General features: G+C 74.9%; 50 protein-coding genes and 1 pseudogene (1 of these 51 cut by a window edge). 13 read left to right on the top strand and 38 right to left on the bottom strand.

Annotated features, from left to right (window positions below; genetic code table 11):
* Positions 1-967, bottom strand: the 5' portion of a protein-coding gene (locus tag ABZ807_RS11175) for a histidinol-phosphate transaminase (RefSeq protein WP_357155331.1). 107 nt of this gene lie to the left of the window's left edge; 967 of the gene's 1,074 nt are visible here — the first part of the coding sequence; its start codon is at positions 965-967; its stop codon lies off the left edge, out of view.
* A 22-nt stretch (positions 968-989) separates the two neighbouring features.
* On the bottom strand, positions 990-2,312 hold the full coding sequence (gene hisD, locus ABZ807_RS11170; RefSeq protein WP_357155329.1) for a histidinol dehydrogenase: 1,323 nt from the start codon (positions 2,310-2,312) through the stop codon (positions 990-992).
* A 106-nt stretch (positions 2,313-2,418) separates the two neighbouring features.
* Between hisD and ABZ807_RS11165 the strand changes: the two genes are divergently transcribed.
* Positions 2,419-3,117 (top strand): LON peptidase substrate-binding domain-containing protein, encoded by a 699-nt coding sequence (locus ABZ807_RS11165; protein WP_357155327.1) that lies wholly within the window; start codon positions 2,419-2,421, stop codon positions 3,115-3,117.
* On the opposite strand, the gene ABZ807_RS11160 is transcribed toward ABZ807_RS11165, so the two are convergent.
* The 25 genes and pseudogenes from ABZ807_RS11160 to mraZ all read right to left on the bottom strand — a co-directional run bounded on the left by ABZ807_RS11160 (position 3,032) and on the right by mraZ (position 29,633).
* A complete protein-coding gene (locus ABZ807_RS11160; protein WP_357155325.1) occupies positions 3,032-3,943 on the bottom strand; it encodes a DUF2567 domain-containing protein in 912 nt (303 codons plus the stop codon). The two genes, ABZ807_RS11165 and ABZ807_RS11160, sit on opposite strands and share 86 nt — an antisense overlap.
* Before the next feature lie 56 nt (positions 3,944-3,999).
* Positions 4,000-5,586 carry an AAA family ATPase gene (locus ABZ807_RS11155; RefSeq protein WP_357155324.1) on the bottom strand — a complete coding sequence of 529 codons (1,587 nt, stop codon included), beginning with the start codon at positions 5,584-5,586 and terminating at the stop codon, positions 4,000-4,002.
* 97 nt (positions 5,587-5,683) lie between these two features.
* Complete coding sequence (locus tag ABZ807_RS11150) at positions 5,684-6,610, bottom strand: hypothetical protein (protein ID WP_357155323.1); 927 nt, start codon at positions 6,608-6,610, stop codon at positions 5,684-5,686.
* Positions 6,611-6,647: 37 nt separating this feature from the next.
* Positions 6,648-7,592, bottom strand: a complete 945-nt coding sequence (locus tag ABZ807_RS11145; protein ID WP_357155322.1) for an RluA family pseudouridine synthase — start codon at positions 7,590-7,592, stop codon at positions 6,648-6,650.
* Positions 7,589-8,215 carry a signal peptidase II gene (lspA, locus tag ABZ807_RS11140; RefSeq protein WP_357155321.1) on the bottom strand — a complete coding sequence of 209 codons (627 nt, stop codon included), beginning with the start codon at positions 8,213-8,215 and terminating at the stop codon, positions 7,589-7,591. Before lspA ends, ABZ807_RS11145 begins: the two co-directional genes overlap by 4 nt.
* Positions 8,216-8,281: 66 nt before the next feature.
* Positions 8,282-8,701 carry a TraR/DksA C4-type zinc finger protein gene (locus tag ABZ807_RS11135; protein ID WP_132393424.1) on the bottom strand — a complete coding sequence of 140 codons (420 nt, stop codon included), beginning with the start codon at positions 8,699-8,701 and terminating at the stop codon, positions 8,282-8,284.
* Positions 8,702-8,924: 223 nt separating this feature from the next.
* Positions 8,925-10,427, bottom strand: a complete 1,503-nt coding sequence (locus ABZ807_RS11130; protein WP_357155320.1) for a potassium/proton antiporter — start codon at positions 10,425-10,427, stop codon at positions 8,925-8,927.
* 22 nt (positions 10,428-10,449) lie between these two features.
* Positions 10,450-10,755 carry a DUF167 domain-containing protein gene (locus tag ABZ807_RS11125; RefSeq protein WP_357155318.1) on the bottom strand — a complete coding sequence of 102 codons (306 nt, stop codon included), beginning with the start codon at positions 10,753-10,755 and terminating at the stop codon, positions 10,450-10,452.
* 9 nt (positions 10,756-10,764) lie between these two features.
* A pseudogene (locus ABZ807_RS11120) lies at positions 10,765-11,001 on the bottom strand (hypothetical protein); the annotation flags it as partial.
* Between the two features lie 647 nt (positions 11,002-11,648).
* Positions 11,649-12,449: a DivIVA domain-containing protein gene (locus ABZ807_RS11115; RefSeq protein ID WP_357155316.1), complete on the bottom strand. Its 801-nt coding sequence runs from the start codon at positions 12,447-12,449 to the stop codon at positions 11,649-11,651.
* A 43-nt stretch (positions 12,450-12,492) separates the two neighbouring features.
* Positions 12,493-12,798, bottom strand: coding sequence for a YggT family protein (locus ABZ807_RS11110; RefSeq protein ID WP_357155314.1), 306 nt, complete (start codon positions 12,796-12,798; stop codon positions 12,493-12,495).
* A 29-nt stretch (positions 12,799-12,827) separates the two neighbouring features.
* Positions 12,828-13,520: a cell division protein SepF gene (gene sepF, locus ABZ807_RS11105; RefSeq protein ID WP_357155312.1), complete on the bottom strand. Its 693-nt coding sequence runs from the start codon at positions 13,518-13,520 to the stop codon at positions 12,828-12,830.
* Between the two features lie 192 nt (positions 13,521-13,712).
* Positions 13,713-14,459, bottom strand: a complete 747-nt coding sequence (locus ABZ807_RS11100; RefSeq protein ID WP_357155310.1) for a YggS family pyridoxal phosphate-dependent enzyme — start codon at positions 14,457-14,459, stop codon at positions 13,713-13,715.
* Positions 14,460-14,468: 9 nt separating this feature from the next.
* Entirely contained in the window at positions 14,469-15,584 is a 1,116-nt protein-coding gene (ftsZ, locus tag ABZ807_RS11095; RefSeq protein ID WP_357155309.1) for a cell division protein FtsZ, read from the bottom strand.
* Between the two features lie 242 nt (positions 15,585-15,826).
* Positions 15,827-16,645, bottom strand: coding sequence for an FtsQ-type POTRA domain-containing protein (locus ABZ807_RS11090; protein WP_357155307.1), 819 nt, complete (start codon positions 16,643-16,645; stop codon positions 15,827-15,829).
* Entirely contained in the window at positions 16,642-18,129 is a 1,488-nt protein-coding gene (gene murC / locus ABZ807_RS11085) for a UDP-N-acetylmuramate--L-alanine ligase (protein ID WP_357155305.1), read from the bottom strand. Before murC ends, ABZ807_RS11090 begins: the two co-directional genes overlap by 4 nt.
* Before the next feature lie 31 nt (positions 18,130-18,160).
* Positions 18,161-19,267 carry an undecaprenyldiphospho-muramoylpentapeptide beta-N-acetylglucosaminyltransferase gene (murG, locus tag ABZ807_RS11080; RefSeq protein ID WP_357155303.1) on the bottom strand — a complete coding sequence of 369 codons (1,107 nt, stop codon included), beginning with the start codon at positions 19,265-19,267 and terminating at the stop codon, positions 18,161-18,163.
* A complete protein-coding gene (locus ABZ807_RS11075; protein WP_357155591.1) occupies positions 19,267-20,673 on the bottom strand; it encodes a putative peptidoglycan glycosyltransferase FtsW in 1,407 nt (468 codons plus the stop codon). The genes murG and ABZ807_RS11075 overlap by 1 nt, the downstream gene beginning before the upstream one ends.
* 292 nt (positions 20,674-20,965) lie before the next feature.
* Complete coding sequence (gene mraY, locus ABZ807_RS11070) at positions 20,966-22,099, bottom strand: phospho-N-acetylmuramoyl-pentapeptide-transferase (protein WP_357155301.1); 1,134 nt, start codon at positions 22,097-22,099, stop codon at positions 20,966-20,968.
* The gene (murF, locus tag ABZ807_RS11065; RefSeq protein WP_357155300.1) at positions 22,096-23,496 is read right to left on the bottom strand and encodes a UDP-N-acetylmuramoyl-tripeptide--D-alanyl-D-alanine ligase; all 1,401 of its coding nucleotides are present in this window, start codon (positions 23,494-23,496) and stop codon (positions 22,096-22,098) included. The genes mraY and murF overlap by 4 nt, the downstream gene beginning before the upstream one ends.
* On the bottom strand, positions 23,493-25,055 hold the full coding sequence (locus ABZ807_RS11060) for a UDP-N-acetylmuramoyl-L-alanyl-D-glutamate--2,6-diaminopimelate ligase (RefSeq protein WP_357155299.1): 1,563 nt from the start codon (positions 25,053-25,055) through the stop codon (positions 23,493-23,495). The genes murF and ABZ807_RS11060 overlap by 4 nt, the downstream gene beginning before the upstream one ends.
* Positions 25,056-25,107: 52 nt before the next feature.
* Complete coding sequence (locus ABZ807_RS11055; RefSeq protein ID WP_357155297.1) at positions 25,108-27,309, bottom strand: penicillin-binding protein 2; 2,202 nt, start codon at positions 27,307-27,309, stop codon at positions 25,108-25,110.
* Between the two features lie 2 nt (positions 27,310-27,311).
* Complete coding sequence (locus tag ABZ807_RS11050; protein WP_357155296.1) at positions 27,312-27,881, bottom strand: hypothetical protein; 570 nt, start codon at positions 27,879-27,881, stop codon at positions 27,312-27,314.
* Complete coding sequence (rsmH, locus tag ABZ807_RS11045; protein ID WP_357155589.1) at positions 27,878-28,990, bottom strand: 16S rRNA (cytosine(1402)-N(4))-methyltransferase RsmH; 1,113 nt, start codon at positions 28,988-28,990, stop codon at positions 27,878-27,880. Before rsmH ends, ABZ807_RS11050 begins: the two co-directional genes overlap by 4 nt.
* Before the next feature lie 211 nt (positions 28,991-29,201).
* Complete coding sequence (mraZ, locus tag ABZ807_RS11040; protein WP_357155294.1) at positions 29,202-29,633, bottom strand: division/cell wall cluster transcriptional repressor MraZ; 432 nt, start codon at positions 29,631-29,633, stop codon at positions 29,202-29,204.
* Between the two features lie 357 nt (positions 29,634-29,990).
* Here mraZ and ABZ807_RS11035 point away from each other — a divergent pair, with 357 nt between their 5' ends.
* From ABZ807_RS11035 to ABZ807_RS11025, 3 genes are read left to right on the top strand one after another with little or no spacing between them, the layout of a single operon-like run.
* On the top strand, positions 29,991-31,238 hold the full coding sequence (locus ABZ807_RS11035; RefSeq protein WP_357155587.1) for a MurT ligase domain-containing protein: 1,248 nt from the start codon (positions 29,991-29,993) through the stop codon (positions 31,236-31,238).
* The gene (locus ABZ807_RS11030) at positions 31,228-31,950 is read left to right on the top strand and encodes a glutamine amidotransferase (protein ID WP_357155292.1); all 723 of its coding nucleotides are present in this window, start codon (positions 31,228-31,230) and stop codon (positions 31,948-31,950) included. The genes ABZ807_RS11035 and ABZ807_RS11030 overlap by 11 nt, the downstream gene beginning before the upstream one ends.
* Positions 31,947-32,630 carry a VTT domain-containing protein gene (locus tag ABZ807_RS11025; protein ID WP_357155290.1) on the top strand — a complete coding sequence of 228 codons (684 nt, stop codon included), beginning with the start codon at positions 31,947-31,949 and terminating at the stop codon, positions 32,628-32,630. The genes ABZ807_RS11030 and ABZ807_RS11025 overlap by 4 nt, the downstream gene beginning before the upstream one ends.
* A gap of 214 nt (positions 32,631-32,844) precedes the next feature.
* On the opposite strand, the gene leuS is transcribed toward ABZ807_RS11025, so the two are convergent.
* The gene (gene leuS / locus ABZ807_RS11020) at positions 32,845-35,685 is read right to left on the bottom strand and encodes a leucine--tRNA ligase (protein WP_357155288.1); all 2,841 of its coding nucleotides are present in this window, start codon (positions 35,683-35,685) and stop codon (positions 32,845-32,847) included.
* Positions 35,682-35,843, bottom strand: coding sequence for a hypothetical protein (locus ABZ807_RS11015; RefSeq protein WP_357155287.1), 162 nt, complete (start codon positions 35,841-35,843; stop codon positions 35,682-35,684). Before ABZ807_RS11015 ends, leuS begins: the two co-directional genes overlap by 4 nt.
* 419 nt (positions 35,844-36,262) lie before the next feature.
* Between ABZ807_RS11015 and ABZ807_RS11010 the strand changes: the two genes are divergently transcribed.
* Genes ABZ807_RS11010 through ABZ807_RS11000 form a run of 3 tightly spaced genes read left to right on the top strand, consistent with a single transcriptional unit; the run spans position 36,263 to position 41,115 of the window.
* On the top strand, positions 36,263-37,318 hold the full coding sequence (locus ABZ807_RS11010; protein WP_357155285.1) for a MoxR family ATPase: 1,056 nt from the start codon (positions 36,263-36,265) through the stop codon (positions 37,316-37,318).
* Between the two features lies 1 nt (position 37,319).
* Positions 37,320-38,618, top strand: coding sequence for a DUF58 domain-containing protein (locus tag ABZ807_RS11005; protein ID WP_357155283.1), 1,299 nt, complete (start codon positions 37,320-37,322; stop codon positions 38,616-38,618).
* 16 nt (positions 38,619-38,634) lie between these two features.
* Complete coding sequence (locus ABZ807_RS11000) at positions 38,635-41,115, top strand: DUF3488 and transglutaminase-like domain-containing protein (RefSeq protein WP_357155281.1); 2,481 nt, start codon at positions 38,635-38,637, stop codon at positions 41,113-41,115.
* Between the two features lie 375 nt (positions 41,116-41,490).
* Here the strand turns inward: ABZ807_RS11000 and ABZ807_RS10995 are convergent, their stop codons facing one another.
* The 9 genes from ABZ807_RS10995 to ABZ807_RS10955 form a co-directional block, all read right to left on the bottom strand.
* Positions 41,491-41,886 (bottom strand): DUF3040 domain-containing protein, encoded by a 396-nt coding sequence (locus tag ABZ807_RS10995; protein ID WP_357155280.1) that lies wholly within the window; start codon positions 41,884-41,886, stop codon positions 41,491-41,493.
* Between the two features lie 115 nt (positions 41,887-42,001).
* On the bottom strand, positions 42,002-43,291 hold the full coding sequence (locus tag ABZ807_RS10990; protein WP_357155278.1) for a DNA polymerase IV: 1,290 nt from the start codon (positions 43,289-43,291) through the stop codon (positions 42,002-42,004).
* Positions 43,292-43,329: 38 nt separating this feature from the next.
* Positions 43,330-44,496, bottom strand: coding sequence for a nucleotide pyrophosphatase/phosphodiesterase family protein (locus tag ABZ807_RS10985; RefSeq protein WP_357155276.1), 1,167 nt, complete (start codon positions 44,494-44,496; stop codon positions 43,330-43,332).
* Positions 44,493-45,263 carry a methyltransferase domain-containing protein gene (locus ABZ807_RS10980; protein WP_357155274.1) on the bottom strand — a complete coding sequence of 257 codons (771 nt, stop codon included), beginning with the start codon at positions 45,261-45,263 and terminating at the stop codon, positions 44,493-44,495. Before ABZ807_RS10980 ends, ABZ807_RS10985 begins: the two co-directional genes overlap by 4 nt.
* 43 nt (positions 45,264-45,306) lie before the next feature.
* Positions 45,307-45,486 carry a hypothetical protein gene (locus tag ABZ807_RS10975; RefSeq protein ID WP_357155272.1) on the bottom strand — a complete coding sequence of 60 codons (180 nt, stop codon included), beginning with the start codon at positions 45,484-45,486 and terminating at the stop codon, positions 45,307-45,309.
* Between the two features lie 97 nt (positions 45,487-45,583).
* Complete coding sequence (locus ABZ807_RS10970; protein WP_357155270.1) at positions 45,584-48,961, bottom strand: error-prone DNA polymerase; 3,378 nt, start codon at positions 48,959-48,961, stop codon at positions 45,584-45,586.
* Between the two features lie 69 nt (positions 48,962-49,030).
* On the bottom strand, positions 49,031-50,752 hold the full coding sequence (locus tag ABZ807_RS10965) for a DNA polymerase Y family protein (protein WP_357155268.1): 1,722 nt from the start codon (positions 50,750-50,752) through the stop codon (positions 49,031-49,033).
* Entirely contained in the window at positions 50,749-51,480 is a 732-nt protein-coding gene (locus tag ABZ807_RS10960; protein WP_357155266.1) for a hypothetical protein, read from the bottom strand. The genes ABZ807_RS10965 and ABZ807_RS10960 overlap by 4 nt, the downstream gene beginning before the upstream one ends.
* 95 nt (positions 51,481-51,575) lie before the next feature.
* Positions 51,576-52,031: an SAV_6107 family HEPN domain-containing protein gene (locus ABZ807_RS10955; RefSeq protein WP_357155264.1), complete on the bottom strand. Its 456-nt coding sequence runs from the start codon at positions 52,029-52,031 to the stop codon at positions 51,576-51,578.
* Positions 52,032-52,531: 500 nt separating this feature from the next.
* Here ABZ807_RS10955 and ABZ807_RS10950 point away from each other — a divergent pair, with 500 nt between their 5' ends.
* From ABZ807_RS10950 to ABZ807_RS10925, 6 genes are all read left to right on the top strand, one after another.
* Positions 52,532-53,929, top strand: coding sequence for a ferredoxin reductase family protein (locus tag ABZ807_RS10950; RefSeq protein ID WP_357155262.1), 1,398 nt, complete (start codon positions 52,532-52,534; stop codon positions 53,927-53,929).
* 20 nt (positions 53,930-53,949) lie between these two features.
* Positions 53,950-54,393 (top strand): FMN-binding protein, encoded by a 444-nt coding sequence (locus ABZ807_RS10945; RefSeq protein ID WP_357155261.1) that lies wholly within the window; start codon positions 53,950-53,952, stop codon positions 54,391-54,393.
* 14 nt (positions 54,394-54,407) lie between these two features.
* On the top strand, positions 54,408-55,193 hold the full coding sequence (locus ABZ807_RS10940) for an FAD:protein FMN transferase (RefSeq protein WP_357155259.1): 786 nt from the start codon (positions 54,408-54,410) through the stop codon (positions 55,191-55,193).
* 138 nt (positions 55,194-55,331) lie between these two features.
* Positions 55,332-55,820: a YbaK/EbsC family protein gene (locus tag ABZ807_RS10935; protein WP_357155585.1), complete on the top strand. Its 489-nt coding sequence runs from the start codon at positions 55,332-55,334 to the stop codon at positions 55,818-55,820.
* Positions 55,817-56,569 carry a monooxygenase gene (locus tag ABZ807_RS10930; protein WP_357155257.1) on the top strand — a complete coding sequence of 251 codons (753 nt, stop codon included), beginning with the start codon at positions 55,817-55,819 and terminating at the stop codon, positions 56,567-56,569. Before ABZ807_RS10935 ends, ABZ807_RS10930 begins: the two co-directional genes overlap by 4 nt.
* On the top strand, positions 56,566-57,150 hold the full coding sequence (locus ABZ807_RS10925) for a GNAT family N-acetyltransferase (RefSeq protein ID WP_357155255.1): 585 nt from the start codon (positions 56,566-56,568) through the stop codon (positions 57,148-57,150). The genes ABZ807_RS10930 and ABZ807_RS10925 overlap by 4 nt, the downstream gene beginning before the upstream one ends.
* Positions 57,151-57,250 lie beyond the last annotated feature (100 nt).

The following is a 57,250-nucleotide window of genomic DNA, read 5'->3' as shown; positions in this document are numbered from 1 at the left end:
CGTCGAGCAGGATGCGCCAGGCGACGGCCTGGTCACCGTCGACGGAGAAGAGCACGAAGTTCGCGTCGCTGTCGGCGACCCGGTGGCCCCGGGCGCGCAGCTCGGCGACGATCCGGTCGCGCTGGACCATGATCGCGTCGACGGTACCGAGCAGGGCGTCGCGGTGCGCCAGCGCCGCCCGGGCGGCGGCCTGGGTGAGCGCCGAGAGGTGGTACGGCAGCCGGACCAGCTGCACGGCGGCCACCACCGCCGGGTCGGCGGCCAGGTAGCCGAGCCGGCCGCCGGCGAAGCCGAACGCCTTGCTCATCGTCCGGGTGACCACCAGCCGCGGGCGCCCGGGCAGCACCGCCAGAGCGCTGACCGTACCGGGGCGGGCGAACTCGGCGTACGCCTCGTCGACCACCACCATGCCCGGCGCCTCGGCCAGCACCGCTGCGACCACCGCCGGGTCGAGGGCGGTGCCGGTGGGGTTGTTCGGCGAGCAGAGGAAGACCACGTCCGGGCGGTGCTCGCGGACCTGGGTGACCGCCTCGTCGGCGGTCAGCCCGAAATCGACGCCACGCCGGGCGGGAACCCAGCGGGTGCCGGTGCCGAGCGCCAGCAGCGGGTGCATCGAATATGCCGGGGTGAAGCCGAGCGCGGTGCGCCCCGGACCGCCGAACGCCTGGAGCAGCTGCTGCTGGATCTCGTTGGAGCCGTTGGCCGCCCAGACCTGCTCGACGGTGAGCCCGTGGCCCAGGTAGGCCGCCAGATCGGCGCGCAGGGCCACGGCGTCGCGGTCCGGGTACCGGTTGAGGTCGCGCAGCTCCGCCGCGAGGGCCTTGCCGATCGCGTCGACCACCGGCTCGGGCACCGGGTAGGAGTTCTCGTTGGTGTTCAGTCGCACCGCGACGTCCAGCTGCGGCGCCCCGTACGGCGTCAGGCCCCGCAGGTCGTCGCGGAGCGGCAGGTCGTCCAGCGAACTCATGCCGCCACCTCGCTTCGCTCGCTCACGCCGGCCTCCCGGGGAAGCGGACGCTGACCGCCTGGCCGTGCGCCGGCAGATCCTCCACGCCGGCCAGGGTCACCACATGCGGGGCCACCTCGCGCAGCGCCTCCTCGGCGTATTCGACGAGGTGGATGCCGCGCAGGAAGGACTGCACGGACAGCCCGGAGGAGTGCCGGGCGCAGCCGCCGGTGGGGAGCACGTGGTTGGAGCCGGCGCAGTAGTCGCCGAGCGACACCGGCGACCAGGCGCCGACGAAGATCGCGCCGGCGTTGCGCACCCGCATCGCCCACTCCCGGGCGTCGACGGTCTGGATCTCCAGGTGCTCGGCCGCGTACGCGTCGACGACCCGCAGCCCGGCGTCGAGGTCGTCGACCAGCACGACGCCGCTCTGCTCGCCGCTGAGCGCGGTGGTGACCCGCTCGACGTGCTTGGTCGCCGGCACCTGCCGGGCCAGCTCCCGCTCGACCGCGTCGGCCAGCGCGACCGACGGGGTCACCAGCACGCTGGCGGCGAGCGGGTCGTGCTCGGCCTGGCTGATCAGGTCGGCGGCGACGTGCGCCGGGTCGGCGGTGTCGTCGGCCAGGATGGCGATCTCGGTCGGGCCGGCCTCGGCGTCGATGCCGACCACGCCGCGCAGCAGCCGCTTGGCGGCGGTGACCCAGATGTTGCCCGGGCCGGTGATCATGTCGACCGGGTCGCAGTGGGCGCTGCCCTCGGCGTCGACGGCGGCGCCGTACGCCAGCATCGCCACCGCCTGGGCGCCGCCGACGGCGTACACCTCGTCGACGCCGAGCAGCGCGCAGGCCGCGAGCACCCGCGCGTCGGGCAGCCCGCCGTTGTCCTGCTGCGGCGGGCTGGCCACCACCAGCGCGCGCACCCCGGCCGCCTGGGCGGGGACCACGTTCATCACCACGGTCGACGGGTACATCGCCAGGCCACCGGGGACGTAGAGCCCCACCCGGTCGACCGGCACCCAGCGCTCGGTCACCGTGCCGCCGGGGACGACCTGGGTGGTGTGGTCGGTGCGCCGCTGGTCGGCGTGCACCTTGCGGGCCCGGGCGATCGACTCCAGCAGCGCGGCGCGCACCTCGGGGTCGAGCGTCCCCTCGGCCTCGGCGATCGCCTCGGCCGGCACCCGCAGCACCTCCGGGGACACCCCGTCGAACCGCTCGCTGGCCTCCCGGATCGCCGGGTACCCATGCTCCCGGACCGCCTCCACGAGCGGGCGGATCCGCTCGACGGCCACCGAGACGTCGAGCTGGGCACGGGGCAGCAGGCGGCGCGGGTCACGGACACCGCCGCGCAGGTCGATCCGATTCAACACCCCTGCGAGTCTAGGCGGCCCCGCCGCGGTCGGCCCGCGCTGCCCGCACCGCGGGAGGCGTGAGCCGAGCCACGCCCGACCCGCCCGGTCGGGCTACGCTCGACGCGTGACTGCGCGGCTGCCGGTGTTCCCGCTCGGAACGGTGCTCTTTCCCGGGCTCGTGCTGCCGCTGCACATATTCGAGGAGCGCTACCGCGCGCTGGTGCGCCACCTGGTCGGGCTGCCCGACGGGGCGCCGCGCGAGTTCGGCGTGGTGGCGATCCAGGCCGGCTGGGAGGTCGCCCCGGGCCCGGGCCGGCCGACCCCGGGCGGCGGTGACGTGACCCTGCACGAGGTGGGCTGCACCGCCGAGCTGCGGCAGGTCACCGAGCTCGACGACGGCGGCTTCGACATCGTCACGGTGGGCCGGCGGCGGTTCCGGATCGCCGACGTGGACCGCTCCTCCGCGCCGTACCTGACGGCCGAGGTGGAGTGGCTGCCCGAGCCGGGCGGCACCGACGAGGTCACCGAGCTGCTCGCGGCCCGGGTGATCGCGGTCTTCCGGCAGTACCTCGGGCTGATCCGGCCCGATCCGGAGGAGATCTCCGAGCAGCTGCCGGAGGACCCCACCGTCCTGTCCCACCTGGTCGCCGCGACCGCCGCGCTCACCGTGGCGGACCGGCAGCGGCTGCTCGCCATCGACGACACCGCCGCCCGGCTCCGCGCCGAGCTGCGGCTGCTCAACCGCGAGGCGGCTCTGCTGCGCCAGGTGCGGGCGGTTCCGGTGCCGCTGTCGGAGCTGGCGTCACCCCCGGCACCCAACTGAGGCCGCCGGCGTCGCCGGGCTCGGGCTCCGGGCGCAGCGACGGCCAGCGCGACCAGCCGGCCAGCAGGGTGTACGTCACGGCCGCGGCGAACGCCGGCACCAGCAGGTCACCGAAGGGCACCGGCAGCACCCCCGACACCCACTCGATCCCCCCGGCGCGCAGGTCGGCCGGCTTGGTGAAGGCGGTGCCGTCCGGGGCGTGCTCCAGCAGCCGCTGGTAGCCGGCGAGCCCGACCCGGCGGCCGACCTGCCAGGCCACGAGCGCGGCGCCGAGCGCGCCGAGGGCCGCCCCGACCAGCACGGCGGGGCCCCGCCGGCGGCGCAGCAGGACCCAGAGCCCGACCGCGGCGAGCACCCCGAACCCGAGCCCGAGCAGGCTGAACCAGCCGTCGGCGGCGATCGGCTGCTCCGGCTGCGGCTGGGCGTAGACGGCGCCCCGGGCGGTCTTGACCACCGGGGTGTCCGGGGCCACGGCGGCCCAGAGCAGCCCGAGCGGCACGCCCAGGACGGTCAGCCCGAGCACGGTGGTGGCCGTCGCCGCGAGGGTCCGGCGGGGCCGGTCACCGGGGTGCTGCGGGAGACCGGCGTACGCCGGAGGCCACGACGCGGCCGGGCCCGACCCGGCCGCGGGGAACGCACCGCTTCCGGGGTACGGCGACCCGGCGTCGGGCGCGCCGGAGTGCGGGTTCCCCTCGTCGTGCGGCGCGGCCGGCCCGTCGGCCGGCGGGTGGGACGTCGTGGCGGGGCCGGCGGGCGTGACGTCGGCGCGGTCCGCCTCGTCGAGACGGTCGACGGGACGGTACGGATCGGGGGTGTCCGGGCTCACCCGATGATCCTCTCAGGCGGGACGGCGACGCGGGGTGCCGGTGGCCGGACACCCCCTCAGCGGGCGAACGGCTCCAGCATCATCGCGGCGGCGCGCAGCCACGCCTGCCGGGTCTCCGGCTGGAGCTGGTGGTACTCGATCGAGGAGCCGGTCTCCAGCGCCGGGTCGTACGGCACCACGGCGACGCCCCGGGTCCGGGTGGCGAAGTGCCGTTCCAGGTCGTCCTGGAGCTGGGAGCGGCCCGGCGTCGGGCAGGAGATCAGGGTGACCGCGTTGTCGGCCAGCTCCCCCATCCCCTCCTCGTGCAGCAGGTCCAGCATCCAGTCCGCGCTGAACGCGGCGTCCTCGCGGGGCACGGTGGTCACCACCAGCTGGTCGGCGGCGTGCATGACGGTGCGCCAGTTGGCGCTCTCCACGTTGTTGCCGGTGTCCACGCAGACCACGTCGTGGGTGCGGCGCAGCAGCTCCAGCACCCGCTTGACGGTGAACTGGTCCAGCCGCTGGGCGAACCGGGGGCTCTCCTCGCCGGCCAGCACGTCGTACGAGCCGTCGGAGGCGTGCCGCAGGTAGTCGTCCAGGGACTCCAGCAGGTCGGCGCCCTCGCGGATCTCGATGTGCGCCAGATCGCTGATCAGGTGGCGGATGGTCCGGGCGTGCCGGGCGCTGCCGGCGCGCAGCCCGAGGGTGCCGCGCAGCTCGTTGTCGTCCCAGGCCAGCACGCCCCGCCCGCGGACGCTGCCGACGGTGGCCGCGGCGAGCACCGTCGCGGTGGTCTTGTGCACCCCGCCCTTGGGGTTGGCGAAGGCGAGCACCCGGGGCGTGCCCAGGTCGCGACGCAGCACGCCGGCGGCCCGCTCCTGCTCGTCCTGCGGGGCCTGCGGGCGCCACTCGATCCGGGCCTGCTCGATCCGGGCCTGCTCGATCCGGGCCTGCTCGATCCGGGCCTGCTCGATCCGGGCCTGCTCGATCCGGGCCTGCTCGATCCGGGCCGGCGGGTAACCCCGGTCGGCGGTCACCGCTGGCGGGTACGCCGGCTCGGCGGGGCGGGCCGGCTCCGGCGGGTAGGCCGGTTCGGGGCGGTACGACGGCTGCTGCGGGTACGACGGCTGCTGCGGATACGCGGGCTGCTGCGGGTACGACGGCTCGGCCGGGGCGTAGCCGGGCCGGTAGCCGTCGTCCAGCAGCGGGGCGTACCGCGACTCGGGCGCCGGCGGCTCGTGCCGGTAGCCGCTGTCCAGCAGCGCGTAGCGGGACTGCGCCGCCGGCTCCGGCGGGTAGCCCGGCTCGGCCCGGTACGCCGGCTCCGGCGGATACGACGGCTCCGGCGGATACGACGGCTCCAGCGGATACGACGGCTCCAGCCGGTACGCCGGGTCGACCCGGTAGGTCGCCTCGGCACGGTAGCCGGGGTCGGCGCCGTACCCGGGCTCGACGGGCGGCACGGCGGCCGAGGCGCGCCCGGACCAGCCGGTGCCCGACCCGCGCTGCGGCAACGGCTCGCGCGCCGGTGGCGACTCCTCGGCCCGGCGGTCGGCCTCCGCCTGCTCGGCGGTGCGACCGGCGAGCCGGGCACGGTCGAGCAACGCCCGCCATCGCGGTGCCGGTTCGGCCGACCGGCCCCAGCCGGTCTCGGTGCCGTCCAAGGCTCGCCCTCCCCGCGCCGTCGATCTCCGCCTGACAGGCTACGAAGGAAACCCTATTCGGACCACACCTGTCCGTGCACATCCCCATGGGCATTACTCACCCGGCCGGCGCCGGACGACCCCCGCCCCCGGTGTCCGGGGAGGTCGGAGGCGGTGCGGGCCCCCGCGCCCCGGGCGATCCGGCGGGTGACGGATCGATCACGTCCCGTGCCTGTTCGGACGAAACGCCCACCGACGGGCCGGTCGGGACCAGCGCGGTGTCGGCCGGCGGCCGCACCACGTCACGCTGCTCGGGCAGCGGCGGGGTGACGACCGCCCGGTCCAGCCGGCGCAGCTCCGGGGCCGGGTCCACCGCCCGCACCCCGGGCCGGGCGGCCAGCTCCCGCAGCACCGCCGGGTCGGCGCGCACCACCGCCGCGTAGACGCACCCGCACCCCGCCCGGTACGCCTGCGCCTCCCGGGCGGCCACCTCCGCGCCGGTGGCGTACACCCGGCGCAGCTCGCCCTCGGCGGCACCGGCGGCCCGGGCCCGCTGGTCGGCGGCCTCCCGGTCCTTGCGGTCGGCCACCGTCGCCATCCCGGCGAGGACATCCTGCGGCAGCAGCTGCGCCGACAGGCGGACCACCTCGGTCTGCCGGTCGGGCAGCGGCACCCGCGCCACCACCTCGGACACCGGCAGGTCGGCGAGCACGCCGGGCAGCTCCCGCGGCGCCCGGTAGGAGGTGAACGAGACCAGCGCGTACGTCCCGGCCGGTGACCCGGACGGCGGCAACGCGGCCAGCTCGGCCGCAGCGGCGCGCACGTACCCGGGAATCGCGTCGCCCGGCCGCACCCCGACCCGGGTCACCTCACCCACGGTCCGGTCGCCCACCGGTTCCTCCCGGCGGCCCGCCCACCCGGCGGTGAGCAGCACCGCCCCCACCGCGGCGAGCGCGGCGGAGGTCAGCCACCGCGGCCGGGCACGGTCCGGCCGGCCGGCCGGCGGAGTCCGCTGGTCGGCCGGTGGCGGTACGGCGGCGCTCACCGGCGCAGGCCCCCTCGTCGGCTCGGATCGGGTGCGGTCAGTCGCGCAGGATCGCCAGCGCCCGCGCCAGGTCGTCGGGGTACTCGCTGACGAAGGTCACCTCGTCGCCGGTGCGCGGGTGCAGGAAGCTCAGCGAGCGGGCGTGCAACCACTGCCGGCTCAACCCGAGCCGGGCCGACAGGGTGGGGTCGGCGCCGTAGGTGATGTCGCCCACGCAGGGGTGGCGCAGCGTCGAGAAGTGCACCCGGATCTGGTGCGTGCGGCCGGTCTCCAGCCGTACGTCGAGCAGGCTCGCCGCCGGGAACGCCTCGAGGGTGTCGTAGTGGGTGATGCTCGGCTTGCCGCCGGAGACCACCGCCCAACGGTAGTCGTGGTGCGGGTGCCGGTCGATCGGGGCGTCGATGGTGCCGCGCAGCGGGTCCGGGTGCCCCTGCACCACGGCGTGGTAGCGCTTCTCCACCTCGCGGTACTTGAACGCCCGCTTCAGGGCGCTGTACGCCTGCTCGCTCTTGGCCACCACCATGATGCCGGTGGTGCCCACGTCGAGCCGGTGCACCACGCCCTGCCGCTCGGCGGCACCACTGGTCGAGATCCGGTGCCCGATCCCGGCGAGGCCGCCGATCACGGTCGGCCCGGTCCAGCCGGGGCTGGGGTGGGCGGCCACGCCGACCGGCTTGTCCACCACCACGATGTCGTCGTCGGCGTAGACCACGGTGAGGCCCGGCACCGCCTGCGGCACCACGGTCGGCGGCGCGGCCGGGGCGGGCAGCGTCACCTCCAGCCAGGAGCCGGCCTTCACCTTGTGCGAGTTGGGCCGCGCGGCGCCGTCGACCAGCGCGTCACCAGCGTCGACCAGGGTCGCCGCGGCGGTGCGGGAGAGCCCGAAGAGCCGGGACACCGCCTGGTCCAGGCGCATGCCGTCGAGCCCGTCCGGGACGGGCAGGGACCGGTGGTCGCCGCCGGCGGCGAAGGCGGAGGTCATGCCCGCCCCCGGGGCTCGGCGTCGGCGGCGTCCGGGGCGCCGGCCGGGGCGCCGTCGGCCGCGCGCTCCGCGCCGGCCCGGCTGCCGTCGCGCTGGCGGCCGGTGAGTTCGAGCAGCACGGCGAGGATCACCCCGGAGACCAGGGCGCTGTCGGCCAGGTTGAACACCGGCCAGACCTGGCCGTACGGGTCGAAGAGGCTGACCATGTCCACCACGTGCCCGACGAAGTGGCCGGGGGCGCGGAAGATCCGGTCAGTGAGGTTGCCCAGCGCCCCGCCCAGCACCAGGCCGAGCGAGACCGCCCACGGCAGGGACCGCAGCCGCACCGCCATCCAGGCGATCCAGCCGACCACGCCGATGGTGATCAGCGGGAAGACCCAGGTGTGGTCGGCGCCGATGCTCCAGGCCGCCCCGCTGTTGCGGGTCAGGGTGAGGTAGACCACGCCGCCGAGCAGGCGTACCGGCCCCCGGTCGTCGAGCGTGAGCAGCGCGAGGTGCTTGGTGAGCAGGTCGGCCAGCAGGGCCGCGAGGGCGATGCTGACGAGGACCACGACCGCCTTGCGGCGGGGCGTACCGTCGCCCGGCTCAGCGGTGCCGGATCCGGCGGTCGGTGCTGTGGTCATCGACTCCCCATCGACTGTCCCGACGGTGAGGGTTCACCGTCTCGCGCGGTCAGCGGGGAGCGGACATCAGCGCCGCTCCTCCAGCTGCTTGCAGGTCACGCAGAGGGTCGCCGACGGGAAGGCGGCGAGCCGCTCCACCGGGATCGGGTTCCCGCACCGCTCGCACCACCCGTAGCCACCCTCGTCGAGGCGCTCCAGTGCCCGCTCGACCTGCGTGATCCGTTCCCGGATGCTGTTGGCGAGAGAGATCTCCTGCTCGCGCTCGAGCGTCTTGGTGCCGGTGTCGGCCTGGTCGTCCCCGGCCGAGTCGGTCAGCCGGTCGCGCTGCAGCTCGGTGATCTCGCTCAGCGTCTGATCGTACTCGGCGCGCAGCTCGTCCCGACGGGCCGCCAGGGCCGCCCGGATCTTCTCGGTCTCCGCCGCGCTGCGGGTGGCCTTCGCCGCAGGCTTGCGACCGGCGGTCCTGGTGTCGGCTGGCTTCGCCATCGTCAGCTCCCTCAGCCGCATAGCGCGGCGGTCGGCGGTATCCGGACAGGGGTCACCGGCCTGGCGTCCCCACGTAACAAAACGGGCGCACGGCAATGAGGGCCGCGCACTCCGGAGGTTGGCAAGAATACGGAACGTACAGGCGTCCGACAACGTGGCGCACCGTCGTGCCGCTATTCAGCCCCTGGTAAGCCCTGAATGGGGCAAAGGGAACGCTAGCAGATCAGCCATCCCGATCCTCGCCGTACTCGCCAAACCACCTGGCCAGCCGACCTCGCCGGCTGACCGCGCGCAACCGCCGCTCCGCCTCGTCCCGCACCCCGGCCGTGGCCACGATCAGCAGGCTGTCGCCCGTCTTGAGCCGGGTGTCCGGGCCGGGCACGAACCCCGCCCCGTCCCGCAGCACCAGGGTCACCGAGGCGCCCACCGGCAACCGCAGCTCGTCCACGTGCACGCCGGCCAGCCGGGAACCCGGCGGCACCTCCAGCTGGAGCAGGTCGGCCCGCATCCGCTCCAGCGGTGCCGTCTCCACCCGGATCTCGGCCAGCTCGGCCGGCGCGATCACCCGCAACCGGCGGGCCGCCGGCGCGAGCGTGCCCGCCTGCAACAGGGTGAAGATCACCACCAGGACGAAGACCGCGTCGAAGAGCTCGTCCGCCCCGGGCACCCGTTCGGAGAGCGGGATGGTGGCGAGCACGATCGGCACCGCCCCGCGCAGCCCGGCCCAGGACAGGAACGCCTGCTCGCGCAGGTTGAACCGGAACGGCAGCGCGGCGGCCAGCACCGACAGCGGCCGGGCGACCAGCAGCAGCGCCAGCCCGACGATCACGGCCGGCAGCACCGCCGCGTCCAGCCGGCTCGGCGCGGCCAGCAGCCCGAGCAGCACGAACAGGCCGATCTGGGCCAGCCAGGCCAACCCGTCGGCGAAGCCCAGGATGGCCTGCCGGTGCGGCAGCCGGGCATTGCCGAGCAGCACCCCGGCCACGTACACGGCGAGGAATCCGGAGGCGTGCAGCACCGCCCCGGCCGCGTACGCCAGCACGGTGAAGCCGACCGCGCCGATCGGGTAGAGCCCCGACGAGGGCAGCGCAGCGCGGCGCAGCGCGAACCGGCCGGCCAGCCCGACGGCGACCCCGACGGCCGCCCCGAGGCCCAGCTCGTAGCCGACCAGGAACACCTCGTACCACCAGGGGTGACCGCCCTCGGCGCCGCGGGAGAGCAGCACCACCAGGATCACCACCGGGGCGTCGTTCATTCCCGACTCGGCCTCCAGGGTGGCCACCAGCCGGGGCGGCAGGCGCAGTCGGCGCAGCGTGGCGAAGACCGCCGCCGCGTCGGTGGAGGAGAGCACCGCGCCGTAGAGCAGGGCGAGCCGCCAGTCCAGGTCGAGCAGCAGGTGCACCACCAGGCCGACGACCAGGATGCTGACCAGCACCCCGACCGTGGACAGGGCGGCGGCCAGCCCGAGCACCGGGCGCAGCGTGCTCCACCGGGCGGTGAGGCCGCCCTCCGCGATGATCACGATCAGCGCGCAGAAGCCCAGCATCCGGGTCAGCTCCGCGTCGTCGAAGCGGATGCCGAGGCCACCCTCCCCGAGCGCGAGCCCGAGCGCCAGGTAGACCAGCAGACTCGGCACGCCCAGGCGGGTGGAGAAGCGGACCGCGCCGACCGCCACCAGCAGGACGGCGGCGCCGAGCAGCAGCGCGTGGTCCAGCCCGGGCGTCACGGGCCACCGACCCGGAGCGCCCTCACCCGTCCGATCCGTCGCGCAGCCGGCGGAGCACGTCGGTCAGCCCGGGGGTCGGGCGCTCGACGGTGAACAGCTTGTCGCGGCTGGCCGCGCCGGTGCGCAGCGACACCACGGCCGGCCGTACGCCGAGCGCCCCGGCCAGCGCCCGCCGGGCCGCCTCGGTGGCCCGCCCGTCGACCGCCGGCGCGTTCACCGCGATCACCAGGGCGGGACCGTGCGGGCCGTCGAAGCGACCGCCGACCCGGGCGCGGGAGGCACCGGGCTTGACGCGTACCGCGACGGTGAGCGGGTCCTCGGTGGGCATCGACGCGACTCAGCTCGGCCGGGCGTCGGCGAGCAGGGTGGTGTCCGGCGCGCAGTCCGCGCACGGGGTGAAGCCGAGCGAGACCGCCTCGGAGACCGGCAGCGGCTCGTCGTCCCGGCCGAGCAGGCGGGGACAGGAGAGCAGGTGGTAGCGGGGGCGGCCGTCGACCACCCGCACCGCGGTGTCGAGCCGGGCCACCCGCGCGGCGTCGGCGGGGGACACGTCCTGGGCCTCCGGTTCATCGTCGAGCTCACCGCCGACCGGTTCGGCCTGTTCCGCCGCCCAGCCGCCGGCAGCCTCCCCGCCGTGCCAGGAACGGCCCGGCGCGGGGCTCACCGACTCCCACGGGCCGCCGTCGTCGGCGGCCCGGTCCGCGGTCGGCGCGGCTTCGAACGCGCCGGCCGGCCCCGCCGCCTCCGGTGCGCGGCGCGCGGCCAGGCTCTCCGGCTCCCACGGGATCTCGGCGTGCGGCTCCCACGGGTCGGCGTCGCCGGTCACCGGCGGCTCGGGCGGTTGCCGCCACCCGTCGCCACCGGTGCCGATCGTCGTGGGAACGTGCTGGACGGGGATCTCCGGCTCCACCGGGGCGAAGGGCTCCGGTGGGGCGGTGGAGCGGGGCGTACCCCGGAATCCCCGGCCCGCGCGCGGCCCGGCCCGGCCCGTCGTCGCCCTGGCGGCGGCCACCTGGCGGGCGCCCGCGACCAACGCGACGGCGGCCAACAGGCTGGCCGCGATGGAACTGATCAACAGGGTGCTGGAGCCGTCAGCGAGACCGAGCACCAGCAGTACGACCGCGACGAGGATGAGCAGCAGACTTGCGACTATCACGGCTCACCCCCGTCGTGTCGGGTGGCGCGGTCGACGACCGTCGGGCGACGGCCGGCGACCGTGGATCAGCGACCGGCTTCGAGAGCGCCGGAGCGACCGCCGCCGTACGAGCCGGCGAGGCCCGCGGCGGCCAGCCCGCTGCCGCCGGCGGCGCGAGCACCCTCGGTGCGGGTCATCTCAACCTCCAGGCCCTGGCCCCGGCCGTCGAGGTCCCGCAGCTGGCTCTCCAGGTACGCCTTGAGCCGGGTGCGGTACTCACGCTCGAACTGCTTGAGCTCCTCGATGTGCTTCTGCAGCGCGGTGCGCTTGGCGTCCAGGCCGCCCATGGCCTCCTGGTGCCGCTGCCGGGCGTCACGCTCGAGGGCGTCGGCCTTGGCGCGCGCCTCGTGGGTGACCTCCTCGGCCTTCGACCGGGCCTCGGAGAGAAGCTGGTCGGCCTCGCGGCGGGCGTCGGAGACGTGGTCGTCGGCGGTGCGCTGGGCCATCATCAGCACCCGCAGCGCCTGCTGCTCGCCGTCAGCGCCGACGGCCGGGCCACCGGTGGCGCGGACCTGCTCCAGCTCGGCCTGCATGGCCCGGGCGGCCTGCTCGGCTGCGGCCTTGTCGCGCTGCACCCGGTCGAGCTGGGCCTTGACGTCGTTGAGCTCCGCCGCGAGACGGGCGTCGCCGCCGGGGCCGGCGGGAGCGCCACCACGGCCGCCGCGCTCCACCTGGGCGCGCAGCTCGTTGTTCTCCTCGATCAGACGGGCAAGCTCACGCTCGACCTCATCCAGGAAGGCGTCGACCTCCTCCTCGTCATACCCCCGCTTGCCGATCGGCGGCTTTTTGAAGGCGACGTTATGGACGTCGGCCGGGGTCAGCGGCATCGAAACTCCTCGGGTCAGTTGCGGCCGCGAAAGCGCGCGTTGGTCAGGAGAAGTTCCTGATCAGCGGATCTAACACAAACCTCATCAGCACGAACAGGATAACCAGGAGCACAAGTGAAGCCAGGTCGATGCTCACGTTACCAATTCGCAGTGGAGGGATCACACGCCTCAACGCCTTGAGAGGCGGATCAGTGACGCTCCACACGGATTCCAGTCCCGCCGACGCCCCGCGCCCCGGTTGCCACCGACGACCGTACTGGAGGACCGCGCTGAGAACGAATCGGGCCAACAGCACAATTAGGAAGAGGTACAGGATCAGGTACAGCGCTTGAACCACGATCGACAACACGGCAGGCGACGTCCCTCGGTCAGGCGGACTTAACTCAGGCTGAAAAAGCCGCCCTCAGCGATCTTGGCCTTGTCCTCCGCGGTGACCTGGACGTTGGCCGGTGAGAGCAGGAACACCCGGTTGGTCACGCGCTCGATCGTACCGCGCAGCCCGAACGCGAGGCCGGCGGCGAAGTCCACCAGGCGGCGGGCGTCGGCCTCGTCCATCTCGGTGAGGTTGATGATCACGGGCACCCCGTCGCGGAAGTGCTCGCCGATGGTGCGCGCCTCGCGGTAGGTGGTCGGGTGCAGCGTGGTGATCTGGTAGCGCTGCTCCTCCTCGGCCACCACCACGCGCTCGCGCGGCTGGGTCTGCGGGGCCAGGGCGAGGTTGTCCCGGGTGTGGTAGGTCAGCGCGCCCGAGGTCTCCCCCGCGCCGGAGCGGGTGATCGACCGGACGCTGGACCGCTCGACACGCTCCGGACGGTCGTCGTCGCCCCGGTCCTCCAGGGCACGACCCGCGCCCCGCTCGCTCAGCCGGCCCCGCTCGCCGAGCCGCGGACGCGGCGCCGGCGGCTCCTCCGACTCGTCGTCATCGTCGTCGGCGAACTCCTCGGAGTACCGGCTCGACCGGTACCGCGAGTCGCGGTAGCCGGGCTTGTCGTAGCCGCCGTCGTCGTAGGCCCGCTCGTCGTCCTCCTCGACGAGACCGAGCCAGACCCCCGCCTTGCGCAGTGCACCCATCCCGCGCCCCTCCGTCCGCCGTGCGGCACGCACCCCCGTGCCGTGTCGCCTGATCACGAGTGGACAACCCATGCCCACCGGATCGGAGCGGCAATCCCCCGGCGGGCGATTCGCGGCCGCCCGCCGTGGCCCCCGACAACGGGACGCCGTTCCTGAACAACACAGATGTAATTTCCTTCTACCGCGGTCAGGCTACCGCAGCGTGGGACGCATTCCGAGCAACGCGCTGCCGACGCGGACATGTGTCGCGCCGTACGCGATGGCCGGTTCCAGGTCGCCGCTCATGCCCGCGGAGAGCGCCGTGGCCTCCGGGTGCCCGTCGCGGAAGCGCGCCGCCACCTCGGCGAGCCGGGCGAAGGCCCGCTCCGGCTCCCAGCCCACCGGCGCCACCGCCATCAGCCCGGCCAGCCGCAGCCCGCCGGCCCCGGCCAGCGCCTCGGCCACCGGGCCCAGGCCGCGGTCCGGATCGGCCGAGTCCGGCAGCGCGCCACCGCGCGCCGGGTCCCCGTCGATGCTGACCTGCACCAGCGCCTCCAGCGGCCGGTCCCGGCCGGCCGACGCGGCGGCGTCCAGGGCCCGGGCCAGCCGGACGCTGTCCACCGAGTGCACGACGTCGGCGTACCGGACCACCGAGCGGGCCTTGTTGCGTTGCAGCTGCCCGATGAAGTGCCAGCGGGCGGCCACCCCGGCCACGGCCACCTCGGCCGCCTTCGGGGCGGCCTCCTGGTCGCGGTTCTCCCCCATGTCAGTCACCCCGAGCCCGGCCAGCGCGACCACGTCGCCGGCCGGGTACGTCTTGGTCACCGCGATCATGGTGACCTCGGCACGGTCCCGTCCGGCGGCGGCGCAGGCGTCGGCGATCCGGGCGCGGACCCGGGCCAGCCCGGCCGCGAGTTCGGCACGCCGGTCGGGCCGTACCGTGGTTGGTTGATCGGTCATCGGCGGAACTCAGGAACCGTTCTTGAGGAAGTCGGGCACGTCCACGTCGTCGAAGAGCACCCGGCGCGGCGACTGCTGCGGGGCCGGCATGGTCGCCTGCGGGGCGACCGGCGGGTTGTGCGACGCCGGCTGGTTCTGGTTGGTCTTGCGCGGCGCCTCGGCCGCCTTGTACGCGGGCGCGCCGCCGTCGAAGCCGGCCGCGATGACGGTGACCCGCACCTCGTCGCCGAGCGCGTCGTCGATGACCGCGCCAAAGATGATGTTGGCATCCGGGTGGGCCGCGTCGGTGACCAGCTGGGCCGCGTCGTTGATCTCGAAGAGGCCGAGGTCGGAGCCGCCGGCGATGGAGAGCAGCACGCCCCGGGCGCCGTCCATGCTCTGCTCCAGCAGCGGGCTGGAGATGGCCGCCTCGGCCGCCTCCACCGCGCGGTTCTCGCCGCGGGCGCTGCCGATGCCCATCAAGGCACTCCCGGCACCGCTCATCACGCTCTTGACGTCGGCGAAGTCCAGGTTGATCAGACCCGGGGTGGTGATCAGGTCGGTGATGCCCTGGACACCGGACAGGAGCACCTGGTCGGCCGTGCGGAAGGCGTCCATCATGGAAATGTTGCGGTCGCCGAGCGCCAGCAGCCGGTCGTTCGGGATGACGATCAGCGTGTCGCACTGGTTGCGCAGCTCGTCTATGCCGGACTCGGCCTGCACCTGGCGGCGCTTGCCCTCGAAGGAGAACGGCCGGGTCACCACGCCGATGGTGAGCGCGCCGAGCTTGCGGGCGATGTTGGCCACCACCGGCGCGCCGCCGGTGCCGGTGCCGCCGCCCTCGCCGCAGGTCACGAAGACCATGTCGGCGCCCTTGAGCACCTCCTCGATCTCGTCGCGGTGGTCCTCGGCGGCGTTCTTGCCGACGTCCGGGTTGGCGCCGGCGCCGAGACCCCGGGTCAACTCCCGGCCGACGTCGAGCTTGACGTCGGCGTCACTCATCAGCAGCGCCTGCGCGTCAGTGTTGATCGCGATGAACTCGACGCCCTTGAGCCCAACCTCGATCATCCGGTTGACGGCGTTGACGCCGCCGCCACCGATGCCGACGACCTTGATGACCGCCAGGTAGTTGTGCGGAGGTGTCATCTCCGGTCCTTTCCCTTCGAGATTGGCATCGCCCCGACCGGGTACGGCGTGGCCAGACCGGCGGTCGACGACAGCTGTCACCACAGAGGATCAGAGGTAAACCCTCACCCTCTACTAGAGGCTCACAGTTATGTCAACCACTGATCCCCTTCGGGGCAACGTAAGCGCCCCCACGCCGAGAGCCAAGGACCTGCCCGGCGTGTCGCCACCCTTAGCGGGACGGCTCACGTTCCGATGCGGAATCACTTGAAGGTCACCACGTCAGGCGCGCTGACGTCGATCGTGTCGGCCTTGCGACCCAACAGCGCGGTGGCCACCCGCGCCTTGTCCAATCCCCGGGTCGCGTCGCCCCAGACGACCGTCCGGCCCCCGTGGAGGGTGAGGCTGATCCGGGCCAGACCCTCCACAGTGAGCTCGGAGAGCTCCGTGCGCAGCTGCGGGGTGAGCACCGCCAGCACCTCCAGCGCGGCCCGGGTGCCGGGGTCGCCCGGACCCGGGGTGGCCAGCCGGACCACCGGCAGGCCGTCCGGGGCGCTCGGCACCGTCCGGAACACCACCCCGTCGGCGTCGACCACCACGAACTGCCCGTCCCGCGGCACCGTGGCGACCCCGGTGCGCTCGACCACCGTCACCACCAGCGTGCCCGGCCAGTCCCGGGTCACCGTGGCCCGCTCGACCGGGGCGAGCGCGCCGATCCGGCGGGCGGTGGCGGCCAGGTCGACCCGGGCCAGCGGGACCCCGTCCGGCACCGCCGCCGCGTCCCGCACCTCGACCGGGGTGACCAGCTCCGCGCCGACCACGCGGACCTCGCGGACCCCGAACAGCCCGGTGCCGAGGATCGTCCAGGCGACCAGCGCGGCCACGGCCAGCACCCCGGCGGCCACCGCCCAGGGCAGGGCCGCCCGCATCCGCCGCTGCCGGGCCCGGGCCATGAACCGCCGGGTGGACGGCGGGACCGCGTCGCTGCCGGCCCGAACGAGCTGCCAGCGCCGGACCGGGCCGCGCCGGGAGCCGCCGCCGTCCGGGCCGGCGGTACGGCCCCGTGCCGGGCCCGGGCTCATCCGGCGGCGGAGGCCGCGCCGTCCGGGCCGACGGCCATACCGAGGGCCGTCGGGTCGGCGACGCCGGTCCGCGCGGCCAGGGCGTCGAGCAGCTGGTCGCCCATCAGCGAGATCGGCGGCGCACCCATGGTCACCACCACGTCGCCGGATCGGGCCCGCTTCGCCACCTCGATCGGCGCGTCCTCCCAGGAGTCGACGAAGACCTTCTGCCCCGCGGGCAGCGGCACCGCCTCGACCAGGGCGGCCGAGCCCTCCCCCGGCTGGCGCAGCTCACCCGGCCCGAAGACCTCCAGCAGCACCAGCTCGTCGGCGATGCCCAGCGCGGCGGCCATCTCCGCCTGGAGGTCCCGGGTGCGGTAGAGCCGGTAGGGCTGGAAGACCACGATCAGCCGGCCGTCCCCGGCCACCTCGCGCAGCGTCTGCAACGCCAACGTCATCGAGGTCGGGTGGTACGCGTACTCGTCGTAGACCAGCACGCCGTCGGCGACGCCCTTGCGCTCGAAGCGCCGGCGTACGCCGGGGAACGCGCCCAGCGCCGCCTCGGCCGCCTCGACCGGCAGCTCCAGCAGGTACGCGGCGAGCACCGCCGAGGCGCTGTTGAGCCCCATGTGCCGGCCGGGGATCGGCAGCCGGATCTCGCCCAGCGAACGGCCGTCGATCTCGGCCAGGTAGCGGACCCCCTGCGCCGAGGACGCCATCTCGCGCAGCCGCAGGTCGGCGTCGACCGACTCGCCGTAGGTGTGCACCCGGCGGCCCTCGGCGCGCAGCGTCTCGGCCAGCCGGCGGCCGCCCGGGTCGTCGGCGCAGGTGATGATGACACCGTCCGGGTCGGTGAGCCGGGCGAACTCGGCGAAGGCCGCCTCCAGGTTGGCCAGGTCGCCGTACGTGTTGAGGTGGTCCGCCTCGATGTTGGTGATGATCGAGACGTACGGGCGGTAGATCAGGAACGAGCGGTCGCTCTCGTCCGCCTCGACCACGAAGTACTCGCCGGTGCCGTGGTGCGCGCCGGAGCCGACCTCGGAGATCTCCCCGCCGATGACGAAGGACGGGTCCACCCCGGCCTGCTGGAGCACCATGGTGACCATCGAGGTGGTGGTGGTCTTGCCGTGGGTGCCGGCGACCGCCACCGTCCGGCGGCCGGTCATCGCCGCGGCGAGCGCCTCGGAGCGGTGCAGCACCCGCAGGCCGCGCCGGCGGGCCTCAACCATCTCCAGGTGGTCCTGCGGGATGGCGGAGGAGTAGACCACGGTGTCCACGCCGTCGAGGTTGGCCACCTCGTGGCTCATGTGGATCGTCCCGCCGAGCGCCCGCAGCCCGGCCAGGGACGGCCAATCGCGCAGCTCGCTGCCGGAGACCGGCAGGCCGCGGGTGAGGAAGAGCCGGGCCAGGCCGCTCATGCCGACCCCGCCCACCCCGATCAGGTGGATCCGACCCAGATCCTCCGCGGTGAGCGTGCCGGCCGGGGTGAACTGCGCGGTGTTCATTCCGAGTACCTTCCCGTCGCGGCGTGCCCACTCACCGGGCCACCGCCTCATAGACGAAGTTCAGCAGCGCGACGTCGCCGTCCCGCCGCCCGTACGCGGCCGCGGCGGCACCCATCGCGGCGAGCCGGCGAGGGTCCCGGACCAGCGGGATGACCGTCCGCTCCAGCCAGTCCGGGGTCAGCTCGGCGTCGTCGACGAGCAGCCCGCCGCCGGCCTCCACCACGGGCAGCGCGTTGCGCTTCTGCTCCTGGTTGCTGTGCGGGTACGGCACGTAGATGGCGGGCAGCCCGATGGCGGCCACCTCGGCGCAGGTCATCGCCCCGCCGCGGCCCAGCATCAGGTCGGCGGCGGCGTAGCCCAGCTCCATCTCGGACAGGTAGGGCAGCGCGACGTACGGCACCGGCAGGTCGGTGGGGATCGGCACCGGCTCGTTGCGCGCGCCCATCACGTGCAGCACCTGCACGCCGTTGCGGGCCAGCTCCTTGGCCGCGCCGGAGACCGCCAGGTTGATCGAGCGGGCGCCCTGCGAGCCGCCGGCGACGAAGAGCACCGGCAGGTCGGGGCGGAGCCCGAAGTGGGCCCGGGCGGCGTCGCGCAGGGCGTTGCGGTCCAGCCCGGCGATGCCGCGGCGCAGCGGCACGCCGACCACCCGGGCGTCGCGCAGCGACTCGGCCTGCGCCGGCTGGTGCGGGAAGCCCACCGCGACGTTCCTGGTGAACTTCATGCCGAGCCGGTTCGCCACGCCCGGCGGCACGTTCACCTCGTGGATGACGATCGGCAGCTCGCGGCGCCAGGCGGCGAGGTAGCCGGGGACGGAGACGTACCCGCCGAAGCCGACCACGACCTCGGCCCCCACCTCGTCGATCACCTTGCCCGCGGCGCGGGCCGCCTTCCACATCCGGTCCGGGGTGCGCACCAGGCTCATGTTGACCGAGCGGGGCAACTGGTACGCCGGGATCTGCCGCAGGTCGTAGCCGGCCGGCGGGATCAGCTCGTTCTCCAGGCCCTTCGGGGTGCCCAGGCAGGTGATCCGGACGCCCGGGTCGTGTCGGCGCAGGCAGTCGGCAAAGGCGAGCAGCGGGTAGATGTGCCCACCCGTGCCTCCTCCGCAGAGCACCACCGAACGCAGCGGACCCATCAGCGTCTCCTCTCGTTCGCCGTCCCGCCCCGGGTCCGGCCCTGCCGGCCGTCACGCGGTGCGGCCTGGTCGTCGGACCGCCGCGTTCGCGCCCGGGGCACGGACCCTCGGGCAGCCGGTGGCGGCGCCGGGCGGCGACGCCGGCCGGGAAGCGGCGGCAACGGGGCCCAGACTAGTCGGACCCACCGGGCCGGCGGACGGGCATGCAGGGCTCGGGCCGCGTCGGGCTCGGCGCGGGCGAACGAGGCGAGCATGCCGACCGCGGCGAGCGTCACCACCAGGGCGCTCCCGCCGTCGGAGATGAACGGCAGCGGGACGCCGGTCAGCGGCAGCAGACCGATCACGCCACCGATGTTGATCACCGCCTGGCCGACCAGCCAGGTGGTGACTGCGGCGGCGGCCAGTCGGCGGAACGGGTCGTCCACCCGGCGGGCGATGCGCAGCCCGGTGTAGGCCAGCACGGCGAAGAGCACCAGCACCACGGTGCAGCCCACCACGCCCAGTTCCTCGGCGATGATCGCGAAGATGAAGTCGTTGTGCGCCTCGGGCAGCCAGCCGAACTTGAAGCTGCTCTTGCCGAGCCCGACGCCGAACCAGCCGCCGTGCTCGATCGCATTGCGGGCCTGGACGATCTGGTAGCACCAGGTCTCGAAGCAGGTCGTCGGATCGGGGGGGTTGAAGAACAAGGTGAGGCGGGCCAGCCGGTAGTTCTCCTCGCCCCGGGCCCCGGAGCCGGCGCCGAGGGACGCCACCGCGACCAGCAGGCCGATCCCGAGCAGGCCGATCGCGGAGAGCGTGGCGAAGACGCGCATCCGCACCCCGGCCGCCCAGAGCAGACCGACCACCAGGGCCAGCAGGCAGAGCATGCTGCCCAGATCGTTGTAGCCGACCAGCACGAAGAGCAAGCCGACCACCGGGAAGAGCGGGGTGGCCAGCTCCTTCCACCAGCCCAGCGCGGCGCCCTTGCGGGCCAGCACGTGCGCGCCCCACAGCGCCAAGGCCAGCTTGGCCAGCTCGACGGGCTGCACCTGGACCGGCCCGAGGTAGAGCCAGAGCAGGTGGGCGCGGAGCGGGCCGACCGACTTGATTCGGAACAGTGACTCCAGCGCGACGAGCAGGTTGAGCAGGAGCAGGAGCACCACGGCCACCCCGAGCACCGGCCGGCCCAGGGCGCGGAAGCTCCGGGCGGGCAGCCGCTGGCAGGCCCAGAACGCGACGATGCCGATCACCGCGAAGATCGTCTGCTTGACCAGCGACGCCGAGGCGTCGCCGGCCTCGGCGTAGTCCTTGACGCTGGTCGCGGAGAAGACCATGGTCAGGCCGATCAGCAGCAGCAGGCCGGCGCTGGAGAGCAGCAGGTAGTAGGAGGCCAGCGGGCGGGCCAGCAGGCCGCGCAGCGCCGCCAGGCCGCCGGCCGCGTCCAGACCGGTGATCGCCGCCGGCGGGTCGGCGGTACGCCCCGCGCCCGCGACCCGCCGTGCCTGGGTCTCCGCCGTCGTCGTCGTGCCGGTGCCGCCTCGGTCCTCCCCCACGAGCCCATCATCGCCGCTTCGCCGGGCCCGTTCCCGCCGTTCGGCCCGGCCGGCGTGTCGGAATGCGCGACGGGGGCCCCTCAGCTGAGTGGGACCCCCGTGCGCGGCGTCGCGGCCCAGCCCGGGCTGGCCTCGGCCCGGCCCGGCCCGAGGCTGGCGTCGCGGCTCAGCTCATGCTGGCCAGGAAGTCGCTGTAGAACAGGCCGAGGGCGATGGCGACGCCGATCCCGGCGATGATCCAGAACCGCACCACGATGTTGACCTCGCTCCAGCCGGCAAGCTCGAAGTGGTGCTGCAGCGGCGACATCCGGAACACCCGCTTGCCGGTGGTCCGGAAGGAGATGATCTGGATCACCACCGACATGGTGATGATCACGAACAGCCCGCCGATGATCGGCAACAGCAGGATGGTCCGGGTGGACATCGCCATGCCGGCGATCAGACCGCCCAGCCCGAGCGCGCCGGTGTCGCCCATGAAGATCCGGGCCGGCGAGGTGTTCCACCAGAGGAAGCCGACGCAGGCCCCGGCCGCCGCCCCGGCGATCAGCGCGATCTCCAGCGGGTCCCGGACGGTGTAGCAGTAGTTGTTCGGGTTGGCGGTGTAGGTCGAGTCGGCGCACCAGTGCCGGTACTGCCAGAACGCGATCAGCGCGTACGCGGCGAGGACCATCACCGAGGCGCCGGTGGCGAGGCCGTCCAGGCCGTCGGTGAGGTTCACCCCGTTGGTCGCGGCCATCACCACGAAGATGAACAGGACGACCGCGCCGACCTTCGTCAGGTCCAGCGCCGGGATGTCCCGGATGAAGCTGAGCGTCGTGCTGCCCACCGTCTCCGCGTTGGTCCGGGCGCCCGACGCGTCGTACATGGTGCTCGGGAAGTAGAGCGCCACGACGCCGAAGATCGCCCCGACCAGGATCTGGCCGGCCAGCTTGCCGCGCTTGTTCAGGCCGCCGCTGTGCCGCTTGCGGACCTTCAGGAAGTCGTCGATGAAGCCGACCGCGCCGGAGAAGACCATCAGGCCGAGCAGCACCAGCGCGGTGATGGTCGGCTCCACCTGGGCGATCTGCGCGTCCGGCAGGGTGGTCAGCGCGAGGTGGCCGGCGACGTACGCGATCACCGTGGCCAGGATGAAGACCACGCCGCCCATCGTCGGCGTGCCCTTCTTGGTCTGGTGCATCGCCGGGCCCTCGGCCCGGATCGGCTGGCCCGCCTTGAGCCGGGTGAACACCTTGATCGCGATCGGGGTGCCGAGCAGCGAGACCAGGAACGCCACGCCGACGGCGATGATGACCGCCCTCATGCAGCGCCCTCGTTCCCGGCGGCGTCGGCGCGCAGCGCGTCGGCCACCTCCCAGGTGCGGTACCGGGAGCCCTTCACCAGGACCGCGTCGCCCGGTCGTAGCTCGCTGCGCAGCACCTCGACGGCCGCCGCCTGATCGGTGAGCAGCACCGACTCTCCTCCCCAGTCACTTACCGCTGTCGCGCCCTCGTGGATCGGCGCCGCCGGCTCGCCCACCACGAGCAGCCGGTCCACACCCAGCTCCGCCGCGAGCCGGCCGACCTCCCGGTGCCCGTCGCGTTCGAAGTCGCCCAGCTCGGCCATGTAGCCGAGCGCGGCAAAGATACGCCCCTCGCGGCGCAGGCCGGCCAGCGCGCGCAGCGCCACCGCCATCGACGCCGGGTTGGCGTTGTACGAGTCGTCGATCACGGTCACCCCGTCGGGCCGGTCGAAGACGTCCATCCGCCGGGTGGAGACCAGCCCCAGCTCGCCCAGGGCCACGGCCACCTCGGCCGGCGGCATCCCGAGCTCGCGGGCCACCGCCGCCGCGGCCAGCGAGTTGGAGACCTGGTGCCGGCCGGTCAGCCCGAGCCGCACCGGCGCGCTCCCCTCCGGGGTGACCAGGGTGTACGACGGCCGGCCCCGGTCGTCGAGGGTCACCTCGACCGCCCGGACGTCGGCGTGCGCCGCCTCGCCGTACCGGACCACCCGGGCGCCGGTGCGCGCCGCCATGGCGTCCACCAGCGGGTCGTCGGCGTTGAGCACGGCCAGCCCGTCGGCCGGCAGCGCCTCGACCAGCTCCCCCTTGGCCAGGGCGATGTTCTCCACCGAGCCGAACTCGCCGAGGTGCGCCACCCCGACGTTGAGCACCACGGAGATCCGCGGTGGCACCACGTCGCAGAGGTAGCGCACGTGCCCCACCCCGCGGGCACCCTTCTCCAGCACCAGGAACCGTGTCTCCGGCGTGGCCTGCAACGCCGTGTACGGGTGCCCCAGCTCGTTGTTGAACGAGCCGGGCGGGGCCACCGTCGGGCCGAGCCGGACGGTCACCTGGGCGATCAGGTCCTTGGTGGTGGTCTTGCCCGACGAGCCGGTCAGCCCGATCACGGTCAGCTCCGGCAGCCGGTCCACCACGGCGCGGGCCAGCCGGCCCATCGCGGTCAGCGCGTCGCCCACCAGCACCATCGGCACTCCGGGCACCTCGCGGGTGCCCAGCACCGCCACCGCGCCCGCGTCCACCGCGCGGGCCGCGTAGTCGTGCCCGTCGACCTTCTCCCCGGGGAACGCGACGAAGAACGCGCCGGCGGTGACCTTGCGCGAGTCGAACTCGACCGGGCCGGTGACCCGGGCGTCCGGGTCGGCGCCGACGAGGCGGCCGTCGACGGCCGAGGCGACCTCGGCCAGGCTCAGCGGGATCACCGTCGACCCGCCAGGTCCCCGAAGCGGGCGCCCAGCGCCTCCGCCAGCTCCACCCGGTCGTCGAACGGGTGCACCTCGCCACCGACCTCCTGGCCGCGCTCGTGCCCCTTGCCGAGCAGCGCCACCACGTCGCCCGGCTCGGCGAGCCGGACCGCCTCGGCGATGGCGGCCCGCCGGCCCGGGGCCTCGATGATCCGGGCGACCGTGCCGGCCGCGTACGCCCCGGCCAGCACCTCGGCCCGGATCGCGGCCGGGTCCTCGGTGCGCGGGTTGTCGTCGGTCACCAGCACCACGTCGGCGCCCTGGGCCGCGGCGGCGCCCATCACCGGCCGCTTGCCCCGGTCCCGGTCCCCACCCGCGCCGATCAGGCAGATCAGCCGCCCCGCGCTCAGCTCGCGCAGCGCTGCCAGGGCGGCCACGATGGCGTCGGACTTGTGCGCGTAGTCGACCACGCCGCGCACCGGACCGGCCGTGCTGACCAGCTCCAGCCGCCCCGGGACGCCGCCGCAGGCGGCCACCCCCTCGACGGCGGTCGCCGGGTCGACCCCCACGGCCACCAGGCTGGCGATGGCCAGCAGCGCGTTGGCCACGTTGTGTCGGCCGGGCAGCGCCACCCCGGCGGGCAGCACCAGGCCGGCGGGGCCGTGGACGGTGAAGCGCTGGGCGTACCCCTCGCCGCCGACCTCGTCGGCCCACCAGGTGGCGGCGCGGTCGCCGGCCGCCGAGTAGCTGACCGTGGCGGGCTTGAACAGCGGACGCAGCGCCGGGTCGTCGTGGTTGAGCATCTCGACCGCGCAGCGGCCGTCGAAGAGCCGCGCCTTGGCCGCGAAGTAGTCGGCCGAGTCGGCGTGGAAGTCGAGGTGGTCGGAGCCGAAGTTGGTGTAGCCGCCGACGGTGAACCGGACCCCGCCGACCCGCCCCATCGCCAGGGCGTGGCTGGACACCTCCATCACCACCGCGGTCACCCCGCGCTCGCGCGCGGCGGCGAGCATGGCGTGCAGGTCGGTCGCCTCCGGGGTGGTCCGCACGCTGTCGATCACCAGGTCGCCCAGCCGGGTCTCCACGGTGCCGATCAGGCCGGTGGTGTGCCCGGCGGCGCGCAGGCCGGACTCGACCAGGTAGGCGGTCGAGGTCTTGCCGGCGGTGCCGGTGATCCCGATCACGGTCAGCCCCGCGGTCGGGTCGCCGTAGACGGCGGAGGCGAGGTCGCCGAGCACCGCCCGGGGGTCGGGGACCACCAGGGCGGGCAGGCCGGCCGCGGCCACCTCGGCGGCGCCGGCCGGGTCGGTCAGCGCGGCCACCGCGCCGGCGGCCACGGCGGCGGCGGCGAACTCCGCGCCGTGCCGGCGGGCGCCGGGCAGCGCGGCGTACAGGTCGCCGGGGCGGACCTCCTGGCTGGCGTGGGTCGCCCCGGTCACCGCCACGTCGGCGGCACCCTCCGGCGACGCGACGGCGAGCCGGGCGGCGAGGTTGCCGAGCCGGACTCCGGGCACGGTACGGGGGCGTGGATTGCCGGGCACGGCGTCAGACCCTACCCGGTCGTCCGGTTCCGACCGCACAGCCGCCCCGGTGGTTCGTCCCCACCTACCGATGATGTCCCGCCGTGGCCGCTCAGCGCGGAAAGACCTCGAACTTGGGAGCCTTGCCGCCGGACGGGGGAACCCGGTAGTGCCGCAGCGTGAAACCCATCATCTCGCGGAAGGCGGGGGCGGCCACCGTGCCGCCCTCGCCGCCGGGGCTCCACACGAACACCGCCACCACGTACCGGGGCTTCTCCGCCGGGGCCATGCCGATGAACGAGCCGACCTCGCCGGGCTGTTTCTCGCCGTCGACCAGCCGCCAGCCGGTGCCGGTCTTGCCGGCCACCCGGTAGCCGGGCACCGCCGCGGCCACGCCGGTCGCCCCGTCCACGGTCGTCACCGCCTCCAGGATGGTGCGCAGCGCGGCGGCGTTCTGCGGGCTGAGCACCGGCCGGGTGACCGGCGGCTCGGCCGGTGTGCGCTTCCCGTCCCCCCCGATGACCTCCTTGATCAGGTGCGGCTGGACGTAGGTGCCGTCGTTGGCGATGGTGGCGTACGCGGCGGCCATCTGCAGGGGCGTGGCGTCCACGCTGTGCCCGATCGGCACCGACCCGTACGACGACTCGCTCCACTCGTCGGCGGGCAGCAGCCGCCCGGCGGCCTCTCCCGGCATCCCCTCGCCGGTGGCCGTCCCCAGCCCGAACCGCTTCTGGTAGTCGATCAGCCGGTCCTGGCCGAGCTTGTCGGCGATCTCGATGGTGCCGACGTTGGACGAGAAGGCCATCATCCCGGGCAGGCTCATCCGCCGGCCGTTCGCCGGGTGGGTGTCGGAGAAGGTCGTGTCGCCCTGGGTGATGGTGTTGGGGATGGGCAGGGTGGTGTCCGGGGTGATCACCCCCTCCTGCAACGCCGCGCCGAAGGTGATCGCCTTGTGCACCGAGCCCGGGTCGACCACGAAGCTGGTCGCCGCGTCCTCCCGGTCGGTCGGCCGGCTCGACCCCGGATCGGCCGCGTTGTAGCTGGGGTGGCTGGCCTGGGCCAGCACGTCGCCGGTCTTCACGTCCAGTGCCACCAGCGCGCCGACGCTCCCCTTGACCTGCGCCATCTGCCGCTTGAGCACCTGCTGCCCCTGGAACTGCAGGTCCCGGTCGATGGTGAGCATCAGCGAGCTGCCCGGCTTGGCCGGGGTGGTCTGGCTGTAGCCGCCGGGGATGGGCGCGTCCAGGTCGCCCTGCCCGGCCTCGTAGACCCGCTTGCCGTCCTGTCCCTGGAGCAGCTTGTCATAGCGCATCTCCAGGCCTTCCAGGCCGTTCATGTCCTGGCTGACGAAGCCGACCAGGTTGGCGGCCAGGTCGCCGCCGGGCACCTCGCGCCGCTCGTCGCGGTGGGTACCGATGCCCTCGAGGTCGAGCGCCTCGATCTGCTTGGCCTTGGCGATGTCGACGCCCCGGGCCAGGTACTGGAACTGCGAATTGCCGCGCCGCTTCATCTTCTCGGCCAGTTCGGAGGCGGGCACGCCGAGCAGCGGCGAGAGCAGCCGGGCGGTGGTCGCGCCGTCCTTGACCCGGGTTGGGTCGGCGAAGACGTACCGGGCCTCGACGCTGCGGGCCAGCGAGGCGCCGGTACGGTCGACGATCGCGCCGCGCGGGGCGGGCAGGTCGACCCGGGTGAGCCGGGAGTCGAGGCCGGCGCCCGCGTACGCCGGGGTGTCCACGGCCTGGATGAAGACCAGCCGGATGCCGATGGTGACGAAGAGCGCCAGGACCAGCATGGTGCCCAGCCGCAGCCGGCGGCGCGGCTCGGCCAGCTTCGGCGGCCGGCGCGGCTTGCGGGAGGGACGGCGGGCCGCCGGGCGGTCCGGCCGGCGCGGCGCGCGCCCGCCGGCGCGGCGACGCGGCGGCGTCAGCTCCTCCTCGTCGTCCGGCCAGGCCGGCCGGGCCGGGACGGTACGGATGACGCCGGCACGGGCGGCCGGTGCGGCGTCCCGCCGCCCGGCGCGCACCCCGGCCCGTCCGCCGTCGAGCACCTGCAACGCCGGGCGGAACGGGTCGCCGGAGCGGCCGGCCCGGGGGGTACGCCGCTGGCCGGCCCGCTCCTCGCGGCCGCCGGCCCGGTCCTCGCTGCTCTCCCGGATGGTCCGGCCCCTGGGCGTGTACGCCCGGGCGTCGGAGATCCCGCCGACGCCCGGCTCGCCGGCGCGCGGGTCCCCGCCCCGGCCGGCCCCGGCCCGGGACGGGCCGCGCCGGGAGCCCGTGGTGGGGTCCCGGCGCGGTTCGTCCGATCTCGGCGGCACTGCTATCCCCCGTTGCCCTGCTGGCTGGTGATCGCCGGCTGCCCGTTGGCGGGCTGCGGCACGCCGATCATCCGGCCGTCCGGCAGCCGGATGTAGGCCGGCTCATCGGCCTTGACCAGGCCGAGCTTGAGCGCCTCGGCGGTCAGGTTGCCCGGCTCCTGAGCCAACTCGATCTGCTTGTTCAGCTGCTGCTCGTCCACGTCGAGGCCGGCCTGCTGCTGCTGGAGCTGCTGGAGCTTGAAGGCGTTCTCGTTGATCTTCGTGTTGACGGCCAGGATGCCCAGCACCCCGCCGACGACCAGCACCACGATCAGCGCCGCGAACGGCGCCTGCGGCACCCGCACCGGCGGCGGCGGCGCGACCCGCAGCCGGGGCGTACCGGCCGTGGTGGCGGCGACCTTCTCGGCCGGCCGCAGCGCGGCGCTGCCCTGGGTCGGGAACTCGCGCGCCCCCCGGGCGCGAGTCTCCTCCTGCCGGCCGGCGCGCGTGGTGTACTGCGCCGCGGTCCGGCCCCCCGACCGCGGTGCGCGCTGCCCGACGGCCTCCCGGCCGTCGCGCTTGTTGACGTTCATGTTCCCTCCCCCTCTTCGTCCGTCCCTCTGCCGTCCCCCGGCGTCGACTCCGGGTCCACTGTGGAACCCGGTGTCGACCCCGTCCCCGGTTGGTGCATCGCCTTGACCCGGCGGCGGTACCGTTCGCGGTCGGTCCGCCCCTGCTGCCCGGCGGTCGGGTCGAGTCGTTCCGCGGCCCGCAGGCGCACCGAGGCGGCGCGCGGGTTCACGGCGACCTCCGCCTCCCCGGGAAGCTCGGCACCCCGGCTGAGCAGCCGGAACGTCGGGCCCGACCCGGGAAGTTCCACCGGGAGGTCGACCGGGCCCTTGCTGCGGACCCGGTCGGCGAGCGCGTGCTTGGTGAGCCGGTCCTCCAGCGAGTGGTAGGACAGGACCACCATGCGGCCGCCCACGTTGAGCGTGTCGAGAGCGGCTGGCAGCGCCGTCTCCAGCGCTGCCAGCTCCCTGTTTACCTCGATCCGTAAAGCCTGAAACGTCCTCTTGGCCGGGTGTCCCCCGGTTCGTCGGGCTGGTGCCGGAATGCTCTCCCTGACCAGCTCGGCCAACCGGGCCGAGGAGGTGATCCGGCCCCGCTCGCGCTCCCGGATGATCGCCGAGGCGATCCGCCCGGCGAACTTCTCCTCGCCGTAGACCCGCAGCACCCGGGCCAGGTCCGGGTGGGCGTAGGTGTTGACCACCTCCTCGGCGGTCACCCCCCTGGTCTGGTCCATCCGCATGTCCAGCGGCGCGTCCTGGGCGTACGCGAACCCGCGGTCGGGCGCGTCCAGCTGCAACGAGGAGACCCCGAGGTCAAACAGGATCCCGTCGATGCCCGGGTAGCCGAGCCGCGCCAGCACCTCGGGCAGCTCGTCGTAGACGGCGTGCTCCAGGTGGATCCGGTCGGCGAAGCGGGCCAGCCGGACCCGCGCGTGGGCGAGGGCCTCGGTGTCCCGGTCCAGGCCGATCAGCACCGTGTGCGGGTGCCGTTCCAGCACCGCCTCGGCGTGCCCGGCCAGCCCCAGCGTCGCGTCGACGTGCACCGTCCGGCCGCCCCGGTCCAGCGCGGGGGCCAGCAGCTCGAGACACCTCTCGAGCAGCACCGGCACGTGCGTGCCGCGTAGCTCCCCCATGTCGACCCCCATTGGTTGAAACGTTCCGTTCGGTCCTGCGACCCTGCTCGTCGGACGACGCCGTGCCGTCGTACCGCCAGATCCCCATCCGCTCCCGCTTCACCTCCCGGGCCGCGGCCCCGGAGACTGATCGTGCGCCTGGCACCGGGGAAGGGGTGCCAGGAACTCGAAAGCGGCTGGAGATCTCGCAGTACGTCGGGCGTCGCCCGCCCTACAGGCCGCCGGGCAGCACCCCCTCCTCGATGTCGGCGAAGTCGTCTTCGCTCTCCGCGAGGTAGGTCTCCCAGGCCGCCTTGTCCCAGATCTCCACCCGGGTGCTCGCCCCGATCACCACCAGCTCCCGGTCGAGCGCGGCGTACGACCGGAGGTGGGCCGGGATGGTGACCCGCCCCTGTTTGTCGGGGACCTCGTCGTGCGCGCTGGCGAAGAAGACCCGGCTGTAGGCCCGGGCCGCCTTGTGCGTCATGGGCTGCGCGCGCAACTGGTCGGCGATCCGCTGGAACTCGGGCGTGGGGAAGACATAGAGGCAGCGATCCTGCCCTTTGGTGATCACGACACCCCCCGCCAGCTCGTCCCGGAACTTCGCCGGGAGGATCAACCGGCCTTTGTCGTCCAGGCGTGGGGTGTGGGTGCCGAGGAACATCGGCCCTACCCCCCTCGCCCTTTAGCGGCATTCGCGGTGCCGCTGACCCCCCGGGCCGGTGGGCCCTCCCGGCCTCACCATCGCGCCCCACTCTACTCCACTTCCCTCCACCTGCAACCGGAAACGCCCGCGTGGCGCGTCGCCGTCCTAGGCAAAAGAGCACGTCAAAAGGGGTGGAGCGGAGTGGAGGGCCGGAGCACCCCCCGCGCCGCGTCCGCTACCCGACATAGATCGACTCCGTCCGGCGGAGCGCGGGGCGACCGGACGCCCGGCCGGAACCGGCCGAACGGTTCGCCGTCGGCGGCGATCTGGCGGGCGTGCGGGTCCGGTAACCTCGCTCGGGTGACGGACGCGAAGATGCCCCTGCGGGCAAAGGTGGCCAGCTCGGTGTCGCGGACCGCCGCGGCGCTGTCGCGGGCCGCCGGCCGGGGCGACGGCTCGGTGATCGGCGGCTGGATCGGGCTGAAGATCGACCCCGACCTGCTGGCCCACCTCTCCGCCGGCCGCGCCATCGCGCTGGTCTCCGGTACCAACGGCAAGACCACCACCACCCGACTCGCCGCCGCGGCCGTCGGCGTGCTCGGCCGGGTCGCCACCAACTCCTTCGGCGCCAACATGCCGACCGGCCACACCTCCGCGCTGGCCAAGGCCGGCAGCACCCCGTACGCGGTGCTGGAGGTGGACGAGCACTACCTCGCGCAGGTGCTGGAGGCCACCGAGCCGCACGTCGTGGCGCTGCTCAACCTCTCCCGCGACCAGCTGGACCGGGCCAAGGAGGTCGCCATGATGGCGCAGCTCTGGCGCGCCGCGCTGGTCCGGCACGCCGACGTGCGGGTGGTGGCCAACGCCGACGACCCGCTGGTGGTCTGGGCGGCCACCCCACCGGGCGACCCGGCCCGGGGGATCAACCCGCCGCACGTCACCTGGTTCAGCGCCGGCCAGCGCTGGCACGACGACTCCTGGGTCTGCCCCGAGTGCGGCTCCACCATCCAGCGTTCCGGGGAGCGGTGGTGGTGCACCGGCTGCCCGCTGCGCCGGCCCGAGCCGCAGTGGACCGTGGACGACGACGGCGTCCTCGACCCGACCGGCGCCTGGCACAAGGTCAAGCTCCAACTCCCCGGCAAGGTCAACGTCGGCAACGCCGCGACCGCGCTGGCCGTCGCCGCCGAGTTCGGCGTCCGGCCCGTGGACGCGGTGCTCCAGCTCGGCACCGTCGCCTCCGTCGCGGGCCGCTACGCGCAGGTCGACCGGGACGGGCGCAACATCCGGCTGCTGCTGGCCAAGAACCCGGCCAGCTGGCTGGAGGCGTTCGACATGGCCGACGAGGCGCCCACCCTGCTCTCCATCAACGCCCGCGACCCCGACGGGCTGGACACCTCCTGGCTCTTCGACGTCGACTTCGCCCCGCTGCGCGGCCGGCAGGTGCTGATCACCGGCGACCGGGCGTACGACCTGGCGGTCCGGCTCGACGTCAACGGCGTGCCCTTCCAGCACGTGCGGACGTTCAACGAGGCGGTCCGGGCGGTCCCGCCGGGCCGGCTGGAGGTCATCGCGAACTACACCGCCTTCCAGGACATCCGAGCGGAGTTGGACCGTGTCAACTGAGAGCCTGCGCATCGTCTGGATCTACCCCGACCTGCTCTCCACCTATGGCGACCGGGGCAACATGCTGATCCTGGCCCGCCGGGCGCAGCTGCGCGGGATGCCGGTCGAGGTGCTGGAGGTCCGCTCGGACCAGCGGCTGCCCGCCACCGCCGACGTCTACCTGATCGGCGGTGGCGAGGACGGCCCGCAGGCGCTCGGCGCCCAGCGGCTGCTCGCCGACGGTGGCCTGCACCGGGCGGTCGCCCAGGGCTCGGTGGTCTTCGGCGTCTGCGCCGGCTACCAGCTCCTCGGCACCTCCTTCTTCGCCAAGGGCACCAGGTACGCCGGGCTGGAACTGCTCGACCTCTCGTCCGACCGCGGCCCCACCCGGGCCGTCGGCGAACTGGCCGGCGAGATCGACCCGCGGCTGGGCGTACCGGCCCTGTCCGGGTTCGAGAACCACGGCGGGCGGACCCACCTCGGCCCCGGCGTCTCGCCGCTGGCCCGGGTCACCGCCGGGGTGGGCAACGACGGTGCCACCGAGGGCGCCTGGCGCGGCAAGCTGCTCGGCACGTACTCGCACGGGCCGGCGCTGGCCCGCAACCCGGCCCTGGCCGACCTGCTGCTGCGCTGGGCCACCGGGGTGCACCAGCTCCCGCCGCTGGACGACACCTGGGCCGACCGGCTCCGCTCCGAGCGCCGCGCCGCGGTGGCCGCCGCCGACCGGGCATGATCCCCGCCGGCCGGCGGCTGCTCGGGCAGCCGTCGGCGCGACGCTTCGCCCTGCTGCTGCTCCTGCTCGCCGGGTTCGGGGTGCTGCTGCTGGTGGCGCCCCGACCCGACGTCGCCCAGCTGCCGCAGCTCGCCGCCGCCCTCGACGGGTACGCCCCGGTCGCGGCGATCGTCGCCGGGGCGCTGCTCCTGGTGGCGCTGGTCCCCCGCACCTTCGTCACGCTCGCGTCCGGCGCCATCTTCGGCCCGCTGGAAGGCGCCGCGTACGCGCTCGGCGCGGCCCTGCTCGCCGCGGCGATCGGCTTCGCCGTCGGCCGGGTGCTGGGCCGGGAGTTCGTCGCGGAACGGGTGCGGGGCCGGCTGGCCCGGCTCGACGGCTGGTTCAGCCGGCAGAGCGTGATCGGGGTGGTCACCGTCCGGCTGCTGCCCATCGCCGGCTTCGGCCTGGTCAGCTACGGCTACGGCACCACCGGCGCGCGGGTGCTGCCGTACCTCGTCGGCAGCGTGATCGCCTCCGCCCCGACCGCGTTCGGGTACGCCGCGATCGGCGCGGCGGTCAGCTCGCCGGGCGGCGTCAACTGGTACGCCGCCGCCCCCGCCGGCCTCGGCCTGATCGCCAGCGCGGTGCTGATCTACCGCTGGTGGCGCACCGAACAGCAGCGCCGGCGCGGCCCCGCCTGACGGACTCGGCGTGTCGCGGCCCGGGAGGGCACCGGCCCGGCGAGCGTGATACCTGAGAGGCATCTTTGTTCCTCTCAGGTATCACGCTCGTCGCGGTGCCCGGATCCACGGGCATCACGCTCCGTGTCTGGCTGACCGGTACGCCGGCCCATTCGTCGCGATGACCACGGTTCATCACCGCACACCCTGACCCGCCGAGGAAGGACAGGCGGGGTCAGGCGACGACGGAGACCATCCGGCCCTTCACCACGATGACCTTGCGGGGCTCCTTGCCGGCCAGCGAACCCGCGACCGCCTCCAGCGCCGCCGCCCGGACGTCGTCCTCGGACGCGTCGGCGGGCACCTCGACCCGGCCCCGGACCTTGCCGTTGATCTGCACCGGGTACGTCACCGTCTCGGCGACCAGCAGCGCCGGGTCGGCGGTCGGAAAGTCCGCGTACGTCAGCGAGGCCTCGTGCCCCAGCCGCCGCCACAGCTCCTCGGCCACGTGCGGGGCGAACGGCGCCAGCATCAGCACCAGTGGCTCGGCCACCTCGCGCGGGGTCTCCGACAGCCGGGTCAACCCGTTGGTCAGCTCGATCAGCTTGGCGATCGCGGTGTTGAACCGGATCGCCTCCATGTCGCCGCGGACCCCGTCGACGACCTTGTGCAGCAGCCGGCGGGTCGCCTCGTCGGCCGGCGCGTCGGTGACCCGCAGCGCGCCGGTCTGCTCGTCGACGACCGCCCGCCAGACCCGCTGCAGGAACCGGTACGACCCGACCACCGCCCGGGTCTCCCACGGGCGGGACACCTCCAGCGGACCCATCGACATCTCGTAGACCCGGAACGTGTCCGCGCCGTACGCGGAGCACATCTCGTCCGGGGTGACGACGTTCCGCAGGGACTTGCCCATCTTGCCGTACTCGCGGTTGACCTGGGTGTCGCCCAGGTAGAAGCCACCCTCGCGCTCGGTCACGTCCTCGGCCGGCACGTACCCGCCCCGGGCGTCGGTGTACGCGTACGCCTGGATGTAGCCCTGGTTGAACAGCTTGCGGAACGGCTCGAACGAGGAGACGTGGCCCAGGTCGTACAGCACCTTGTGCCAGAACCGGGCGTACAGCAGGTGCAGCACGGCGTGCTCGGCGCCGCCGACGTACAGGTCGGTGCCCCCGCAGTCACCCGCGCCGCGCGGCCCCATCCAGTACCGCTCGTTCTCCGCGTCGACGAACCGCTCGGAGTTGGTCGGGTCCAGGTAGCGCAGCTCGTACCAGCAGGAGCCGGCCCACTGCGGCATCACGTTGGTCTCGCGGGTGTAGCGCTTCGGACCGTCGCCCAGGTCCAGCTCCACCTCGACCCAGTCGCTCCGGCGCGACAGCGGGGTCTCCGGGTTGCTGTCGGCGTCCTCCGGGTCGAACGTCCGCGGCGAGAAGTCGTCCACCTCGGGCAGCTCGACCGGCAGCATCTCCTCCGGCAGCGCGATGGCGGCACCGGTTTCGTCGTACACGATGGGGAACGGCTCGCCCCAGTAGCGCTGCCGGGAGAACAGCCAGTCGCGCAGCCGGTAGGTCACCGCGCCGGCGCCGTGCCCGTTGGCCTCCAGCCACTCGATGATCCGGGCCTTGGCCTCGACCACCCCCAGGCCGTTCAGGTCCAGGCCGCGGTCGGGCGCGGCGCTGTTGAAGGCCTGGCCGTCCCCGGTGTACGCCTTGCCGTCGAAGCCCTCCGACGGCTGCACGGTCCGCACGATCGGCAGGTCGAAGACCTCGGCGAACGCCCAGTCCCGCTCGTCCTGGGCCGGCACCGCCATGATCGCGCCGGTGCCGTAGCCGGCCAGCACGTAGTCCGCGATGAAGATCGGGATCTGCCCGCCGGTGACCGGGTTGACGGCGTACGCGCCGACGAAGACGCCGGTCTTCTGCCTCGTGTCGGCCTGCCGCTCGACGTCGGTCTTGGCTGCCGCCGCCTTCCGGTACGCCTCGACCGCCGCGCGCGGGTTGGCGTGCCCGCCGGTCCACGCGTCCCGGGTCCCCTCCGGCCACGCGGCCGGCACCAGCGCGTCGACCAGCTCGTGCTCCGGGGCCAGCACCATGTAGGTCGCACCGAAGACGGTGTCCGGTCGGGTGGTGAACACCCGGATCGGGTCCAGGGTGGTGGGGAAGTCGATGTGCGCGCCGGTGGAGCGGCCGATCCAGTTGCGCTGCATCAGCTTGATCGGCTCGGGCCAGTCCAGGGTGTCCAGGTCGTCCAGCAGCCGGTCGCCGTACGCGGTGATCCGCATCATCCACTGCTTCAGGTTGCGCTTGAAGACCGGGAAGTTGCCCCGCTCGGAACGGCCGTCGGCGGTGACCTCCTCGTTGGCCAGCACGGTGCCCAGCCCCGGGCACCAGTTCACCGGGGCCTGCGAGATGTACGCCAGCCGGTGATCGTCGACGATCTTCCGCCGCTCGGCCACGGTCAGTTCGGCCCAGGGGCGGCCGTCCGGGGTGGGCCGGTTGCCTCCCTCGAACTCGGCGATCAGCTCGGCGATCGGCCGGGCCTTCCTCGCCTCCCGGTCGTACCAGGAATTGAAGATCTGCAGGAAGATCCACTGGGTCCAGCGGTAGAAGTCGGTGTCGATGGTGGCCACCGAGCGGCGCTCGTCGTGGGCCAGCCCCAGCCGGCGCAGCTGCGCCTTGTACCGCTCGATGTTTTGCTCGGTAGTGGTCCTGGGGTGGGTGCCGGTCTGCACCGCGTACTGCTCGGCGGGCAGGCCGAACGCGTCGAAGCCCATCGCGTGCAGCACGTTGCGCCCGGCCATCCGCTGATAGCGGGCGAAGCAGTCGGTGCCGATGTAGCCCAGCGGGTGGCCGACGTGCAGGCCGGCACCCGACGGGTACGGGAACATGTCCAGCACGTACAGCTTCTCCGCGCCCGCCCGCGGGTGGTCCGGGTCGGCCAGCGGGCCGGTCGGGTTCGGGGCGTGGAAGGTGCCCTCGCGCGCCCAGACGTCCTGCCACCGGTGCTCGATCTCGTCGGCCAGGGCCGCGGTGTACCGGTACGGAGGGATGTCGCCCGCTGGTACGGCTGCCTCACTCATGGCGTCTCCTCGCTTCGCTCGTCGCCGCCGGCCGTGCCGCGACCGGGCTGGGTGCTGACCTCGCTCGGCGTGGTCAATAGTCGGTATGGGGAGTGGATCCGCTCGCCGTGCCCGCCGGGCCGGCCGGCCCGGGTCACCCGCCGGCCGACGGAGGGCACAAAAAAGCCCCTCGCGCAGGAGGGGCCGCCGTGCTGTCGCGCGTCAGCGCATCAGCACGGCCCGGTAAGAAGCAGGAAGACTCCGACCATGACCGGCAGTGTACCCCGCCCCGCAGTCGCGCATGTCGCCCGCCGCCACGGGTCGGGACGGGCGGGCCGCCACCACCCGTGCCGCGACCCTCCGCCGGTGCCCATTGTGATCATGTCGGGCACCGACAGCGACCGTCAGGTCCCCCGTCCCGGCGAATATTCGGGGCGTAACCGACCGTCTGTCGGCAAGGGGCGGCAGCGGCGAGAAACATGGTTAGCCTGAGAGGCCAGTGAGATTTCTGCGGCAGACGTGGCTCGGCGTCGCGAACCCAACGGCGGGTCCAGGTGCTCTATACAGAGCTGCCGTTCCGGCGACGAGGAGGAGGCCCGTGACACAACAGACCTGGGACGAGGTGGGCGGCATGTTGCCGCACGACGAGTTCCGCGCCGCCAGCGAAGCCATCGTGGCCAACATCGAGCAGGTCATCGAAGGCAAGACCGCGACCGTGCGCCTCGCCTTGGCCGTCCTCCTCGCCGAGGGGCACCTGCTAATCGAGGACGTGCCCGGGGTCGGCAAGACCAAGCTGGCCAAGGCCCTGGCCCGCTCGATCGACTGCTCGGTCCGCCGCATCCAGTTCACCCCCGACCTGCTGCCCAGCGACGTCACCGGGGTCAGCGTCTACAACCAGGAGACGCACGACTTCGAGTTCCGCCCGGGCGCGGTCTTCGCCAACCTGGTGGTCGGCGACGAGATCAACCGGGCCTCGCCGAAGACCCAGTCCGCGCTGCTGGAGTGCATGGAGGAGCGGCAGGTCACCGTCGACGGCGTCACCTACCAGCTCCAGACGCCGTTCATGGTGATCGCCACCCAGAACCCGATCGAGATGGAGGGGACGTACCCCCTGCCGGAGGCTCAGCGCGACCGGTTCACCGCCCGGATCGCCATGGGCTACCCGGACGCCGGCGCCGAGCTGGCCATGCTGGACGGTCACGGCGCCACCGACCCGCTGCAGGAGCTGCGCCCGGTTTCCGACGCCGCGACCGTGCGCCAGCTGATCGCCACGGTCCGCCAGGTGCACGTCGCGGATGCCATCAAGCAGTACGCGGTGGATTTGGTCACCGCCACCCGCGAGGCCCCCGACCTGCGCCTCGGCGCCTCCCCGCGGGCCACCCTGCAGCTGCTGCGCACCGCCCGTGCGGTCGCCGCGCTGGAGGGCCGCGACTACGTGCTCCCCGACGACCTGCAGGCCCTCGCGGTGCCGGTGCTGGCGCACCGGATCATCCCCACCCCCGACGCCCAGCTGGCCCGGCGCACCACCGACGCGATCGTCTCCGAACTGGTGCACCGGCTGGCCCTGCCGCAGGAGCGCAGGCGCACCCCGTACGACACGCCGCGGCCCGCCCCGGGCAACGGTCGCGGGCCGTACGAGCCGCGGAGGCCCTGAGGTGCGCGACGGGCTGCGCGGCCTGACCACCCGCGGCCGCTCGTTCCTGGCGGCCGCGGTCGCGGCGGCGCTCTCCGCAGGCATCCTCGGCGAGAAGGACCTGCTGCGGGTGGCCGTGCTGCTCGCCGTCCTGCCGCTGTTCGCCGCGCTCTACGTCGGGCGCAGCCGCTACAAGCTCGCCTGCAACCGGTCCCTGGAGCCGCACCGGGTGCCGGTCGGGGCCAACTCCCGGGTGGTGCTGCGCCTGCAGAACATGTCCCGCCTGCCCACCGGCACCCTGCTGTTGGAGGACCGGCTGCCGTACGCGCTGGGCAGCCGGCCCCGGGTGGTGCTGGAGCGGCTCGGCGCGCAACAGGCCAGCTCGGTGGCGTACACGGTCCGGGCCGACGTGCGCGGCCGGTACGAGGTGGGCCCGCTGGTGGTCCGGCTGACCGACCCGTTCGGGCTCTGCGAGCTGACCCGGGCCTTCCCCAGCACCGACCACCTGACCGTCATCCCCCAGGTCACCCCGCTGCCGACGGTCCGTCTCCCCGGCGAGTACGCCGGCAGCGGCGACAGCCGGGCCCGGTCGGTGGCGGTACACGGCGAGGACGACGCCGCCACCCGGGAGTACCGAATGGGCGACGACCTGAGGCGGGTGCACTGGAAGTCGACCGCCCGCACCGGTGAGCTGATGGTGCGCCGCGAGGAGCAGCCCTGGGAGAGCCGCGCCACCGTCGTGCTGGACACCCGGGCGTTCGGCCACCGCGGCGACGGGCCGACCGCCAGCTTCGAGTGGGCGGTCTCCGCCGCCGCGAGCATCGCGGTGCACCTGCGCCAGTCCGGCTACAAGCTGCGGCTGGTCACCGGCTCCGGCGCCGACATGGACGCCACCGAGGGCGCCGGGGACGGCCTGCTCCTGGACCACCTGGCGGACGTCCGGCTGGACCAGCGCGGCGAGGTCGCCACCGTGGTACAGCGGGTCCGGCAACGCGCCGACGGCGGCCTGATCATCGCCCTGCTCGGCTCGGTGAGCACGGCCGAGGCCGAGCTGCTGGCCGGGCTGCGGGCCAACGGCGCGACCTGCGTCGGTTTCCTGTTGGACAGCTCCACCTGGCTCAACCTGCCGGAGAGTGCCCGCGCCGAGTCGGAACGGGCGCACGGCGCGGCCGCGCTCGCCCTGCTCCAGGGTGGCTGGCGGGTGATCGGGGTGGACCACGGCGGCCGGCTGCCGGCGCTCTGGCCGCAGGCCGCCCGCGGCTCGCAGGGCTTCGCGTTGCGCGCGGCGCTCGCCGAGACGGTCGCCGGCGGCGTCCGATGACGGAAGGGGTGACGTCGTGATCGCGTCCCGGAACCTCGGCTTCGTGGCCGCTGCGGCGACCCTGCTCGCCGCAGCGCCACTGTCGTCGATCTTCCAGCGCTGGACCTGGCTGATCGAGGCCGCCATCGCAGTGGCCGTGGTCGCCGGGGTGGCCGCGCTGACCCGGCTGGTCCGGGCTCCCCTGTGGGGGCAGGTGCTGGGCATGCTGGCCGGCCTGCTGCTCGCCCTGACCTGGCTCTTCCCGGGCGGCACCGAGCTGGTCGCGTTCCTGCCCACCCCGGCCACCCTGGCCCACTTCGGTGAGCTGGCGCAGGGCTCGTTGCAGGACATGCGCTCGTACGGCGTCGAGGTGCCGGACACCCCGCCGCTGCTGTTCATCACCGTGCTCGGGGTGGGCGCGGTGGCGATCATGGTCGACGTGCTGGCGGTGGGGCTGCGTCGCCCGGCGCTGGCCGGCCTGCCGATGCTGGCGATCTACTCGGTGCCGGTGGCGGTCTACGTGGACAGCGTGCCCGCGCTGCCCTTCGTGGTCGGCGCCTGCGGCTACCTGTGGCTGCTGGTCACCGACAACGTCGACCGGGTACGCCGGTTCGGCCGCCGGTTCACCGGCGAGGGACGCGGCGTCGACGTCTGGGAGTCCTCCCCGCTGGCCGCCGCCGGTCGCCGGCTGGCGGTGGTGGGCGTGGCGCTGGCCGTGGTGGTGCCGCTGGCCGTGCCCGGGATGTCCGGCGGGGTGCTCGACCAGGTCAACTCCAACGGCAACGGCAACGGCAACGGGCGGTCCGGACAGGGCGGCAACCCCGGCCGGATCGACCTGTTCGCCGCGCTCAGCGGCCAGCTCAACCAGTCCGAGGTGACCGAACTGGTGAAGGTGACCACCAACGAGCCGAGCCCGTTCTACCTGCGCTTCGGCGTCGCGGACGAGTTGCGGCCGGACGGCTTCCGGGTGCGCCCGCCCACCGGCCGGCGGGTGGACCGGGACCTGCCCGACCCGCCGGCTCGCCAGAGCGCCGAGCAGCAGCGTTACCGGGCGACCGTTGAGACCACCCGCACCCTGAACATGCCGCTGGCGCCGGTGTACGCCGATCCGGTCAGCACCGACGGGCTCAACGGCAACTGGCTCTACGACCCGAACCTCGGGGTGGTCTTCTCCAACCGGGACAACTCCCGGGGCAAGCGCTACTCGTTCGAGTACGTCCGCTCGACGTTCACCCCGGCGGCCCTGCGCAAGGCCCGGTCCCTGCCGGCCGAGCACCCGATCGCCGTCCAGCAGACACGGCGGCCGTCGGTGCAGCAGGTCGACGTGCTGGTGTCCCGGCTCGTCGAGGGCAAGCAGAACGACTACGACAAGGTCCGGGCGATCTACGACTACTTCTCCCGGGAGAACGGCTTCAGCTACTCGCTGAGCACCAAGGGGGGCACCAGCGGCGAGGAGATCGTCGACTTCCTCACCAACAAGGTCGGCTACTGCCAGCAGTACGCGGCGGCGATGGCCTGGTTGGTGCGCTCCGCCGGCATCCCGGCCCGGGTGGCGTTCGGCTTCACCAACGGCGCCAGCGCGGGCGGCGGGACGTACGTGCTGACCAACCGCAACCTGCACGCCTGGACGGAGGTCTACTTCGACGGGATGGGCTGGGTCCCGTTCGACGCGACCCCGGCGTACGCGGTGCAGGGCGCGAACCGTTCGGCCTGGGCCCCGGACAGCGACGCCCCGGACCCGGAGCCCTCGGAGACCAGCGCTCCCGGCGCCTCCCCCGACGACCCCGCCGCCTTGGCCCGGCCGGACCGCCAGGACGCCGCCGACCGGGACACCGACACCGGCTTCGACCCGGCCGCCGGCGCCCCGACCCGGCGCGCGCCGAGCTGGCGCTGGTGGACGGCGGGCCCGGTGCTGGCCCTGCTCACCCTGCTCTGCCTGCCGGCGCTGCGACGGATGACGCTGCGGCGTCGCCGCCACGGCCGGCCGGCACCGGCGGTCACCACGGCCGGCGGCGGGACGGACGGGGCGGACGCCGAGGCGCCCGGCATGGTCGTCCTCGGCGCGGACCACGACCGGGCCCGCGCCGACGCCCACGCGGCCTGGGACGAACTGCTCGACACGCTGGTCGACTACCGGGTACGCGTCGACCCGACGGAGACGCCCCGGGCCACCGCCGAGCGGCTGGCCCGCGAGGCCGTCGGCGACGACGCCACATCAGCGGGGGCGGTACGACTGCTCGGCCGGGCGGAGGAGCGGGCCCGCTACGCCCGCGATCCGCTCACCGGGGAGCCGCTGCATCCCGCGCTGAAGACGGTCCGGGGCGCCCTCGCCGCCCGGTCGGACCGGCGCACCCGGTTCCTCGCCACCGTGCTGCCGCCGTCGGTGCTGCTGCGCTGGCGGCTGGCGATCGCGGACTCGTCCTCGCGGTTGGTGGCCACGGGCGGGCGGACCCGCTCGCGGCTGCAACGCTGGAGCCCGCGCCGGCTGCTCGCCACCCGGTCCGCCCGCCGCGCCTGATCCGTCCCGCCTGACCCGACGGCCCCGCCGGTCCGACCCACGTCGGCCCGGCGGGGCCGTCCCGGTCAGCGACGACGGACAGCCGACGACGCGCACACCGGGCCGCCCGTCCTGCGTCGGGGGCGAGGCGGCGCCGGGGCCGGGCAGCGGCGCGGCGAGCCCACGGGCACCATCTCTCGGACATCGCGGCATCCGCGTCAGATCGCCGACGAGAAGTCGATCAAGCCCCGGCCGTGGGCCCGGCAGGGGGCCACAGTGGGGCGTCCACCCCGTCAGGGGGCCGGGGCTGGACATGGTGGTACAACGGAGGTGGTCGGACCTCGTCCGGCACCCACCGTCGTGGCGACGCCCACCCGCCTCATCGGCGGTGAGCGTTCAGCGATGTCCCTCCGGGCGCTGTCGCCACCGGTCCTCCATGCGGTCCAGCAGCGACGGCCGTCGACCCGCGCGCCCGCGCGAACGACGGCGACTCGTCGTGCCACCCACCACGTGCAGGTCGGGTGACTGCGACCGGCGATGCGACTGCACCGCGTAGCCCAGCGCGGCCAGCATGACGACGAAGCCCGCCACTGCCAGCGGCGGAGTCTTGATCACCGCGCCGTAGACCAACAGGGCCAGGCCGACGACGACCACGCCGGCAGCGACGAGCAGGCGACGCCGCGCGTGGAAACGCGGATCGCTGGCGCGCACGGCCGAGGCGAATTTGGGGTCCTCGGCAAGCGACCGCTCGATCTGCTCGAACAGCCGCTGCTCGTGCTCCGAGAGCGGCACGGCACTCCTCCCCGGTCACGTAAGTCGGCCCGGTCGGGCCGACAGACCGTGGCAGCCAACCGGCTGCTTGCCGTCAAGTCTACGAGGGGGCTCGCGCGTCGGAAAGCGGGACGACCTACGGCCGGGTCTGATTTTCGCCGCGCCGGGGATCACGCTTGTCGAGCAGACTGGCCGGACCTATGACGGACCGCCCGAATCGGGCAGCCGCGGCGTCGGCGGCGGCTTCCGCCTCCCGCCAGCCGCGCTCGGGCGCGCCGAGGGTCAACTGCCGTGGCGTCTCCGTCGCCCCGGCCAGCCCTTCCACCCGCACGCCGACCAACCGGACCCGCTCTCCGGGGTCGAGAACGGTGTAGAGCGCCCAGACGGTGTCGAAGATCTCCCGGGCCACGTCGGTGGGCACGCCGAGGGTGCGGGACCGGTTGACCGTGCGGAAGTCGGCCAGCCGCACCTTGAGCGAGACCGTCCGCCCGACCTGCCCCGCGCGGCGCAGCCGGGCGCCGACCTTCTCGCTGAGGGCGAGCAGGGCCCGGCGGATCTCCACCGGGTCGGCGACGTCGGCGTCGAAGGTCACCTCGGCGCCGATGGACTTCTCCACGTGCTCCGGGCTGACCGTCCGCGGGTCGCGCCCCCAGGCGAGCTCGTGCAGGTGGGTCGCGGCCGCCTCGCCGACGGCCTTGCGGAGCATCCCGTACGGCGCCTCGGCCAGGTCGCCGACGGTGCTCAGGCCCAGCCGGCGCAGCGTCTCGGCGGAGCGCTCCCCCACCCCCCAGAGCGCGGCGACCGGCAGCGGGTGCAGGAACTCCAGCACCCGACCGGCCGGCACCACGAGCAGGCCGTCCGGCTTGGCCCGGGTGGAACCGAGCTTGGCCACGAACTTGCTCGGGGCCACCCCGACAGAGCAGGTCAGCTGCTGCTCGGCCGCCACCCGCCCGCGGATCCGGCGGGCGATCTCGACCGGCGACCCGAACAGCCGCCGGGCGCCGGCCACGTCGAGGAACGCCTCGTCCAGCGAGAGCGGCTCGACCAGCGGGGTGACGTCCCGAAAGATCTGCATGATGGCCCGGGAGGCCGCCGTGTACTGCCCGAAGTCGGGCGGGAGGTAGACCGCGTGCGGGCAGAGCGCCCGGGCGCGCATGGTGGGCATGGCGCTGCGGACGCCGTACCGCCGGGCCTCGTAGCTGGCGGAGCTGACCACGCCGCGCGGCCCGACGCCGCCGACCACGACGGGCCGGCCGTGCAGCTCGGGGCGGCGGCGCACCTCGACCGAGGCGAAGAAGGCGTCCATGTCGACGTGCAGGATGGGGCTGCCGGAGTCGTCGGCGTCGGGCCCGAAGCGCGGGTCGCCGCCGCACTCCGACCCGCGGCGCGGGTCATGACCGCGCGCGAACGACTGGCTCCGACCCATTCCCGCAGGCTAACCCGCCGGTACGACAGCCCCGCCGGTCAGCCCCGCACCACCAGCAGCGGGATGGTCAGCTCCGCCGCGGTGTCCGCCCCGTGGTATGCGACCAGCCGGGACACCACCGGCGGCTCGGAGCGGGTGGCCAGCACCGCGTACGTGCCGTGGCAGGTCACCACGACGTCGCCGACGCGCTGCAGGTGCTCCCGCGGCACCGGGCCGAACCGCCCGGCGGCCACCGCCTCCTCCCGGGTCTCCACCCGGGCGGCCGGCCCGAGCACCGCCGACCAGGCGGCCACCACGTCGTCGACGGCGCCCGGCTCGACGTGCAGGTAGCGCACCCGCGGCTCCCCGGCGACGACCCGTATCCCGGCCCGCAGCCGGGGGTCGGTGTCCAGGTCGAAGCGGTGCGCGGCGGGCACGTCGAGCTGCCCGTGGTCGGCGGTGACCAGCAGCGCGGCGTCCGGCGGCAGGCCGTCGACGAGCCGGGCGAGCAGGGCGTCCACCCCGGCGGCGGCGAGCCGCCAGGGCGCGGAGTCGACACCGGTGAGGTGGCCGTGCCGGTCCAGGTCGGGGTGGTAGCCGGAGACCAGGGTCGGCCCGGGGCCGGCGGCCAGCGCGGCGAGCATCGTCGCGGCCAGGGCTTCCACCCCGGCCGCGCCCCGGTAGTCGCCGCCCCGGTTGGCGGCCAGGGTGAGCCCGCTGCCGGCGAATTCGGGGCGACTGACGACGGTGACCGCGACGCCGGCCGCCCGGGCCCGCTCCCACTGGGTACGCACCGGCTGCCAGGTCAGCGGCTCCGGGTCGCCGGCCCACTCGATGTGGTTGAGCACCCGGTCGGTGCCGGGCACCCGGACGGTGAAGCCGAGCACCCCGTGCGGCCCGGGCGCGACGCCCGCGCCGAAGCTCACCAGACTGGTCGGCGTGGTGGAGGGAAAACCCGAGGTCAGCGGCCGACCTGCGGTCGCGGCCAGGCCGGCCAGGGTCGGCGCGTACGGCGCGGCGGTCGGGATCTGGTACCAGCCGAGCCCGTCGACCAGCAGCACGGCGATCCGGCGCACCCCGGCCAGGCGGGAGGTCAGCCCGAGCAGGTCGACCGCGCCGGGCACGCCGAGCACGGCCAGCGCGCTGGGCACCACGTCGGCGAGGCTGCCGCCCCCGTAGCGCGGCGCCACCACGTCCAGCGGAGCGGGCGGTGGCGGGAAGGTCATGCCGGCCGGCGGGCGAACAGGTGCAGCTTGGCGGCGAGATCCCGGTACGGCGACCGGGCGGCGAGGGCCCGTTCTAGCTCGACCAGGGCGCCCGGCTGGCCGTCGGCCACGGCGGCGGGGAGCAGGTCGGCGAGGACGCGTACCCCGTGGATCTCCTCGACGGTGAGCCCGGCGGCGCGCAGCAGCGCGGCGGCCCCGGCGGCGTCGAAGCGTCGGCGCAGGGTGTCGCGCGGCCCGGCGGAGCCGTCCGGGGCGGCGGCGAGCGCGGCGGCGACGTCCAGGTGGCCGTTCATCGCCCGGGCCAGCACGGCGGCGGCCCTGCCGGCGACCAGCACGCTGGCCGCGCCACCGGGTCGCAGCGCGGCGGCCAGCGCGGCGACCACCGGCGTCGGGTCGTCGACCACCTCCAGCACGGAGTGGCAGAGCACCAGGTCGGCGCTGGCCGGTTCGACCAGCCCGGCCAGCGCGTCGCCGTCGCCCTGGACGGCGCGTACCCGGGCGGCCACCCCGGCCTCGGCGGCCCGGCGGGTCAGCGCGGCGAGCGCGTCGGGGCTGGCGTCGACCACGATGACCCGGTGCCCGGCCTGGGCGAGCGGGACAGCGAAGCCGCCGGTCCCGCCGCCGACGTCGAGCACGGTCAGCTCGTCGCCGGCACGTCGGTCCAGCTCGGCGGCGAGGACCGACCAGATGACAGCGGTACGGGGGGTCAGCGGCGGCCCGGTGAACCGGCCTGGGGTGGTCTGCTCCACCCCGTCGAGCCTAGTCACCCACGCCAGCCGACCCCCCGCAGGCGGTGCCGCGCCTCTCGGGTCAGGACTCGCCGCCGCCGGCGGGGTCCTCCTCCGCGCGGGACCGGTTGGCGTTGGCCACCGGGCCATCGTGCACCTGATACTCGCGCGTCTCCACGTCCTGCGCCGGCGCCCAGCCGGCGCCGAGCTGGGTGCGCCGGGCGTTCGCCACGCCACCGGTGTACATGCTGTTCGACGTCATCGCGTCTTCCCCCTTGCCGCGAACGGGCCACTCTGCCCGCACGTGCCGGAAGTCTCCCGCCTGACGGCCCGAGAAACCGTAATGTGGATCACTGAAGTCAGCGAAAATCGCGGGACGCCGGGCTGACCGGCGGCTCGATGGCGTCCAGCCGGTCGGCGGTGAGGCTGGTGACTCCCTCGTGCCGCTGCAACCGGCCTCGCACCACCAGCGCCGTGCTGGTGCGGGCGATTCGACGATAGCGCTGCCAGAGCCCCGGGGAGCAAGTGACATTGAGCATCCCCGTCTCGTCCTCCAGGTTGAGGAAGGTGACCCCGCCGGCGGTCGCGGGCCGCTGCCGGTGGGTGACGATCCCGCCGACCCGAATCCGCCGGCCGGGCTCCACCCGGCCGAGCCGGGCGATCGGCACCGCACCCAGGGCGTCGAGCCGGTCCCGGATGAACCGGGCCGGGTGGCTCTCCGGGGACAGCCCGGTCGCCCAGACGTCGGCGACCAGCCGGTCCACCGCCTCCATCCCGGGCAGGGTGGGCGCGGCCGTCCCGGTCACCGTGCCGGGCAGCCGGCCCGGCCGGTCCTGGGCCGCCGCGCCGGCGGCCCAGAGCGCCTGCCGCCGGGTCAGCCCGAAACAGGCGAAGGCGTCCGCGGTGGCCAGCGCCTCCAGCTGCGCGGCGGTCAGCCCGACCCGCCGGGCCAGGTCCGGCATGTCCCGGTACGGCCCGTGCGCCGCCCGCTCCGCCTCGATCCGCTCGGCCACGTCGTCACCGAGGGTGCGTACGCTGCCCAGCCCGAGCCGGACGGCCGGCCCGCCCAGCCCCCACTCGTGCGGCGGCTCCCCCGGCTGGCTCCCCCACCGGGTCTCCGGCGTCGACTCCAGCACGGCCTTCGCCCCGCTGGCGTTGATGTCCGGCCGGCGTACCTCGACGCCGTGCCGCCGGGCGTCGTCGACCAGGGTCTGCGGTGAGTAGAAGCCCATCGGCTGGGCGTTGAGCAGCGCGGCCAGGAACGGCCCCGGGTGGTGGCGCTTGAGCCAGGAGCTGGCGTAGACCAGGTAGGCGAAGCTCATCGCGTGGCTCTCCGGGAAGCCGTAGCTGGCGAACGCGGTGAGCTTGCGGTAGACGTCGTCGGCCAGCTCGCCGGTGATGCCCCGCTCGGCCATCCCGGCGTAGAGCCGGTCGGCGATCTGCGCCATCCGCTCCACCGAACGCTTGGCCCCCATGGCCCGGCGCAGCTGGTCTGCCCCGGCCGCGTCGAAGCCGGCCAGGTCGATCGCGAGCTGCATGAGCTGCTCCTGGAACAGCGGCACGCCGAGGGTCTTCTCCAGCGCGTTGCGCATCAGCGGATGCGGGAAGGTCACCGGCTCCTGGCCGTTCTTGCGCCGGATGTACGGGTGCACCGAGCCGCCCTGGATCGGGCCGGGCCGGATCAGCGCCACCTCGACCACCAGGTCGTAGAACTCGCGGGGCTTGAGCCGGGGCAGGGTGGCCATCTGGGCGCGGCTCTCCACCTGGAACACCCCGACCGAGTCGGCCCGGCAGAGCATGTCGTAGACCTCGGGGTCGTCCAGCGTCATGTCGCCCAGGTCGAGGGTCATCCCGATCATGTCGTAGCCGTAGTGCAGCGCGGAGAGCATGCCGAGGCCGAGCAGGTCGAACTTGACCAGGCCGACGGCGGCGCAGTCGTCCTTGTCCCACTGGAGCACGCTGCGGCCGGGCATCCGGCCCCACTCCACCGGGCACACCTCGATCACCGGCCGGTCGCAGATCACCATGCCGCCGGAGTGGATGCCCAGGTGCCGGGGGAACGTCTGCAGCTCGTTGGCGTACGCGACCACCTGCTCGGGGATGTCCTCGACGTCGACCGAGGCGACCGAACCCCAGCGGTCGATCTGCTTGCTCCAGGCGTCCTGCTGGCCGGGCGAGAAGCCGAACGCCTTGGCCACGTCCCGCACCGCCGAACGGGGCCGGTAGGAGATGACGTTGGCGACCTGGGCGGTGTGCTCCCGGCCGTACCGGGTGTAGACGTGCTGGATCACCTCCTCCCGGCGGTCGGACTCGATGTCCACGTCGATGTCGGGCGGGCCGTCGCGTTCCGGGGCGAGGAAGCGCTCGAAGAGCAGCCGGTGCCGGACCGCGTCCACATTGGTGATCCGCAGCGCGTAGCAGACCGCCGAGTTGGCCGCCGAGCCCCGGCCCTGGCAGTAGATGTCCTGCTCACGGCAGAACGTGACGATGTCGTAAACCACCAGGAAGTAGCCGGGGAAGCCCAGCTGCTCGATCATCGTCAGTTCGTGCTCCAGCTGCGCGTACGCCTCGGGATGCGCCTCGGGCGGGCCGTAGCGTTCCCGGGCCCCCCGCATCGTCAGGTGGCGCAGCCAGCTCATCTCGGTGTGCCCCGGCGGCACCGGGTACGCCGGCAGCTTCGGCGCGACCAGCTGGAGGTCGAAGGCGAGCTCGGCGCCGAACTCGGCGGCCCGGGCCACCGCCTGAGGGTACGCGGCGAACCGGGCCGCCATCTCCGCGCCGCTGCGCAGGTGCGCGGTGGCGGCGGCGGGCAGCCAGCCGTCGATCTCGTCCAGGCTGCGCCGGGCCCGTACGGCGGCCAGGGTGGTGGCGAGCCGGCGCCGGCCCGGGGTCGCGTAGTGCACGTTGTTGGTGGCCACCGTGGGCAGCCCGGCGGCGGCGGCCAGCTCGGCGAGGGCGTCGTTGCGGTCGGCGTCGACCGGGTGCCCGTGGTCGGTCAGCTCCACCGCCACCGTCTCGGCGCCGAAGAGGGCGGTGAGCCGGTCCAGCTCCCGGGCCGCCGCGTCGACGCCCTCGGTGAGCAGCGCGCCCGGCACGTGCCCCTTGCGGCAGCCGGTGAGCACCAGCACGTGATCGCGCAGCTCGGCGGCGACCTCCTCCAGCTCGCCGTAGACCGGGCGGCCCTTCTCCCCGCCGCGCAGCTGGGCACGGGCGATGGTGGCGGCCAGCCGGGCGTACCCCTCGTGCCCGTGGGCGAGCACCAGCAGGTGCGCGCCGTGCGGGTCGGGCTCGCCGTTCTGCGGGCCGGGCAACCCCAGGGAGAGCTCGGCGCCGAAGATCGTCGGCAGGTGCAGCGCGCGGGCCGCCTCGGCGAAGCGGACCACGCCGTAGAAGCCGTCGTGGTCGGTGACGGCGAGCGCGGTGAGCCCCAACCGGGCGGCCTCCTCGGCCAGCTCCTCCGGGTGGCTGGCGCCGTCGAGGAAGCTGAAGTTGCTGTGCGCGTGCAGCTCGGCGTAGGGCACCGTGCCGTCGGGGCGGGGCAGCTCGGGCGCCTCGTAGTGCGGGCGCGTGCGGCTCCAGGCCGGGGCGTCGCCACCGTCGGCGTCGACCGCGAGCGGGTCGACCACGTGCAGGTGCCGCGCCTCGCGCGACCGCCCACCACCGGACCCGCCGCCGGGCCGGCCGGAGAGCACCCGCTCCAGCTCGGACCAGGGCAGCTGGGGGTTGTGGAAGCTCACCCGGCGGCTCCGGCCCGGTCGGTACGGAACGGCCGGGGCGGGACACCTGACGGACGCGCGCCGGAGCACTCAGTCATAGATCGCCTCCACCAGCCACTGGCCGGCCTCGACCGCCAGCAGCAGGGCGGCGCCGTCGGCCAGGCAGACCTGGAACCGGGCCCGGCGCCGGGCCTCGGCCGGGGCCCACCAGCGCTCGTCCACCGGCCACGGGCCGGCCCAGCCGACGATCTCGACCGGTCGGGCCGTGCCGACGGCCAGCCGGGCCGGCGCGGCGCTCACCACCAGGCGCGCGCTGACCACGACCGGCTCACCGGCGGCGTCGTGCACGGTCGCGGCGAGCGGGGTGGGCAGCACCACGGCCGGTGCGGGCGGCGGCAGCCGCCCCGGCCACGGCGGGACGGCGCTCCCTCCGCCGGCGGCCCCGCCGACGCCGGCGGAGCCCCCGGCGGCCCTGCCTGCGCCCACGGAGCCCCCGGCGGCCCGGCCGGCGCCCACGGCACGACCCCGACCGGCGGAATGGTCGGCACCGTCGGCCGGCGCGCCGGGCAGCGGCGGCGGGCCGGGGCGGGCAGGGAGCCGTTCGTCGCCCCACGGGACCAGGTGGGTCTGGTCGGCCGGGGAGCGACCGCCGCCGAGCACGGCGGTGACCACCGCCTCCGGGCCGAGGATGCCCTGCACCCGGCTCAACGCCCGGTGCGCCCGCTCCCGCTCCTCGCCGGTCTCCCCCCACAGGCCGGGTTGCAGCCCCGACCGGGCCAGCACCCCGTCGGGGACCAGCCGCAGCCGGACGATCCCGGCGGTCGGCCGGGCCGGGCGGGCGCCGGCCCGGCCGGTGCTGCCGGAGAGCCAGCCGTCGAGCTGCCAGCGGACCCGGTCGGCGATGGCCGCGGCGGTGAGCAGGCCGTCGTGCCGCCAGACCCGGTGCAGCTCCTGGCCGTGCGCGGTGACCGCCTCGATGCCGAGCCGGGTGCAGGCCAGCCCGTACGCGGCGAGCCGGTCGTGCAGCCGCTCGGCGAGCGCGCGGGCGGCGAAGGCGGCCGCGTCGACCCGGTCGAGCGGCTCGTCGTGGTCGGCGGTCACCGCCAGGTCGACGGGGGGCTGCCGGACGGCCAGCGGGCGGTCGTCCCGCCCGGCGGCGAGCCGGTGGGCCAGCGCCCCGTCGAGGCCGAACCGGGCCAGCACGTCGCCGGCGGGCAGCGCGGCGAAGTCGCCGAGGGTACGTACGCCGAGCCGACGCAGCAGGTCGGCCAGCGCGGGACGGCCGAGCGCCTCGACCGGCAGCCCGGCGAGGAACTCCGGCGTCCCGCCCGGTGGCACGACCCGGCCGGCGCGCGCGGCGAGCCCGGCGGCGAAGACCCCGTCGGCGATCCCGACCTGGCTCTCCACCGCGCAGGCCTGGGCCACCTGCTCGACGATCCGTTCGGCGGCCGCCTCCTCGCCGCCGAGGTAGCGGCTGGGGCCGCGGGCGGCCAGCGCGCAGGCACCGGGGCGTACGACCTCGACGCCGGCGGCGACCTCCTCGACGGCGGCGACCACCGGTTCGAAGGCGCGGGCGTCCCGCCCCGGGTCGTGGTCGACGACGGTCAGCTGCGGGCAGCGCCCCTGCGCCTCCCGCCGGCGCAGGCCCCGCCGCACCCCCTCGGCACGGGCCCGCTCGGAGCAGGCCACCACCCGGTTGGCGTGCAGCACGGCGACCGGGCCGGTGGCGGGCACCCCGTCGACGATCTCGGCGGCGATGACCGGCCAGTCCGGGCACCAGAGCAGCAGGGCACGCACCGGGGTGCCGGTCACGCCGACCCGACCACGGTGAGCGTGCCACGGCGGGAGCGGCCGACGCCGCCCGCGGCCGGCGGCCGGGGGATGACCCGGGTGAGCCCGTCACCGGGCAGCCAGACCTTGATCTCCTTGGGGCGGGCGGCGGCGCCGCGCCCGCGCGCCGACACGGTCACCTCGCGGCGGCGCAGCCGACCCCGGCCCGACCCCAGCCCCTCCCAGACCCCGCGGACCACCTGGAGCGTGACGTCCGCGCCGTCCCACCGGCCGTACGGGACGAGCACACTGCCGCGCTGCCGGGCCCGGGCGGCGAGCCGGTTGGCGACCGAGGCGGAGACGGTCTGCGGCACGGCGGTCACGACCACGTCGACCCCGTCGATCAGCGCCGCGACGACGGTGGGCCACTCCGGGCCGGGGTCGGGCACCAGGGCGAGCCGGTCCAGCGCGATCCCGACCTCGGCGGCCGCGCCGGCCCCGAAGGTCGGCACCCCGACCACCGCGCACCAGGAGCCGGCCCGGGACGCCTCGGCGAGCAGCGCCAGGACCAGGGAGGTGCCGCCACTGCGCCGGGGCTGGCCGGCGGAGACGGCGATCGTGCTGCCCCGGCGCAGCCCGCGGTTGGGCAGCAGGCCGGTCAGCTCGGGCGCCACCGGGAGCACCCGGTGACCGCCCGCCGGGTCCGGCGCGCTCGCCGGGCGCACCAGACCGGCCAGTGCGGCGGAACCGACCACCATGCGGCCCGCCATGGGACCAACCCCCCGTCGTGTTTCTGCTGGATCAGGTGTCGCTGTTGGATGGGGCGCCGGGTGGTGCCCGGCGGGAGACCCGGGCGTTGCCGGGGTCAGGCGGCGAGGCCGTCGAGGGTCGGTTGGTGGGCCAGGCCGAGCGCGGTCTCCACCACCGAGACGAACTGCTCGGCGGCCCGGAGCAGATCGTCGGCCTCCCGGGCGCTCACCACGCGGGGTATCCCCGCCTCGGCGGCGGCCCGCTTGCCGGCGCCAGCGGCGAAGTAGGCGGCCCACTCGTCGAGCTCGGGGGCGACCGTGGAGAGCAGGACCCAGACGCTGGTGATCCGGTGGCGTCGGGCGGGGGCGGGGGCGGGGCGGGCGCGGGCGGCGAGCAGGGCCGCGGCCGCGCGCAGCGCCGCGAGGTGGGCGGCGGCGTAGCGCAGCCCGTCGGGGCGGGTCCGGGCGGCCTCGCTGAGCCCGATCCGGGCCACCGCGAGGAGCTGGGCCGGGGTGCGGTGCGGCAGCACGTGCGCGGGCACCGTCGGTGCCTGGGCCGGGTGGGTCGGCATGACTGTCTCCTCCGCGTGACCGGGGCGGGCGCGACGCGCGGCGGAAGGGATCCGTCGGCGGGTGCCCGGAGCGGGTGGCGCGGAGGAAGACGCACCGGATGGGGCCGGCCGGGTGTGGATGCTTCCCCACACCACACCCGGCCGGCGCACCGGCGGGTTCGTCGTCCGCCGCCCGGGGGTCGTGGGCGGCGGACGACGATCCTGCCTGACGGGACCAGGCTCGCGACTGCCCGGAACCCCGGTGCGGTCCGCGAAACCGCACCTCTCCCGAGAGCCGGAGCCGCGAAACACCGCTCCCGGGCGTTGGAACGGGCGTACGACTCAATCGAACACTCGTTCTAACTGCCCTGACAGTACACCCTCCCTCCGGCCAAAACGCAACGTGTGGCGTCCGGCGTGCCGCGGGGATTCTCAGGGCGCGCACAGCAGCGGCAAAGCCGGCACGGAGGTCGCCCCGGCAGGGTGGGGCCCATGACCGACCCGTCGAAACGGGCCGCCGGATGAGCGCCACCGTCCTGGACCGGCGCACCGCGTACCGGCCGCCGCGCCCCGCGCCCGCCTGGTGGGGCGACGTGGCCGGCAGCGCGGCGGTGCTCAGCCTGCTGGTCGTCACCGCGCTCTGGACCGCCGACCGGGGGGTGCAGGAACTGCTGGGCGAGCTCGCCACCGGCCTCACCTCCGCCGGCCGGCTCACCGGCCTGCTCAGCGCCGACCTGATGCTCGTCCAGGTGGTGCTGATGGCCCGGGTGCCGCTGGTCGAGCGGCGCTTCGGGCAGGACCGGATCGCCCGCTGGCACCGGCTGGCCGGCTTCACCTCGTTCCACCTGCTGCTCGCCCACGTCGTGCTGACCACCCTCGGGTACGCCGGCACCGCCCGGGAGAACGTCCTCACGCAGCTCTGGCTGCTGGTCACCGAGTACCCCGGCATGCTGCTGGCCACCGCCGCGCTGGCGCTGCTGGTGCTGGTGGTGGTCACCTCGGTCCGCGCGGCCCGCCGCCGGCTGCGCTACGAGTCCTGGCACCTGCTGCACCTGTACGCGTACCTGGGGATCGGGCTGGCGCTGCCGCACCAGCTCTGGACCGGCGCCGACTTCGTCGGCTCGGCCGCGGCCCGGGCCTACTGGTGGACGGCGTACCTGGTGGCGCTGGGCAGCGTGCTGGTCTTCCGGCTCGGCCTGCCGGCCTGGCGCTCGCTGCGGCACCGGGTCGAGGTGGCCGCGGTGGTGCCCGAGGCGCCCGGGATCACCTCGATCTGGCTGCGCGGGCGTCACCTGGACCGGCTGCCGGTCCGGGCCGGACAGTTCTTCTGCTGGCGGTTCCTGGACGGCCCCGGCTGGTCCCGGGCGCACCCCTACTCGCTGTCCGCGCCGCCGTCGGGCGACCTGATGCGGATCACCGTCAAGGCGCTCGGGGACGGCAGCGCCGGGGTCGCCACCCTACGCCCCGGCACCCGGGTGCTGCTGGAAGGGCCGTACGGGCGGCTGACCGGGGAGCACTGGCGTGGCGGCGGGGTCACCCTGCTCGCCTGCGGCGTCGGCGTCACCCCGCTGCTGGCCCTGCTCTGGGAACTGCCGTACGCCCCGGGGCAGGCGGTGCTGCTCTACCGCGCGCGTACCCCGCAGGAGCTGGCCTTCCGGGCGGAGCTGGACCGGCTCGCAGCGGTTCGCGGCGTGGTGGTGCACCACCTGGTCGGGCCGCGCGCGCGGCGACCGTCCTGGCTGCCGGTCCACGCCGAGGGCCGGTCCGACGCCGAGACGCTGCGCCGGCTCTCCCCCGACATCGCCACCCACGACGTCTACCTCTGCGGCCCGGACGGCTGGATCGACGCAGCGCGGGCCGCGACCCGGGCTGCCGGGGTGCCCGAGCAGCACACCCACCACGAACGTTTCGCCTGGTGACAGGCGAGGGAGGAGGATCCGTGCGACGGATCACCGGCTGGCTGCTCTGCACCGTGGCCGCCCTGGTGCTGCTGTTCAGCTACAAGACCAGCACGATGGGCCCGGGTGGGGAGACCAGCGCGATCGCCGCCGGCGCCGGCACCGGGAGTACGGCCGCCGAGCCCGGCTCGGGCGGCGCCAGCGGGCCCGGCCGGTACGACGGGTCGGTCGCGCAGACCCGGTGGGGCCCGGTGCAGGTCCGGATCACCGCCTCGGGCGGGAAGATCACCAACGTCAGCGTGCTCCAGGTGCCGGACGGGAACTTCCGGGATCGGCAGATCAACGACCACGCGGTGCCGATCCTGCGGCAGGAGACCCTCGCGGCGCAGAGCGCCGAGGTCGACACCGTCTCCGGCGCGACCGTCACCAGTGACGGCTACCGCGAGTCCCTCCAGGCCGCCATCGACGCGGCGCACCTGAAGTGAGCGGGGTGGGCACGGTGGACCTGACGGTGGAGCTGGCCCGGCGGGCCTGGGTGGTGCAGGTGATGGGCCTGCCGGTGAGCGTGCACCTGCGCGGCCCCGGCGTGCGCACCGACGCCGTCGCCGCCCGGGTGGAGCGGCTCTTCGCCGAGCTGCGGGAAGTCGACGCGACGTTCAGCACCTGGCGGCCGGAGAGCGTGCTCGGGCGCCTCGGCGGCCGGATGCCCGACCCGGCCACCGCCGCGCCGCCGGTGCGCGAGGTGGTCGAGCTGTGCGAGCTGGCCCGGGCGCGCACCGGCGGCCGGTTCGACGCCCGGCGGCTGCCGCTGCCCTCCGGTGGCGTCGGGTTCGACCCGTCCGGGCTGGTCAAGGGCTGGGCGGTCGGGCGGGCCGCCCGCTGGCTGGGCGATCTGCCCGACCACGACGTCTGCCTCAACGCGGGCGGGGACGTGCTGCTGCGGACCGGGGCGGACCGGCCGGGCTGGCGGGTCGGCATCGAGGACCCGGACCGCTCCGGCCGGCTGCTCGACGTGCTGACCCGGCACGACGGGGCGGTCGCCACCTCGGGCACCGCCCGGCGCGGGGCGCACATCGTGGACCCGCGGACCGGCCGCCCGGCGACCGCGCTGCGGTCGGTCACCGTGGTCGGCCCCGACCTGCTCTGGGCCGACGTGTACGCCACTGCCGCGGTGGCCCGGGGCGCGGACGCGCTGGACTGGCTGGCCACCCTGGACGGGCACGAGGCGCTGCTGGTCGACGCCACCGGCCGGGTCCGCGCCACCCCCGGCTGGCCGGGTCGGTAAGCGCTCACGACCGGCCTCGGGCCCGGTGCCGTGACCGTGAGCGACGGCTCCGCTCCGGATGGCACCGACCCCGGCCGCGCCACGCCGACCTACCTGGCCGGCTCCGCCGGCCCACGGCGGACCGGCAAGAATGACGGCATGCAGCCACACCCGAACGTGCGGGCGGTGCAGGCCGCCCTGGACGGCGCGGACGCGCGCGACGGCGCCGGCGCGCCCAGCGTGGTCCGCCTGCTGCCCGAGGCGGTCCACACCGCGGCCGCGGCCGCCGCGGCGCTCGGCGTCGACGTCGGCGCCATCGCCAACTCGCTGATCTTCGATGCCGACGGCGTCCCGCTGCTGGTGCTGACCTCCGGCGCGCACCGGGTGGACACCGCCGAGCTGGCCGCCCGGATCGGGGTCACGCGGCTGCGCCGGGCCACCCCGGAGTTCGTCCGGGAACACACCGGCCAGGTGATCGGCGGGGTCGCCCCGCTGGGCCACCCGCACCCGCTGCGCACCCTGGTCGACACCGACCTGCAGGGGTACGACGAGGTCTGGGCGGCCGGCGGAGTGCCGCAGGCCGTCTTCCCCAGCACGTACGCGGACCTGTTGCGGATCACCGCCGGCGCCCCGGCCGAAGTGGCGTGAGCGAGGCGCCGACCGGCGACACCGTTCCCGAGCTGGTCACCCTGCACGTGTGGCGGATCTCCCGGGCCGCGCTGCCCCGGGCGCTGACCCGGATGGCGCTCGACCCGCGCCGGCTGCGCGCCACCCCGGGCGTACGGTTCGGCAAGCTGCTCGGCACCGGGACCGGCACCGGCTTCGGGCCCGGCGACGCCGACCTGACCCGATGGGCGGCGCTGACCGTGTGGGACTCGCCGGCCGCCGCCGACGGCTTCGACGCCTCCCCGGTCGGCCGGGCCTGGGCGCGGATCTCCCCGGCGGCCGTCCGGGTCGACCTGCGCCCGGTGAGCAGCCGCGGCGAGTGGTCCGGCCGGCGCCCGTTCGGCGACCCGCCCGGCGGCCGGGTCGACGGCCCGGTGCTGGCGCTGACCCGGGCCCGGCTGCGGCCCCGCCGGGCGGCCACCTTCTGGACGGCGATCCCCCCGGTGGCCGCCGCGCTGCACGCCGCGCCCGGGCTGCTCGCCCGGTTCGGCGTCGGCGAGGCCCCGCTGGGCTGGCAGGGCACGATCAGCGTGTGGCGCGACCCGGCGGACCTCGTGGCGTTCGCGTACCGTCACCCGGAGCACCGCGCCGTGATCAGACGCACCCCCACCGAGGGGTGGTACGCGGAGGAGCTCTTCGCGCGGTTCGAGGTGCGCGACGTGGTCGGCGACCGGACGGTGCTGGGGTGGGTCGCCGACGGCGACGCGGCAACAGTGAAGGGACACGTATGAGGTTGGTGCGGTGGACGCCGGACGATCTCGTCCGGCGGCTGGACGACGTGGTCACCGTCTACGGAGAGGCGATGAACTACCGCACCGACCTGCTGGAGGCCCGGCGCGGCTACATCGCCACCCACGTTCGCCGGCCCGGGTTCCGCGCCGTCGCCAGCCTCACCACCGAGGGCCACCTGGCCGGCTTCGGGTACGGCTACCTGGGCGCGCCCGGGCAGTGGTGGCACGACCAGGTGCACCGGGTGCTGGACCCGCGGGCCCGGCGGCGCTGGCTGGCCGACTGCTTCGAGGTGGTGGAGCTGCACGTCCGGCCGCCGGCGCAGGGGCACGGCCTGGGCACCCGGCAGCTGACCGCCCTACTCACCCTCGCCGAGGGCACGACCACCCTGCTGTCCACCCCGGAGGCGGACGAGCGGGCCTCGCGGGCCTGGCGGCTGTACCGGCGGTTCGGCTTCGTCGACGTGCTGCGCCACTTCCACTTCCCCGGCGACGAACGTCCCTTCGGCGTGCTCGGCCGGGACCTGCCGCTGGCCCCCGCCGAGTCGGCCGCCACCGTCGGTCACGGCCCGGCCGGGCCGTGACCCGACAGCGGGCCCCCGGGGCGGGGGGGGGGGGGCGCGGGCGACGCCAGCTATGGGACCCCCACCCCACCGGCACCACCCGGGCCCGGCAGACCGGCGC

It is taken from the genome of Micromonospora sp. NPDC047548 (assembly GCF_040642975.1).
Classification (GTDB): Bacteria; Actinomycetota; Actinomycetes; order Mycobacteriales; family Micromonosporaceae; genus Micromonospora.
The sequence above is the reverse complement of the archived record's forward strand: the minus strand, read 5'-3'. Positions and strand labels throughout refer to the sequence as shown.

Coding starts and splice junctions, on each gene's coding strand:
- ABZ807_RS10925 (WP_357155255.1), top strand. CDS start 56,566: ATGAGGTTGGTGCGGTGGACGCCGGACGATCTCGTCCGGCGGCTGGAC.
- lspA (WP_357155321.1), bottom strand. CDS start 8,215: ATGACCACAGCACCGACCGCCGGATCCGGCACCGCTGAGCCGGGCGAC.
- mraY (WP_357155301.1), bottom strand. CDS start 22,099: ATGAGGGCGGTCATCATCGCCGTCGGCGTGGCGTTCCTGGTCTCGCTG.
- ABZ807_RS10960 (WP_357155266.1), bottom strand. CDS start 51,480: ATGGCGGGCCGCATGGTGGTCGGTTCCGCCGCACTGGCCGGTCTGGTG.
- ABZ807_RS11090 (WP_357155307.1), bottom strand. CDS start 16,645: ATGAGCCCGGGCCCGGCACGGGGCCGTACCGCCGGCCCGGACGGCGGC.
- murG (WP_357155303.1), bottom strand. CDS start 19,267: ATGGGTCCGCTGCGTTCGGTGGTGCTCTGCGGAGGAGGCACGGGTGGG.
- murC (WP_357155305.1), bottom strand. CDS start 18,129: ATGAACACCGCGCAGTTCACCCCGGCCGGCACGCTCACCGCGGAGGAT.
- ABZ807_RS11035 (WP_357155587.1), top strand. CDS start 29,991: ATGCCCCTGCGGGCAAAGGTGGCCAGCTCGGTGTCGCGGACCGCCGCG.
- ABZ807_RS11125 (WP_357155318.1), bottom strand. CDS start 10,755: ATGCCCACCGAGGACCCGCTCACCGTCGCGGTACGCGTCAAGCCCGGT.
- ABZ807_RS10935 (WP_357155585.1), top strand. CDS start 55,332: ATGCAGCCACACCCGAACGTGCGGGCGGTGCAGGCCGCCCTGGACGGC.
- ftsZ (WP_357155309.1), bottom strand. CDS start 15,584: ATGACACCTCCGCACAACTACCTGGCGGTCATCAAGGTCGTCGGCATC.
- mraZ (WP_357155294.1), bottom strand. CDS start 29,633: ATGTTCCTCGGCACCCACACCCCACGCCTGGACGACAAAGGCCGGTTG.
- ABZ807_RS11115 (WP_357155316.1), bottom strand. CDS start 12,449: ATGCCGCTGACCCCGGCCGACGTCCATAACGTCGCCTTCAAAAAGCCG.
- ABZ807_RS11135 (WP_132393424.1), bottom strand. CDS start 8,701: ATGGCGAAGCCAGCCGACACCAGGACCGCCGGTCGCAAGCCTGCGGCG.
- ABZ807_RS10990 (WP_357155278.1), bottom strand. CDS start 43,291: ATGGGTCGGAGCCAGTCGTTCGCGCGCGGTCATGACCCGCGCCGCGGG.
- ABZ807_RS11145 (WP_357155322.1), bottom strand. CDS start 7,592: ATGACCTCCGCCTTCGCCGCCGGCGGCGACCACCGGTCCCTGCCCGTC.
- rsmH (WP_357155589.1), bottom strand. CDS start 28,990: ATGGGGGAGCTACGCGGCACGCACGTGCCGGTGCTGCTCGAGAGGTGT.
- sepF (WP_357155312.1), bottom strand. CDS start 13,520: ATGGGTGCACTGCGCAAGGCGGGGGTCTGGCTCGGTCTCGTCGAGGAG.
- ABZ807_RS10955 (WP_357155264.1), bottom strand. CDS start 52,031: ATGCCGACCCACCCGGCCCAGGCACCGACGGTGCCCGCGCACGTGCTG.
- ABZ807_RS10950 (WP_357155262.1), top strand. CDS start 52,532: ATGAGCGCCACCGTCCTGGACCGGCGCACCGCGTACCGGCCGCCGCGC.
- ABZ807_RS11025 (WP_357155290.1), top strand. CDS start 31,947: ATGATCCCCGCCGGCCGGCGGCTGCTCGGGCAGCCGTCGGCGCGACGC.
- leuS (WP_357155288.1), bottom strand. CDS start 35,685: ATGAGTGAGGCAGCCGTACCAGCGGGCGACATCCCTCCGTACCGGTAC.
- ABZ807_RS11100 (WP_357155310.1), bottom strand. CDS start 14,459: ATGACCGATCAACCAACCACGGTACGGCCCGACCGGCGTGCCGAACTC.
- ABZ807_RS10985 (WP_357155276.1), bottom strand. CDS start 44,496: ATGACCTTCCCGCCACCGCCCGCTCCGCTGGACGTGGTGGCGCCGCGC.
- ABZ807_RS11050 (WP_357155296.1), bottom strand. CDS start 27,881: ATGAACGTCAACAAGCGCGACGGCCGGGAGGCCGTCGGGCAGCGCGCA.
- ABZ807_RS10975 (WP_357155272.1), bottom strand. CDS start 45,486: ATGACGTCGAACAGCATGTACACCGGTGGCGTGGCGAACGCCCGGCGC.